Annotated in this window: 49 protein-coding genes and 5 tRNA genes (1 of these 54 running past the window's edge); 22 read left to right on the top strand and 32 right to left on the bottom strand. The window is 45.1% G+C overall.

Annotated elements, in window-relative coordinates; genetic code table 11:
• The 6 genes from menE to ACE1OE_RS21335 form a co-directional block, all read right to left on the bottom strand.
• Positions 1–662: the start of an o-succinylbenzoate--CoA ligase gene (gene menE, locus ACE1OE_RS21360; protein ID WP_449212212.1), read on the bottom strand. 859 nt of this gene lie to the left of the window's left edge; only the first 662 of its 1,521 coding nucleotides appear in the window; the start codon lies at positions 660–662; its stop codon lies beyond the left edge, outside the window.
• Positions 663–802: 140 nt separating this feature from the next.
• Positions 803–1,789 carry an o-succinylbenzoate synthase gene (gene menC, locus ACE1OE_RS21355; protein ID WP_449212211.1) on the bottom strand — a complete coding sequence of 329 codons (987 nt, stop codon included), beginning with the start codon at positions 1,787–1,789 and terminating at the stop codon, positions 803–805.
• Positions 1,790–1,988: 199 nt separating this feature from the next.
• On the bottom strand, positions 1,989–2,855 hold the full coding sequence (menB, locus tag ACE1OE_RS21350; protein WP_102470984.1) for a 1,4-dihydroxy-2-naphthoyl-CoA synthase: 867 nt from the start codon (positions 2,853–2,855) through the stop codon (positions 1,989–1,991).
• A gap of 25 nt (positions 2,856–2,880) precedes the next feature.
• Complete coding sequence (locus ACE1OE_RS21345) at positions 2,881–3,831, bottom strand: alpha/beta fold hydrolase (RefSeq protein WP_449212220.1); 951 nt, start codon at positions 3,829–3,831, stop codon at positions 2,881–2,883.
• A 4-nt stretch (positions 3,832–3,835) separates the two neighbouring features.
• Positions 3,836–5,587 carry a 2-succinyl-5-enolpyruvyl-6-hydroxy-3-cyclohexene-1-carboxylic-acid synthase gene (gene menD, locus ACE1OE_RS21340; protein WP_449212219.1) on the bottom strand — a complete coding sequence of 584 codons (1,752 nt, stop codon included), beginning with the start codon at positions 5,585–5,587 and terminating at the stop codon, positions 3,836–3,838.
• A complete protein-coding gene (locus ACE1OE_RS21335) occupies positions 5,587–6,894 on the bottom strand; it encodes an isochorismate synthase (protein WP_102470987.1) in 1,308 nt (435 codons plus the stop codon). The genes menD and ACE1OE_RS21335 overlap by 1 nt, the downstream gene beginning before the upstream one ends.
• A 246-nt stretch (positions 6,895–7,140) precedes the next feature.
• On the opposite strand from ACE1OE_RS21335, the gene ACE1OE_RS21330 reads away from it, so the two are divergent.
• From ACE1OE_RS21330 to ACE1OE_RS21320, 3 genes are all read left to right on the top strand, one after another.
• Positions 7,141–8,355 (top strand): pyridoxal phosphate-dependent aminotransferase, encoded by a 1,215-nt coding sequence (locus tag ACE1OE_RS21330; protein ID WP_102470988.1) that lies wholly within the window; start codon positions 7,141–7,143, stop codon positions 8,353–8,355.
• A gap of 82 nt (positions 8,356–8,437) precedes the next feature.
• Complete coding sequence (yfbR, locus tag ACE1OE_RS21325) at positions 8,438–9,037, top strand: 5'-deoxynucleotidase (RefSeq protein ID WP_102470989.1); 600 nt, start codon at positions 8,438–8,440, stop codon at positions 9,035–9,037.
• Positions 9,038–9,102: 65 nt separating this feature from the next.
• Positions 9,103–10,434: an anti-phage deoxyguanosine triphosphatase gene (locus tag ACE1OE_RS21320; RefSeq protein ID WP_449212210.1), complete on the top strand. Its 1,332-nt coding sequence runs from the start codon at positions 9,103–9,105 to the stop codon at positions 10,432–10,434.
• A 78-nt stretch (positions 10,435–10,512) separates the two neighbouring features.
• Here the strand turns inward: ACE1OE_RS21320 and ACE1OE_RS21315 are convergent, their stop codons facing one another.
• Positions 10,513–11,115, bottom strand: coding sequence for a tRNA-uridine aminocarboxypropyltransferase (locus ACE1OE_RS21315; RefSeq protein WP_102470991.1), 603 nt, complete (start codon positions 11,113–11,115; stop codon positions 10,513–10,515).
• On the opposite strand from ACE1OE_RS21315, the gene rrtA reads away from it, so the two are divergent.
• Positions 11,114–11,680, top strand: a complete 567-nt coding sequence (gene rrtA / locus ACE1OE_RS21310; protein ID WP_102470992.1) for a rhombosortase — start codon at positions 11,114–11,116, stop codon at positions 11,678–11,680. The genes ACE1OE_RS21315 and rrtA overlap by 2 nt on opposite strands.
• Here the strand turns inward: rrtA and ACE1OE_RS21305 are convergent.
• The 7 genes from ACE1OE_RS21305 to tig all read right to left on the bottom strand — a co-directional run bounded on the left by ACE1OE_RS21305 (position 11,663) and on the right by tig (position 20,542).
• Entirely contained in the window at positions 11,663–11,956 is a 294-nt protein-coding gene (locus ACE1OE_RS21305) for a ComEA family DNA-binding protein (RefSeq protein WP_102470993.1), read from the bottom strand. The genes rrtA and ACE1OE_RS21305 overlap by 18 nt on opposite strands.
• Positions 11,957–12,125: 169 nt before the next feature.
• Positions 12,126–13,985, bottom strand: coding sequence for a peptidylprolyl isomerase (ppiD, locus tag ACE1OE_RS21300; protein ID WP_449212209.1), 1,860 nt, complete (start codon positions 13,983–13,985; stop codon positions 12,126–12,128).
• A gap of 185 nt (positions 13,986–14,170) precedes the next feature.
• Positions 14,171–14,443 carry an HU family DNA-binding protein gene (locus ACE1OE_RS21295; RefSeq protein WP_102470995.1) on the bottom strand — a complete coding sequence of 91 codons (273 nt, stop codon included), beginning with the start codon at positions 14,441–14,443 and terminating at the stop codon, positions 14,171–14,173.
• Between the two features lie 195 nt (positions 14,444–14,638).
• A complete protein-coding gene (gene lon / locus ACE1OE_RS21290) occupies positions 14,639–16,990 on the bottom strand; it encodes an endopeptidase La (protein ID WP_449212208.1) in 2,352 nt (783 codons plus the stop codon).
• Positions 16,991–17,107: 117 nt separating this feature from the next.
• Positions 17,108–18,388 carry an ATP-dependent protease ATP-binding subunit ClpX gene (gene clpX, locus ACE1OE_RS21285; protein WP_449212207.1) on the bottom strand — a complete coding sequence of 427 codons (1,281 nt, stop codon included), beginning with the start codon at positions 18,386–18,388 and terminating at the stop codon, positions 17,108–17,110.
• Positions 18,389–18,511: 123 nt separating this feature from the next.
• Positions 18,512–19,135: an ATP-dependent Clp endopeptidase proteolytic subunit ClpP gene (gene clpP / locus ACE1OE_RS21280; RefSeq protein ID WP_102470998.1), complete on the bottom strand. Its 624-nt coding sequence runs from the start codon at positions 19,133–19,135 to the stop codon at positions 18,512–18,514.
• A 102-nt stretch (positions 19,136–19,237) separates the two neighbouring features.
• Entirely contained in the window at positions 19,238–20,542 is a 1,305-nt protein-coding gene (gene tig / locus ACE1OE_RS21275; RefSeq protein WP_102470999.1) for a trigger factor, read from the bottom strand.
• Between the two features lie 538 nt (positions 20,543–21,080).
• Between tig and ACE1OE_RS21270 the strand changes: the two genes are divergently transcribed.
• The 3 genes from ACE1OE_RS21270 to ACE1OE_RS21260 all read left to right on the top strand — a co-directional run bounded on the left by ACE1OE_RS21270 (position 21,081) and on the right by ACE1OE_RS21260 (position 24,757).
• On the top strand, positions 21,081–22,955 hold the full coding sequence (locus ACE1OE_RS21270) for a sensor histidine kinase (RefSeq protein WP_449212206.1): 1,875 nt from the start codon (positions 21,081–21,083) through the stop codon (positions 22,953–22,955).
• A 134-nt stretch (positions 22,956–23,089) separates the two neighbouring features.
• A complete protein-coding gene (locus ACE1OE_RS21265) occupies positions 23,090–24,433 on the top strand; it encodes a sigma-54-dependent transcriptional regulator (protein WP_449212205.1) in 1,344 nt (447 codons plus the stop codon).
• Positions 24,434–24,574: 141 nt separating this feature from the next.
• Positions 24,575–24,757 carry a hypothetical protein gene (locus tag ACE1OE_RS21260; RefSeq protein WP_449212204.1) on the top strand — a complete coding sequence of 61 codons (183 nt, stop codon included), beginning with the start codon at positions 24,575–24,577 and terminating at the stop codon, positions 24,755–24,757.
• Between the two features lie 30 nt (positions 24,758–24,787).
• Here ACE1OE_RS21260 and ACE1OE_RS21255 read toward each other — a convergent pair whose 3' ends face one another.
• The 4 genes from ACE1OE_RS21255 to ACE1OE_RS21240 all read right to left on the bottom strand — a co-directional run bounded on the left by ACE1OE_RS21255 (position 24,788) and on the right by ACE1OE_RS21240 (position 28,898).
• Positions 24,788–26,149, bottom strand: coding sequence for a TRAP transporter large permease (locus tag ACE1OE_RS21255; protein ID WP_102471003.1), 1,362 nt, complete (start codon positions 26,147–26,149; stop codon positions 24,788–24,790).
• Positions 26,150–26,152: 3 nt separating this feature from the next.
• Entirely contained in the window at positions 26,153–26,863 is a 711-nt protein-coding gene (locus ACE1OE_RS21250; RefSeq protein ID WP_372060026.1) for a TRAP transporter small permease, read from the bottom strand.
• 221 nt (positions 26,864–27,084) lie between these two features.
• Positions 27,085–28,083 (bottom strand): TRAP transporter substrate-binding protein, encoded by a 999-nt coding sequence (locus ACE1OE_RS21245; RefSeq protein ID WP_449212203.1) that lies wholly within the window; start codon positions 28,081–28,083, stop codon positions 27,085–27,087.
• A gap of 278 nt (positions 28,084–28,361) precedes the next feature.
• Positions 28,362–28,898, bottom strand: coding sequence for a dihydrofolate reductase family protein (locus ACE1OE_RS21240; RefSeq protein WP_449212202.1), 537 nt, complete (start codon positions 28,896–28,898; stop codon positions 28,362–28,364).
• Between the two features lie 167 nt (positions 28,899–29,065).
• Here ACE1OE_RS21240 and ACE1OE_RS21235 point away from each other — a divergent pair, with 167 nt between their 5' ends.
• Positions 29,066–29,653, top strand: a complete 588-nt coding sequence (locus ACE1OE_RS21235) for a TetR/AcrR family transcriptional regulator (protein ID WP_449212201.1) — start codon at positions 29,066–29,068, stop codon at positions 29,651–29,653.
• Positions 29,654–29,793: 140 nt separating this feature from the next.
• On the opposite strand, the gene ACE1OE_RS21230 is transcribed toward ACE1OE_RS21235, so the two are convergent.
• The 5 genes from ACE1OE_RS21230 to fdhF form a co-directional block, all read right to left on the bottom strand.
• Complete coding sequence (locus tag ACE1OE_RS21230; RefSeq protein WP_449212200.1) at positions 29,794–31,050, bottom strand: ABC transporter substrate-binding protein; 1,257 nt, start codon at positions 31,048–31,050, stop codon at positions 29,794–29,796.
• Positions 31,051–31,093: 43 nt separating this feature from the next.
• Complete coding sequence (locus ACE1OE_RS21225; RefSeq protein WP_102471009.1) at positions 31,094–32,548, bottom strand: ATP-binding protein; 1,455 nt, start codon at positions 32,546–32,548, stop codon at positions 31,094–31,096.
• Between the two features lie 35 nt (positions 32,549–32,583).
• Positions 32,584–33,312 carry a response regulator gene (locus tag ACE1OE_RS21220; protein WP_102471010.1) on the bottom strand — a complete coding sequence of 243 codons (729 nt, stop codon included), beginning with the start codon at positions 33,310–33,312 and terminating at the stop codon, positions 32,584–32,586.
• Positions 33,313–33,474: 162 nt separating this feature from the next.
• Complete coding sequence (locus ACE1OE_RS21215; protein ID WP_449212199.1) at positions 33,475–34,932, bottom strand: protein adenylyltransferase SelO; 1,458 nt, start codon at positions 34,930–34,932, stop codon at positions 33,475–33,477.
• Between the two features lie 463 nt (positions 34,933–35,395).
• Positions 35,396–39,514 (bottom strand): formate dehydrogenase subunit alpha, encoded by a 4,119-nt coding sequence (gene fdhF, locus ACE1OE_RS21210; RefSeq protein ID WP_449212198.1) that lies wholly within the window; start codon positions 39,512–39,514, stop codon positions 35,396–35,398.
• 459 nt (positions 39,515–39,973) lie between these two features.
• On the opposite strand from fdhF, the gene ACE1OE_RS21205 reads away from it, so the two are divergent.
• Positions 39,974–40,381 (top strand): hypothetical protein, encoded by a 408-nt coding sequence (locus tag ACE1OE_RS21205; RefSeq protein WP_449212197.1) that lies wholly within the window; start codon positions 39,974–39,976, stop codon positions 40,379–40,381.
• A 100-nt stretch (positions 40,382–40,481) separates the two neighbouring features.
• Here the strand turns inward: ACE1OE_RS21205 and ACE1OE_RS21200 are convergent.
• Positions 40,482–40,558 (bottom strand) — tRNA-Pro (locus ACE1OE_RS21200).
• Positions 40,559–40,811: 253 nt separating this feature from the next.
• Here ACE1OE_RS21200 and ACE1OE_RS21195 point away from each other — a divergent pair.
• The 3 genes from ACE1OE_RS21195 (at position 40,812) to rluF (ending at position 42,795) form a co-directional block, all read left to right on the top strand.
• Complete coding sequence (locus ACE1OE_RS21195; RefSeq protein WP_102470842.1) at positions 40,812–40,952, top strand: DUF3149 domain-containing protein; 141 nt, start codon at positions 40,812–40,814, stop codon at positions 40,950–40,952.
• 197 nt (positions 40,953–41,149) lie between these two features.
• Complete coding sequence (gene smrA, locus ACE1OE_RS21190; RefSeq protein ID WP_449212196.1) at positions 41,150–41,731, top strand: DNA endonuclease SmrA; 582 nt, start codon at positions 41,150–41,152, stop codon at positions 41,729–41,731.
• A gap of 74 nt (positions 41,732–41,805) precedes the next feature.
• Positions 41,806–42,795, top strand: a complete 990-nt coding sequence (gene rluF, locus ACE1OE_RS21185) for a 23S rRNA pseudouridine(2604) synthase RluF (protein ID WP_372060037.1) — start codon at positions 41,806–41,808, stop codon at positions 42,793–42,795.
• A gap of 136 nt (positions 42,796–42,931) precedes the next feature.
• Here rluF and ybaK read toward each other — a convergent pair whose 3' ends face one another.
• Together ybaK and ushA are read right to left on the bottom strand one after the other, a co-directional pair.
• On the bottom strand, positions 42,932–43,408 hold the full coding sequence (gene ybaK, locus ACE1OE_RS21180; protein ID WP_449212195.1) for a Cys-tRNA(Pro) deacylase: 477 nt from the start codon (positions 43,406–43,408) through the stop codon (positions 42,932–42,934).
• Positions 43,409–43,491: 83 nt separating this feature from the next.
• Positions 43,492–45,159, bottom strand: coding sequence for a bifunctional UDP-sugar hydrolase/5'-nucleotidase UshA (gene ushA / locus ACE1OE_RS21175; protein ID WP_449212194.1), 1,668 nt, complete (start codon positions 45,157–45,159; stop codon positions 43,492–43,494).
• Between the two features lie 473 nt (positions 45,160–45,632).
• Between ushA and ACE1OE_RS21170 the strand changes: the two genes are divergently transcribed.
• Complete coding sequence (locus ACE1OE_RS21170; RefSeq protein ID WP_449212193.1) at positions 45,633–46,766, top strand: diguanylate cyclase; 1,134 nt, start codon at positions 45,633–45,635, stop codon at positions 46,764–46,766.
• Between the two features lie 130 nt (positions 46,767–46,896).
• On the opposite strand, the gene kdsA is transcribed toward ACE1OE_RS21170, so the two are convergent.
• The 6 genes from kdsA to hemA all read right to left on the bottom strand — a co-directional run bounded on the left by kdsA (position 46,897) and on the right by hemA (position 52,349).
• Positions 46,897–47,748, bottom strand: a complete 852-nt coding sequence (gene kdsA, locus ACE1OE_RS21165; RefSeq protein WP_102470836.1) for a 3-deoxy-8-phosphooctulonate synthase — start codon at positions 47,746–47,748, stop codon at positions 46,897–46,899.
• Between the two features lie 18 nt (positions 47,749–47,766).
• A complete protein-coding gene (locus ACE1OE_RS21160; protein ID WP_102470835.1) occupies positions 47,767–48,576 on the bottom strand; it encodes a SirB1 family protein in 810 nt (269 codons plus the stop codon).
• Between the two features lie 3 nt (positions 48,577–48,579).
• Positions 48,580–48,963 (bottom strand): SirB2 family protein, encoded by a 384-nt coding sequence (locus tag ACE1OE_RS21155; RefSeq protein WP_372060041.1) that lies wholly within the window; start codon positions 48,961–48,963, stop codon positions 48,580–48,582.
• Between the two features lie 155 nt (positions 48,964–49,118).
• A complete protein-coding gene (gene prmC, locus ACE1OE_RS21150; RefSeq protein ID WP_449212192.1) occupies positions 49,119–49,970 on the bottom strand; it encodes a peptide chain release factor N(5)-glutamine methyltransferase in 852 nt (283 codons plus the stop codon).
• A 3-nt stretch (positions 49,971–49,973) separates the two neighbouring features.
• Positions 49,974–51,062, bottom strand: coding sequence for a peptide chain release factor 1 (gene prfA, locus ACE1OE_RS21145; protein ID WP_102470832.1), 1,089 nt, complete (start codon positions 51,060–51,062; stop codon positions 49,974–49,976).
• A 27-nt stretch (positions 51,063–51,089) separates the two neighbouring features.
• Positions 51,090–52,349, bottom strand: a complete 1,260-nt coding sequence (hemA, locus tag ACE1OE_RS21140; protein WP_372060044.1) for a glutamyl-tRNA reductase — start codon at positions 52,347–52,349, stop codon at positions 51,090–51,092.
• Positions 52,350–52,521: 172 nt separating this feature from the next.
• Between hemA and lolB the strand changes: the two genes are divergently transcribed.
• The 9 genes from lolB (at position 52,522) to ACE1OE_RS21095 (ending at position 57,627) form a co-directional block, all read left to right on the top strand.
• Entirely contained in the window at positions 52,522–53,142 is a 621-nt protein-coding gene (lolB, locus tag ACE1OE_RS21135) for a lipoprotein insertase outer membrane protein LolB (RefSeq protein ID WP_449212191.1), read from the top strand.
• Positions 53,124–54,044: a 4-(cytidine 5'-diphospho)-2-C-methyl-D-erythritol kinase gene (ispE, locus tag ACE1OE_RS21130; RefSeq protein ID WP_449212190.1), complete on the top strand. Its 921-nt coding sequence runs from the start codon at positions 53,124–53,126 to the stop codon at positions 54,042–54,044. Before lolB ends, ispE begins: the two co-directional genes overlap by 19 nt.
• Before the next feature lie 27 nt (positions 54,045–54,071).
• On the top strand, positions 54,072–55,022 hold the full coding sequence (locus ACE1OE_RS21125; protein ID WP_102470828.1) for a ribose-phosphate pyrophosphokinase: 951 nt from the start codon (positions 54,072–54,074) through the stop codon (positions 55,020–55,022).
• A gap of 121 nt (positions 55,023–55,143) precedes the next feature.
• Positions 55,144–55,734 carry an aminoacyl-tRNA hydrolase gene (pth, locus tag ACE1OE_RS21120; RefSeq protein WP_102470827.1) on the top strand — a complete coding sequence of 197 codons (591 nt, stop codon included), beginning with the start codon at positions 55,144–55,146 and terminating at the stop codon, positions 55,732–55,734.
• A gap of 10 nt (positions 55,735–55,744) precedes the next feature.
• Positions 55,745–56,836: a redox-regulated ATPase YchF gene (gene ychF / locus ACE1OE_RS21115; RefSeq protein WP_102470826.1), complete on the top strand. Its 1,092-nt coding sequence runs from the start codon at positions 55,745–55,747 to the stop codon at positions 56,834–56,836.
• A 296-nt stretch (positions 56,837–57,132) separates the two neighbouring features.
• Positions 57,133–57,209 (top strand) — tRNA-Met (locus ACE1OE_RS21110).
• Positions 57,210–57,240: 31 nt separating this feature from the next.
• Positions 57,241–57,325 (top strand) — tRNA-Leu (locus tag ACE1OE_RS21105).
• Between the two features lie 63 nt (positions 57,326–57,388).
• Positions 57,389–57,463 (top strand) — tRNA-Gln (locus tag ACE1OE_RS21100).
• A gap of 87 nt (positions 57,464–57,550) precedes the next feature.
• Positions 57,551–57,627: transfer RNA gene (locus tag ACE1OE_RS21095), tRNA-Met, on the top strand.
• Positions 57,628–57,671: the final 44 nt, after the last annotated feature.

Raw genomic sequence — 57,671 nt, 5'->3', positions numbered from 1 at the left:
AACCAGCGATCACTGGGTGAAAAAGCAAAGCGCTCGAGAAGACCCGTCGCTGAGGCAAGGTGTTGCTCGATGGTGTGCACCACCGCTTTCGGTTTGCCGGTTGAACCTGAGGTAAAGATGATTGAAGCGATTTGATGGGGAGATAGTTCGTAAATCGCATTGTTGTGAATCGCATAATCGTGAATAGTATTGCCGTGCATAACATTGCCGTGAATAGCATCGTCATTAACAGCTTGCTCGTGCTCACTATGCTCACAACCCCCCTCGATTGGTTGCGTGTTGATAAACGTTACGTCACGGTCAAAACTAGACGCAGACCATTCACGTGCCGTATCGCTGCACCACCATAGGTAAGCACGTTCGGATTTAGAATAAAGCGTCGTCAATTTGGCGTTCATGCCCGTTACTGGCTGCCTGGCCACCAACGCAGGCAAACACCCTTGGGCAAGGCAAGCAAGATAAGCAAACAACAATGCTGGTTCAGCGCGTCCGATAAGACAAACCACGGTGTTTTTTTCTACGCCAGCCTTCACAAGTGCTAACTGGTATTGGGAAACGACCCGCTGGACTTGTTGCCAACTGTACTCACCATCAGGGGTCAATAACGCGGTTTCATTCGGTGTTTGTCGCACCCAAGCGTTCAGACCCGTAGCATTGTTCATTGTCGACTCTTTCATTTTCGCTTGCCGCTCTTTCTTATCACTCGTACTGCCACTATCGACCAAATTCGCCCAAATGTAAGCACTATCGCATTAGCATTAGCATTAGCATTAGCATTAGCATTATGATCTAAACATAAACGCTATGACTGCCAATACAGTGACTGCTCACTGAGCATCGATACCGGTAGTTCACAACCAGGCCATGCTGTCTCCAATTGGGCAGCGAATAACTGCATTGTATCCAACCCTGGGGTTTCATTAGATAGCTGCCACTGAGAAAAACGAGCAAGCTGATTCAGGCCAACACTGCTTTCTAGGCTTGAACTGATGACCACTTGTATATCTTGATTGTGCGCCTCTTCAATAATCCGGATGCATTTATCCAAACTGCCAACAAGCGTCGGTTTGATCACGATTGCTTTCGCACTTTTCAACGATGGCACGGTAAAGTCCGCCTGCCGTGCGGCGTCTTGCAAGGTTTCATCCCACGCAATAGCAATACCCGTTTCAGCCGCGAATGAAACACTACTATCGGCATCGCGACACGGCTCTTCAATAAAGGCAATGCGAGCGCGCAATGCTGGGGAGATATAAGAAGCAAACTTTTTCGCTTTATCCAAGCTCCACGCTCTGTTGGCATCCAGCCTCAGCGTTAAGTCTGGAATCGACTCTAAAAACAAGCTGACAATCATGCCATCGCGAATCGCCTCGTACATCCCCACCTTAATTTTTGCTACTTTACGCCCAGACATAGTATTAAGCACAGGCAACAACTCATCAGGATCCCCCGAACACAGAGGCGCAGCTTGATGGTTTCCTTTTTCAGGTAATCGCGTTGATAACTCCATCAATGCGGCGGACATACCAAATGCAACCGAGGGAAAGCAGCCTTCGAGGTCCAAGGCTTGGTTATTGACCCATGCCTCTAAGCATGCCTGGGCTTGACCGCCCGCCTCTTCAATCGACTCATGGCTAAAGCCCGGCAGCGGCGCTATTTCACCTAATGCACGCTTGTCATGTTCCTTCAGCTCAACAATCCAACCCTCTCGAGTCGTCAGTTTGTTGTCTCGCAAGATCACCCCACTGTCCATTGGTAGGCTGTAGCGAATAAGTTTTGCTTGTTTCATGGTAGGCATCCCATGTTAGTTTGAAAGAACGCGTTGAGGTTCGAGTAACAGCGACATCGAGAGCTCGCATCACTACTCCCTCAGGCTCTATGGATATAGGGTCTGAGGGAGGTTCGTCACGTTACATGCTCTGATTAACTAAGGAAGCCTTAGCGAGGCAGTCAATCCAACGTGAAAACAGATCAAGCTCTATGATGGCTTAAGGGTTACGTGGAAACTTGTTGAAGTCAGGACGGCGTTTCTCGTTAAAGGCATTGCGTCCTTCTTGACCTTCTTCCGTCATATAGAACATCATCGTCGCGTTTCCAGCAAGCTCTTGCAGGCCAGCTTGGCCATCACAATCCGCGTTCAATGCCGCTTTCAAACAACGCAGCGCCATTGGGCTATGTTGCAACACTTCACGAGACCAGCGGATGGATTCTTTTTCAAGATCAGCGACAGGTACTACGGTGTTCACCAGCCCCATTTCTACCGCTTCTTGCGCATCATAGAAACGGCATAAGAACCAAATCTCACGCGCTTTTTTCTGGCCTACGATACGAGCCATGTAAGAAGCACCCCATCCGCCATCGAACGAGCCTACTTTAGGTCCCGTCTGGCCAAACTGGGCATTGTCTGCCGCAATGGTCAAGTCACACATCATATGAAGCACATGGCCTCCACCCACAGCCCAACCCGCAACCGCTGCAATAACAGGCTTAGGACAGGTGCGTATTTGACGTTGGAAATCGAGCACGTTTAGATGATGTGTACCGGTGTCATCTTGATAACCGCCGTAGTCGCCACGAATCGATTGGTCGCCACCAGAACAAAATGCTTTCTCTCCGAGCCCGGTCAAGATGATCACGCCGACATTTTCGTCGTAACGAGCATCCGCTAATGCACGAATCATTTCTTGCACTGTACGAGGGGTAAATGCGTTATGTACTTGCGGTCGCGCAATGGTGATTTTAGCGATACCGTCTTCCGATTTATGATACTGAATGTCTTCAAAATCACAGGTAACGTCTGCCCAGTTTACGGGTGCATAGAGTTCTTCTTCGGTTAATCCAACTGTTTTTGCCATGGTATGTTCCAATGTTAGCCACCGTTTAATACGGTGTATTTAGATACTCGAGCAGAGCCGCAGCAAACGCCTTGGGGTGCTCTTTGTGAACGTTATGCCCTGCTTGCTCAATGATACAATGCTCAATATCGCTCGACTGAGCCAGCGCGGTAAATTTTTTATCCTGCTCGCCACTGATGAACAGAGCTTGGCGGCCTGATGAGAAATGAAGCTGTTGCACGCTATCCAATAAGTAGGGCTGGCGTCCTAATGATGTCGCGTCCATCATTTCACTGAGCTTTCCACCTAGGTTAACACTTCGCTTTGCAATCAAAAGTTGTCTTTGCTCATGATTTAATGAAGAAAAGACAGGTTGCTGATACCAGTCGACTAAAACGTCTACGATATTTTCATTTTTAAATCGTGAAGCCCAGACCTGATCGGCTTGTAAGCGTATTTTTCGCTGGCTCAGATCGGCGATACCGAAGTTCCCCCCCTCAATCACCAGGCCTATTATCGGGTTATTTGTTAGCACACCGTTAGTTATCGCACTGTTAGTTATCACACTGTCGGTTACCGAACTATTGGCTATCTGATGAGCAATGAGGGCTCGATTGTCTGCCCCAGTTTTTCTGTGCTGGTATTCAGTCAAAAAATACATCAACAACCGAGCACCAAGTGAATAGCCAACCAGACAAATCGGATATGTGTCACTGAATCGTTGTGCCAGCAGTGTCTCTTGAATCGTGGTATCAATCGCAGCGCAAGCCTCGTCAAAACCAGCACACGGTACGTGAACACTCTTACCATGTCCGGGCAGATCCAGCAGTAGCCGCGGGTAGTCGGTAAACTCCGCCACCACAGACGACCAGTCGTCAGTTGAGCCAAGAAAACCATGCACGAAGACCAACAGTGGGCGTTCACCTTGTGGGTTATTTGCCGCCAAGAACTCGCCATTTAATTGAGTATTATTCTGGGGTGCATCTTTTGATGTCATCACGTTATGGTGGCGTCATTTTACTTGCAGAAGGTCGACTTACACCTTCTGGCACATTATGACTCATGGCTTGCTGAGAGAGTTCACGGATAATGTGGCCCACTTCATCACTCGGGGTGATGACTTCAATTAACAAGGTTCCTGAGCCATTAGCTAAATGAGAGGTTAACGTAGACTCAAGTTCGCTTTTCGATTTAGGGTGACTATAAGCCAGGTTAAACTGTGCTGCCGCATGTTTGAATTGATAACCATGGGGCATTTGATAACACGCACTCTTTTGCTCGGCGGGAACCGGGAGCAAATCAAAAATAGCGCCGCCATCATTGTTGGTGACAACGATAACATTGGGCTGAGTCTCATTCGTCAACAACGCTAATGAGTTTAGGTCATAAAGTAACGAGGTGTCGCCAAGATAGAGTACTAAAGAAGAGTCATCTACTCGCGTGATACCACTTGCGGTCGCTACCAAGCCATCAATACCCGACGCACCTCTATTACTAAACGTTTCGAGTCCTTGCATGGATGACACCATATCCACCAAGCGCACAATAAGGCTGTTGCCTAAGAACACCCGTGTCCCTTCGGGCAATGCCTGAACGCTTCGCGCCACGTCAAACTCAGACAGCGTGTCACATGGTGATAACCTCATACTCATCGCTTGAGCATAGGGCTTAAGGTCTCTAGCCCAGCCATAGAAATTTGAGGTCGTAAAGGTGAGAATAGCGGCGTCTAACCACGATTTAACGTCAACATTAAGGTGCATGATCGGCAGGTGATCTGGGTTTAGACGATCGCAGTACTCCGTCAATAAGATGCACTGGGTACCCGCATTGACTTGCTTCGCCAGCCATTGATTGAGGCGTTTGGAGACAAATCGAGCGCCAACTTGCAACACAACCTCGCACTCAGAAAGCCGCTGTTTCGCATCCATGTTTTGCAACCAAAGATCATAATGTTGCCAGTCGCTACTTTGACCAGATTGTGGGTCAAATAAAATCGGCCACCCTAGTTGCTTCGCGAAAGCTTTCGCTTTATTGGCTGTTCGAAGATCGACATTACCAACAATAATTACGCCTTTTTTACTCACAAGATCGAGCGAAGGCATTGTAGCCAAATGGTCGTGGATAGGCGACGACCCATAGGCCACATACGCCTTGTTACCTTGCCACCAGCTTTGGATCGAGCGACAGTAATCCTCAAAGATTGATTTGTCTTCCCCACCATAAAGCGGTTCTGGAAATGGGCAATTAATGTGAAGGCTGCCACCATGTTGGTGCTGATATTCCATCGCGTGATCAATGGTGGTCAATAACCAATTCAATGACACTTCCGTACTTGGTGAAGGCAAAGCGACGGCCTTAGACACATGATTGGAAAAAATTCCGGTTTGCACAATGGCTTGATTTGCGCCACATTCAAGGAGCTCAAGCGGCCTATCGGATGTCAGTAGGATCAACCGTTCTTTGGTTAACATCGATTCAGCCACGGCAGGCAATAGATTCGCAACGGCGGTACCAGAGGTCACAACCACCGCAACGGCATGTTGTGTCGCCTTGGCTATCCCTAACGCCAGAAACCCTAAACCACGCTCGTCAAAATGGTGATGAAGTGTAAACCCTCCATGAGCGACGGCTTCTAATGTCAACGGCGTGGAGCGAGACCCTGGAGCGATACAAAGGTGACGCACCCCTTTTCGATACAGCTCCTCCAACATCACTTGAGTCCACAACCGGTTAAGCGCTGCCTGATGATTCATCATGATGCTACGCCAAGGGGCGGATGCTCTGAAATAAGGCTCAGTAGCGTCGACATCTTTTTATCCAGCTCTTGCCACTCATGCTCAGCCACCGAGCCGGGAACAATTCCCGCGCCCGCAAAAAGTTGCATTTGGTCGTTAACCAGTAACGCACTACGAATTGCTACACAAAACTCTGCACTTTCGTGGCTAAGGTAGCCAACTGAACCCGCGTACCAGCCTCGAGCAAACGGCTCGTGCTGCTCAATATATTGCATCGCCGCTTGACGAGGTAAGCCTGCAACGGCAGCCGTGGGCTGCAACGCCTGTAATAGTTGTACGCCATTGATTCCCGAATCCAAGCGCGCATGGATATTACGTTTTAAATGCTGAACTTTTCTCAAACGAACCAGCCGAAGCTCTTCCTCTACTTCCACGGAACGAGAATGCGGGGCTAAGCTCTGCAGGATGTCATCCACCACATACTGGTTTTCATTGATATTTTTTGCATCTTGAGTCAACCAGTTAGAGAGTTTCATATCAAGTGATGCATTGCCACCACGACCTATCGTGCCCGCTAGTGCTTCCGTCTCAAGCTCTTGTCCGCGGCGTCGATATAGGCGCTCAGGCGTTGAACCGACAAAGCTATGTGACGGTGACAATGCCATTAGAAAATGGAAACTATGATGGTTTTTTAGATAACTGGCTTTAAGAAGCTGAGCGGGTGATATTGGTGTTTGAAGATCAATTGAGGTCTTTCTTGCCAGCACAACTTTCTTGAATTTGTCGTCTTCAATACCTTGTAAGACGTCATCGACCAAATCGCGCCACTGAGATTCATTCGGTGTGTGTGTCACCGCCATAACGGAAGAGGCTAGTGGTGCCAATTCTTGTGGTGTCGCAATCAATCGTTGTAGCGCGAGTATTGACGTTTCTTTTGCCATTCCGATGTTAACGGCAAGACGCCAGCCTGTATCAAAGCGAATCAACTCTATTTGCGGCAAAAAGAAAAACGCAGACATGCAGCGACGGTTTTTTTCAGTATGCCCGTCAAAAGAACGGCCGCCCCAGACTCTTTGATCTCGACCTAGGATCGCATAAGCCGGTGCAGGCTCAGAAAAGGTGTGCAACTGCCCCAGTGCCACCACTTCCTCGCGAGTATCACGAGACTGCCAATAGAACTTAGGATAATGAGGTTGGGCATCTAACCAATCGATCGTTGGTGTCTTGGGATTGCCACCCAGCGGTTGTTCGAGACGCTTGATCCCTGATGGTACATTCTTCAATTTTTCAAGAAGCTGGACAATAGCTTGTTTTAAATGAGACAAATCAACCTCAAAACGATTTATTTTATATTAATTATATAGGTTAACTATAGATACAGAAGCTACTGTATTTATACCTACAGGATAGATCAAGCATCATCACTTTAATTTGTTGGTCTTGTGCCGTAGTACGAGACAACCGGATTCATATCAACACTTTATTTGTCACTTTTCTTAGATTTTTATTCTATAAAAATCCAATCTGGTGTAATTTGGTAAAGAAATTATCGGATTTTTAGGAACATAACAATGAAAAATATCGAGATGTCGTCAAAACTCGATAATGTCTGCTACGACATTCGAGGACCAGTACTCAAACATGCTAAACGCATGGAGGAAGAGGGGCATAAAATCCTGAAGCTTAATATAGGAAACCCCGCCCCTTTTGGTTTTGACGCCCCCGATGAAATCTTAGTCGATGTAATAAGAAACTTACCAACATCGCAAGGTTATTGTGATTCCAAAGGTATATACTCCGCTCGCAAGGCTGTGGTTCAACATTACCAAAAAAGAGGCATCCATAGCCTAGACGTCGAAGACGTGTATATCGGTAATGGTGTCTCTGAGCTTATTGTAATGGCGATGCAAGCTCTGTTAAACAACGGAGATGAAATGTTAGTTCCCGCTCCTGACTATCCACTATGGACAGCAGCGGTCTCTCTCTCTGGCGGCAACCCCGTTCACTACCTATGTGATGAGGAGTCGGACTGGTACCCTGACCTTGATGACATTAAGAGAAAAATCACCCCGAAGACTCGCGGCATTGTTCTAATCAACCCGAACAACCCAACCGGCGCGGTTTACAGTCGTGATTTTTTACTCGAGGTCATTGAGATTGCACGTCAACACAAGCTGATTATTTTTGCTGACGAAATCTACGATAAAGTGCTCTATGACGGCGCCACTCACATCCCTGTCGCAACACTCGCTGAGGATGTACTGGTCCTCACCTTCAATGGTTTATCCAAGTCCTATCGCGTATGTGGTTTTCGTGGCGGCTGGATGTTCTTAACAGGGCCAAAGGAGCATGCCGTCGGCTATATCGCCGGCTTAGAAATGTTGGCGTCGATGCGATTATGTGCCAACGTGCCCATGCAACACGCCATACAAACGGCCTTGGGTGGATATCAGAGTATCAATGAGCTCATATTACCTGGGGGACGCTTACTAGAGCAACGTGACAAAGCTTACGAACTTATCACACAGATACCTGGTATTTCTTGTGTGAAGCCTAAAGGGGCGATGTACCTGTTTCCTAAGATTGATACCAAGATGTACAACATCAAAGATGATCAACGTATGGTGCTCGATTTCCTCAAGCAAGAAAAAGTACTGCTTGTACAAGGGACGGGATTCAACTGGCCGAAGCCTGATCACTTCAGAATAGTGACGCTACCTCATGTCGAAGACCTTGAGCTCGCAATCGGTCGATTTGAGAAGTTCCTGACAACTTATAGCCAGTAACTCTTTCATATTATTATTAATAAGCCTATTCTTATTGAATGCCGCGCCGTGAGGTGCGGCATTTTTTTAAGGAGTACATTGCATGGATGACCGCAGTCACAAAGAAAGTCACTTTTTCGCCCACCTTGCTAGAATGAAGCTAATCCAACGCTGGCCACTCATGCGCTCAGTGTCGAGTGAAAACATCTCAGAGCATAGCCTTCAGGTCGCTTTTGTCGCTCATGCCTTAGCCATTATCAAAAACAAAAAATTTGGCGGAGAAACGAATCCTGAACGGATTGCTATCTTAGCGATGTACCATGATACAAGTGAAGTGTTAACGGGCGACCTTCCGACGCCGGTTAAATACTACAACCCTGATATCGCCAAAGAATACAAAAAAATTGAAGCCGCCGCTGAGCAGAAGCTCCTATCAATGCTACCAGAAGAATTCCAAGAAGATTTTAAACCTTTTGTTATATCGAATTGTGCTTACGAAGAAGACACCAAAATTGTTAAGCAAGCGGATTCACTTTGTGCTTATTTAAAGTGCCTCGAAGAACTCAGTGCGGGCAACCACGAGTTTGCTCTGGCCAAGAAACGACTCGATCAAACGTTAGAGTCGATCAAAACTGACGAAATGACGTATTTTTTAAATACCTTTGCACCAAGTTTTGAATTGTCACTCGATGAGATTAGCTAACCGATTTGAACGACAGCGTTTTATATGAATGACACATCCATCAGTTTAGAGAGTGTGGTAATACAATGGATCTAGAGCAACCCGTTGTTTGGCAATCAAGACATAGCGATGAACATAAACTTCGACGCAATGATCACCGAGATCCCTACCAGCGGGATCGCGCGCGGGTACTTCATTCCGCTGCGTTTAGACGCCTGCAAGCAAAAACCCAAGTCCATGGCACCGGGGGGAATGACTTCCACAGAACTCGACTTACGCATTCGCTCGAAGCCGCTCAAATTGGTTCAGGCATTGTGTCACACCTACGCCAAAAGCAGCCTGAGTATACAAGGCTGTTACCAAGTGATGCGTTGATTGAAACCTTGTGCCTCGCGCATGATATTGGCCATCCACCATACGGCCACGGCGGCGAAGTCGCCCTCAATTATATGATGCGGGACTATGGTGGTTTCGAGGGCAATGCGCAAACATTTCGTATTGTGACTCAACTTGAACCTTACACTGAACACCATGGGATGAATCTCACTCGGCGAACATTACTCGGTTTGCTCAAATACCCCGCATGTCTCAGCCAAACCTGCGCACGCACCCTGCCAGAACCGGTTCAACACCAACGTCAATTAAAAGCAAAAAACTGGTCCCCAGCCAAAGGTATCTACGATCAAGACAAGACACAATTCGATTGGGTTACGCAACCATTAAGTCAGGCCGATCGACAAAATCTTCAACAGATGCGCCTGGCAAAAACGGAGGCCTATCAACACAACAAAACCAAATTTAAGTCGTTAGATTGCTCGATTATGGAACTCGCCGATGACATTGCTTATGGCGTGCATGATTTAGAAGACGCGATCGTGTTGGAACTAATCACAAAAGAAATCTGGCGAAACGGCATGGAAAGTAAGCTGCAGTCACAGAGCAACGTGTGGTTCAACAAACATTTCAACGACATTACTGACTTACTATTTTCAGGCAAGCACTACCAAAGAAAAGATGCCATTGGCGGTATCGTTAATGCCTTACTGACCAGCATTTCCGTATCGGCGCACCACCACTGCACATTCGATAGTCCTTTACTCAATTTTAATGCCCACCTAGAGCCAGAAATGGCGCATGTGCTCGATATCCTAAAACAGTTTGTGAGCGAATACGTGATACAGGTGCCTCGAGTGCAGATTTTTGAATATAAGGGTCAGCAGATTATTATGGATCTCTTCGAGGCATTCAGTGCCGATCCAGAACGGCTATTACCTGAATCAACTAAAGCGGTCTGGTTGCAAGCCAGCGGCTATCAGGATCAAGGAATGCGAGTGATCGCCGATTATATTTCAGCAATGACGGACGGGTACGCGCAAAGAATGCACCAGCAGTTATTTGCCGCGCATTCACACTTGTAATACACAGCCTGTCATTAAGGCCCCCCTAATCGCCTTTGCGATGCCGACGTAAGACAAGCGAAAAACTGAACGACAGAGTTACTGGTAGTTCTGCTCAAATACACCAGGTGGCATTTGCGAAATATGAAACTCAATCATTTGTTCAAATGCATAAATAAGAGAACTAAAATCCTGCTCTGGTTCTAGGATCGATAAGACATGGTAACCAGCCTCCACCGTCGACAATGCGTTACTGGTTGGCGCCTTTCTAATTCGGTAATCCCCCTCTAAGTCGAGTGGTAACTGCACCAGCGGTAAGGCGTGAAGATTGGTGGACAATGTCCACATTTTAAAGGCTTTCTTCCAGGTCCCATCTAGCAAGATAATACGAAGTGGCCTAGGATCACTGTTCTTCACAAGCTCAGAGATCGGGGTAGATTGCTCACTAAGAAATAAGACACAGGTTCGCACACTCGTATCGCTGAGTAACGAGTTGAGCTCATTATGATCGGTAAAGTTTTCACCGATAAACAAACGAGTGTTCGGTAATGATAACTGAAGGATTTTTGCAGTACCAAGTGGCCGTTTTTCTTCACTAGAATGCTGTAAGATAATCAACTCAGAGTCACAATGAACCGATGTAATCCATTGACAAATACAGGCTCGTTTTGCTTTTAAACATTGAGGACAATATCGCAACATGACTTTTTCTTTCGTCATAAGACTGGCTCTCATCTCACTATTTTGTTTAGTGCTACAAATCCCCGAGATCCAACATTGGGTGATATGGGACCGAGGGTTAATTTCTAACGGTGAATGGTGGCGGATAGTAACAGGAAATTTCTCACACACCAACCTTGCACATCTAGCCATGAACTTGGCTGGGCTTGTTGTGATTTGTTACCTCTTCACACCAACAAAAAAAGCACTCTATGTCCTTCTGGCGCTGTTATCGCTCACGACTGGACTTGGACTTCTATTAACCCCGCTCAACGCTTACTTAGGACTTTCTGGGGTGTTACATGGCTTATTTGCTTATTGGGCGCTAAGCGAATGTCTCGGAGGAAGAAAAAGCAGTATATGGTTGATAGTCGGTGTTGTCGCTAAGGTCACATGGGAGACATTATTCGGTGCGTCTCAATCAACGATAGACCTGATTGCCGCCAATGTTGCGACCGAAGCCCATGCAATAGGTACCGTCGCAGGGCTTCTTTTTTCGTTAGGCTATTGGTTATACAACCGAGTACCTTTACAACAAAATTCGTGAACGATTTTTCTCAACGGTCGCTGGACCGACCCCTTTTACATGAGTGAGATCATCGATCGTTTTGAACTCTCCATGTTTGTCGCGGTACTCCACGATGCTTTTTGCTTTTTCAATGCCAATCCCACTTAGCAAGGCCGCAATTTCATCAGGATCAGCTTGATTGACATTGACCGTAATATCGATACCTTCCAACTTATCAGCGTTTGCTGCAAAACTGGTTGATAATGGGCTCAATGTGAATAAAACCACAAGCCATGCTGACAGTAGTACTTTCATCGTAACTTCCTTTCTGATTAATGAGGTTTCAAAGTACACGCCAACATAGGAATAACCAGTAAGCAAAGCTCAAAATAAAACGGGTCGCTTTCGCGACCCGTTTTTAGTTTATTATCAATTGCACAATTACTGTGAACTCACCACGTTTATAATGGCAAGGTCGATGTCATTATTCTGCAACGATAAGGTACTCAATTTCTGTATTCTTACGAAGGATCGTTAATACAGAAGCAAGGTCTTGTTGTGTTGCCGCTCGCTCCATTTGAGCACCAATTTGCTCGTTGTACATTGGATCGGCGTTTGCTGCTACCTTACTTAGTTCGATAACAACCACATTACCTTCAGCATCTTTTGCTTGAGCAAAAGTCACTTCGCCTTCCGCTGGTTTTGCCATCGCAAATACCGTACCCGCCAAAGCAGAACTACGGTCGATAGCTTCTAGCTCACCAAAGGTCAATGCATTTGCTGTCAATGCGTCTGTTTTGCCTTCTTTCAGCTCGTTAACCAACTGAACACCGAGCGCCATCGCAGCTTGCTCACCTTTAACATTTGCTAACTGTGATTTAACTTGCTCACGGACTTCTTCCAGTGGAAGAACCGTTTCGTTGCGTACTTCTTCAACTCGAACCACGACAATATGCTCAGGTTCAACTTCCATTGCTTCTGAGTTCAGGCCGTCTTCTTTTACTTCAGGAGACTGAAGCGCTTGCATAACGGCTTGATTTTGAAGAATAGCAGGCACGTCAGCAAGAGAAACGAAATCTGTTGTCACGACTTTTTGGTTAATTGCTGATGCAGCGTCATCTAATGAATCTGGGTATTCAAAGGCAATTTTTTCCAGTTCATTTTGCAGATTATAAAAATCATCAACCGCAAGCTGATCCGCTAGCTCAGAAACAATTTCATCTTTCACGTCTGCAAGTGGTTTAGACTCTGATGCCTTGATTTCATCAAGTTGAATAATGTGGTAACCAAAGTCTGATTTGACTAATTGCGTTCTATCACCAACATTTTGAAGGGCAAATGCCGCTTCTTCGAAAGCAGGATCCATCACATCACGTTCAATCCAACCCAGAGAGCCACCTTCTTCAGCGCTGCCGAAATCGTCTGACTTTTCTTGAGCCAAAGTCGCAAAGTCAGCCCCTGCATTTAGTTCGTCTAGAATCGCTTGTGCTTTCGCTTCGTCATCACCTTGGATAAGGATGTGACTCACTTTACGTTGCTCAGCCGTCGAGTATTTATCTAGATGCTCATTATAATACTGAGTCACTTGCTCATCTGAAATATCAACGTTGCCTTTCAATGCTTGAGCAGACAGCTCAACATAAGAGATTTTCAACTGCTCAGGGCGAGTAAACTGCGCTGGATTAGCATCGTAATATTGTTGAATTTCTTCTTCAGTCAATGATGCTTGTTTAGAGAAATCGGCAAGAGACAGTGTCAGTGTTTTGATATCTCGTGTTTGAGTCAGAAGCTGGCTTTGCAGCTCAATCTCACTTGGAAGGGTAAACTCACTGCCTTGCAATGCAGAAAGCAGCTGATTACGTACGATGTCTGTGCGCAGATACTCAGCAAAGCTGTCAGCACTGAATCCAGCGCGTCTTAGGGTTGCTTGATAGATATCTTGGTCAAACTTACCATCGCTTTGAAATTGTGGCATTTCAAGAATCATCTGGCGAATTTGAGCATCACCAATACGAAGTCCTAGTGACTCTGCATGTTGCTCAAGTAACACGTCGTTAATCATGCGATCAAGCACAGACTTACGGAACGATTCCACATAATTCGGATCAGCCAGTAACGTCGAAAAATAATCCCCCATTTGTGATTGCATTCGATTCCGCTCATTTTGATAAGCTTGCTCAAATTCACCACGACTGATCTCAACATTTCCAACTTTTGCTGCTGTGTTACCACTGCCACCTGTGATGTAGCTGCCTACGCCCGCAAACACAAAAGATAGGATAATGAGTCCAAGGATAATCTTAACTGCGATACTATTCACGCCTTCGCGCATTCGCTCCATCATAATTTTATTACTCTCCAGATAGGAAGGTTTATCTTCTACTGAATAGGATAATATCAGAAAAAGAAATGCGCATCAGTAAGATGCGCATATTTAAAAAAGGGTGGCTTTTCGAGCCGCTCAAACCCTATTTAAGGTCTGATTTTTGTTCAGTTAATAAGCAATTTGCTTCCAACTGTAACAATTGATTAGTTACAAGCGTCTTTCAGCGCTTTACCTGCTTTAAATGCGGGTACTTTTGCTTCTGCGATTTGGATTTCATCACCCGTTTTTGGGTTACGACCGGTGCGAGCGGCACGAGTACGTACGCTGAATGTACCAAAGCCAACTAGTGCAACTTGATCGCCATCTTCTAGAGTAGTACTTACTGCTTCGATGAATGCGTCTAATGCACGTCCAGCTGAAGCTTTAGATAGGTCTGCGTTTTCTGCAATTTTTTCTACTAATTGAGTTTTGTTCACTGTGTTTCCCCTTAAGTGTTACCGAGTTATTATTTTGGAAAAGGTAACGTTAGTTCCGTTCTAGTAATAAAAGACTCTAAGCCTTGTCTATCAAGGGTTCAGAGTTACATAGCTAAAGTTAGTGCTACAAAAAAACGCTGACAAGCTTTTTTTACTTATCAGCGTATTTCTTTTATCTAAATTTGGAGCGCATCACTATTTTACAGGCTCAAACGCAGCCCCGAGGGGTGCTCGCTCTAGTGCAATTTCTAGAACATCATCAATCCATTGCACTGGGATCACTTTCAAATCAGCAATAACGTTGTCTGGAATCTCTTCCAAATCACGTTCATTGTCCTTAGGAATTAGCACGGTTTTGATTCCGCCACGGTGTGCCGCTAGGAGTTTTTCCTTTAGACCACCGATAGGAAGTACTTCACCACGAAGCGTGATCTCACCGGTCATTGCTACCTCAGCTTTGACTGGATTGCCCGTTAAGCTAGACACCAATGCTGTACACATAGCAATACCTGCACTCGGTCCATCTTTTGGTGTTGCCCCTTCTGGAACATGGACGTGAATATCACGTTTTTCATAAAAATCGGTGTTGATACCCAATTTGTCGGCTCGCGATCGCACGACGGTCATGGCGGCTTGAATAGACTCTTGCATCACATCACCAAGCGAACCTGTTTGCGTCAGCTTACCTTTGCCAACCATTGATTCAGTTTCAATAGTGAGCAGATCACCACCAACTTCGGTCCACGCCAGTCCAGTAACTTGACCTACTCGGTTACTGTCATCGGCTTTACCAAAGTCGCAACGCTGCACACCAAGGAACTCTTTCAAGTTTTCTTGGTTAACAATCACTTGCTTCAGTTCAGGCTTAAGAAGAATGTTCTTCACCGCTTTACGACAAATCTTAGAGATCTCGCGCTCAAGGCTACGCACACCCGCTTCACGCGTGTAATAACGAATAATGCCAAGGATTGCTGAATCTTCAATCTCAATCTCATGGGGCTTCAAGCCATTACGTTGCACCTGCTTGTCCACTAGGTGACGTCGCGCAATGTTTAGCTTTTCATCTTCCGTGTAACCAGATAAACGAATCACTTCCATACGATCAAGCAAAGGACCTGGAATATTCATCGAGTTCGACGTCGCCACAAACATCACGTCAGAGAGATCGTAATCAACTTCGAGGTAATGGTCGTTAAATGCCACATTCTGTTCAGGGTCAAGTACTTCTAACAATGCTGATGATGGATCACCTCGCATGTCTGAGGCCATCTTGTCGATTTCATCCAGCAAGAACAATGGGTTTTTCACGCCCACTTTCGACATTTTTTGGATCAGCTTACCCGGCATAGAGCCGATGTAGGTACGTCTATGGCCGCGAATCTCAGCTTCATCTCGAACGCCACCCAATGCCATACGAGTATACTTACGCCCCGTAGCGGCCGCGATAGAGCGTCCTAATGAGGTTTTACCGACACCCGGAGGACCGACTAGACACAGAATAGGGCCCTTGAGTTTATTAATACGGTTTTGAACCGCCAAATACTCAAGAATGCGTTCTTTCACTCGCTCAAGGCCATAGTGGTCTTCGTTCAGCACTTCTTCGGCTTTTGCTAGGTTCTTTTTCACTTTAGAACGCTTTGCCCAAGGTACACCGACCATCCAGTCAATATAACTGCGAACCACGGTCGCTTCCGCCGACATTGGTGACATCATTTTGAGCTTTTGAAGCTCTTGTTCTGTCTTTTCTTTTGCTTCTTGAGGCATTTTCGATTCTTCAATCTTTGCCTTAAGACTTTCAAATTCGTCAGGTGCGTCGTCTAAGTCGCCCAGTTCTTTCTGAATCGCTTTCATTTGCTCATTCAGATAGTACTCGCGCTGAGATTTTTCCATCTGCTTTTTAACGCGACCACGAATACGCTTCTCAACTTGCAGGAGGTCTATCTCAGACTCCATCTGCCCCATCAAGAACTCTAAGCGCTCAGACACATCAAGTAACTCGAGCACTTGTTGTTTATCAACAAGTTTCAATGGCATATGCGCAGCGATGGTATCCGCTAAGCGTGCTGCTTCATCAATGCCGCTCAGTGACGTCAACACTTCTGGTGGGATTTTTTTATTGAGCTTAATAAACCCTTCGAACTGATCAATAGCACTGCGAACAATCACTTCTTCTTCGCGTTCTTCAAGTTCTGGGGTAATAAGGAACTCAGCGTCCGCCATGAAGAACTCTTCATCACGGTAAGAATTTATTTTTGCTCTCTGCTGCCCTTCAACAAGAACTTTTACCGTTCCATCAGGGAGTTTTAGCAATTGAAGAATTGTGGCAACGGTGCCAGTCGTGAAAAGGTCTTCAATCGTTGGTTCTTCAGTATCTGCTTCTTTTTGAGCGACGAGTAGTATCTGCTTGTCATTGTCCATTGCCGCTTCTAAGCAACTAATTGACTTTTCGCGACCAACAAACAAAGGGATTACCATATGTGGGTAGACCACAACATCGCGCAGAGGCAATACCGGGATTTCAATACGCTCGGAACGTTCCAAGTTCATATTATTCTCTCTTCCGCTTAGTATTATTTTCTGTATATGGGGGCGTATTCGTTGGATTCAATAAAAGAATAAAAAAAAGGAGGTATCCAATACCTCCTTTTCTATTACTATCGCAATTTAGTCTGCACTTGCAACCTGATTATCATTGCTGCTGTAGATAAGTAGCGGTTCTGACTCACCATTTATCACACTTTCATCAATAACAACCTTGCTCACGTCTGTGGCAGATGGCAGTTCATACATTGTTTCTAGAAGGACACCTTCTAGAATCGAACGTAGACCACGAGCACCCGTTTTACGATCCATTGCTTTTTTAGCAATCGCTCGAAGTGCATCTTCACGGAACTCAAGTTCAGCACCTTCAAGGTCAAATAACGCACCGTACTGTTTAGTCAGGGCGTTCTTTGGCTCATTCAGAATTTGAATCAGCGCTTGTTCATCAAGCTCAGTCAAGGTCGCAGTAACCGGTAGACGACCGATGAATTCTGGGATCAGACCATATTTCACCAAATCTTCAGGTTCAACCTGCTTAAACAGCTCACCAGCCGTCTTGGTTTCATCTATAGAGCGAACTTCAGCTCCAAAACCAATACCTGCACCCGTTGCTACGCGTTGGTCGATGACCTTATCTAGGCCTGAAAACGCACCGCCACAAATAAATAGGATCTTCGATGTATCTACCTGTAAAAACTCTTGTTGAGGATGTTTGCGTCCGCCCTGAGGAGGAACAGAAGCAACGGTACCTTCAACAAGTTTCAATAGTGCTTGTTGAACGCCCTCACCAGACACGTCACGTGTAATTGATGGGTTTTCTGCCTTACGAGAGATCTTGTCAATCTCATCGATATACACAATACCACGCTCAGCTTTCGCAACGTCGTAATCACATTTTTGAAGAAGTTTTTGAATGATATTCTCAACATCTTCACCCACATAACCGGCTTCGGTTAGTGTGGTGGCATCAGCCATTGTAAATGGAACATCTAGGAAACGAGCAAGCGTCTCTGCAAGCAATGTTTTACCACTACCTGTAGGACCGATAAGAAGAATATTACTCTTACCAAGTTCTACTCCTTCCGCCGTGATATCACCATTGCGCAAGCGCTTGTAATGGTTATAAACGGCAACGGAGAGGACTTTCTTCGCATGGTCTTGTCCGATTACATAGTCATCAAGATGAGACCGAATATCTTTTGGCGTGGGTAACGCTTCAGATTCTTTTTTCGGTAACACATCTTTGATTTCTTCACGAATAATATCGTTACACAAATCAACGCATTCATCGCAGACGTAAACAGAAGGACCCGCGATTAGCTTGCGAACTTCGTGCTGACTTTTGCCACAGAAAGAGCAATACAGCAGTTTACCACTACCACTCTCTTTGCTTTTATCTGTCATTCGCTAACCTCTTAGCCTGTACTTTCTATGGTTTGAGTGTATATCAATTTAGACCAAAATGCGTCCGAGAATTAATTATTCTCGCTGAACAAATTGGTCTATCTACAATCAAACAGTTATGGATTAACCTCGCTGGGTCAATACCTCATCAATAATGCCATATTCTGCGGCTTGAGCTGCCGACATGAAATTATCGCGGTCCGTATCTTTTTCAAGTACTTCCAACGGCTGACCAGTGTGTTCTGCAAGTAACTTGTTCAGTTTATCTTTAATGGTCAGAATTTCTTGAGCATGGATTTGAATATCCGACGCTTGCCCTTGGAATCCACCAAGCGGCTGATGAATCATAACGCGAGAATTTGGCAAAGCAAAACGCTTGCCAGGTGCACCACCCGCCAATAGGAACGCACCCATTGAACAAGCTTGACCTGTACATAACGTACTGACATTTGGTTTGATGAACTGCATGGTGTCATAAATAGACATACCCGCAGTCACACTGCCACCAGGTGAGTTAATGTATAGGAAGATGTCTTTGTCAGGATTTTCTGATTCTAAGAAAAGCAGTTGGGCAACCACAAGGTTCGCCATGTTGTCTTCCACTTGACCCGTCAAGAAAATGATTCGTTCTTTTAGTAGTCGAGAAAAAATATCATAAGAGCGTTCACCACGGGAAGTTTGTTCAACCACCATTGGTACTAGCGCGTTCATAATTGGCGACATTGCATTTTTTTCTTGGTAGCTCATATTCTTATGTCCCTAAAATAAATGGCCCGGATGATAAACATCATACGGACCATTGTTAACAGAGAAGTCGACTCTAAGTCAACCTTCTATACAAGATATTGCTTATTGAGCTGGTTGCTGATTCATTAGCTCGTTAAAGCTAACTTCTTTATCAGAAACCTGTGCTTTAGCAAGAATTGCATCGATAGCTTGCTCTTCTAGTGCAACGTTGCGCATGTTGTTCATCATTTGCTCGTTTTGCGCGTAGTATTCCATAACTTCTGTTGGGTCTTCGTACGCTGTCGCCATTTCAGAGATAAGTGCTTGCACTTTCTCTTCGCTAGCTTCTAGTTTCTCAGCTTTAATCACTTCACCTAGAAGAAGGCCAACAACAACACGACGCTTCGCTTGCTCTTCGAACAATTCACGTGGAAGTTGTTCTGCAGCTTCAGGGTTACCACCGAAACGTTGTGCAGCTTGTTGGCGTAGGCCAACAATTTCTTGGTCGATTAGAGCTGAAGGAACGTCCATGTCGTTCTCTTTAACTAGACCGTCAAGCGCTTGCTCTTTGATGCGGTTTTTGATCGCTTGCTTAAGCTCACGTTCCATATTCTTACGAACTTCGGCTTTAAGCGCTTCAACGCCGCCTTCGTTCACACCGAACTTAGAAACGAACTCATCGCTTAGCTCAGGAAGCTCACGAGCTTCAACTTTGCTTACTTTGATCGCAAATTTCGCTGCTTTACCTTTTAGGTTCTCAGCGTGGTAATCTTCTGGGAAGTTTACGTCGATTTCAAATTCCATGCCGGCAGTTTTGCCTTTAACACCGTCTTCAAAACCAGGAATCATGCGGCCAGCACCCATCTCTAGTGGGAAGTTCTCAGCTTTACCGCCTTCGAATTCTTCACCGTCGATAGAACCAACGAAATCGATAGTAACACGCTTACCATCTTCTGCTGCTTCTTCAACATCTGTCCACGTAGCTTGTTGCTTACGTAGTGTGTCGATCATTTCTTCAACGTCAGAATCGTTAACTTCTGTTGTTGGTTTTTCAACAACGATGTTTTCTAGGCCAGCAAGCTCAACTTCTGGGTAAACTTCAAACGTTGCAGCGAAAACAAGATCTTTGCCAGCTTCGTTTTCAACAGGTGTAAATGTTGGCGCACCTGCTGGGTTGATTTTTTCTTTAACGATAGCTTCGATGAAGTGACGTTGCATAACCTCACCCATCACGTCTTGACGTACTGCTTGGCCGTACATTTGCGCAACCATTTTCATTGGCACTTTGCCTTTACGGAAGCCATCAAAACGACGGTTTTTCGCGATGTTGCGTAGTTCAGCTGTCACTGCATCTTCGATGTTTGCAGCAGGAACGGTAATGTTTAGACGGCGCTCTAGGCCCTCTAGAGTTTCAACAGTAACTTGCATTCTATAAACCTCAGTTTGGCTCAGTTTTAGCCGAGCGTATGAGCATCCATATCAACATAAAAAGGTATCACTACTTTCATAGGCGATATTTCTGCTTCATCCTTGTTAGTGCAAAAATGCACCTTCTAAATAGGTATCGATAATCATCAAGATATTTCATGATTATCGGACTAATGAGTGACGTCTTCTTGTAACGAAGTAGAACTTCGAAGGCATCTCCGATTAGTCTCAGGACAAAATTTCAGACGCGACATTCTAGCGATCTCAGTCTGTGGTGTCGAGTCGAACTCCGTTCAATCGCAGGTTTTGTCACTAATTACTCAATGAAACGAACAAACCGAGGAATTTAAACTCGGTTCCAACCTGAAATGGGGACATTATTGATATTTTCAAGAAAATAAACGGTTTTTTTTGTCAAACCTTTAAAAACGCGAACTAAGTCCTCTTTCTTACCTTGTTACATCTCACTTCATATAACTTTTTTGCCACATATTCACCAAATTCGTTAACCTATGGAGGCGAAAATTACGGAGGTCAAATGCGTTTAAAACCGATACTACTTAGCTTTATCGCTCTATTTGCCCTCATATCCGTCATCGGAGGGCAATGGTACTGGCAGCACAACTTCACATCATTACAAGGTCAACATGAAAGCTGGTTGAACCGATTTGTTGAAAACATAGATAGTAAACTCGACAAATACCGGCATATTCCGCAGCTTCTTTCCCAAGATCGTGAGTTGGTCGATGCACTCTTGTCGCCAGATAACAGCGCTCAACTAGAAGTAACGAACCGCTACCTATCGCAGGCCAATCGCATTGTGCAGGCTTCGGACACTTACTTAATTAATAAATTTGGCAACACGATTGCTTCTAGCAACTGGCATTTACCTCATTCTTTTGTTGGTAAAAACTTCGCATTTAGACCGTATTTTCAACAAGCGATTCAAGGAAGACAAAGCAGTTACTTTGCTCTGGGATCAACCTCTGGACGCCGAGGGTATTACTATTCTTATCCTGTCACATACGCCGCCGAGCATATCGGCGTTGTCGTGGTCAAAATGGATCTCTCAACGATTGAACGCAACTGGCAAAGTGACACCAGTATCTATGTGGCCACCGATAATCACCATGTGGTTTTCATGTCTAGTGACGCCGACTGGTTGTTTCATAGCTTATCCTCCATAGACGATGATGTATTAGAAGACATCAAACAATCCCGCCAATATCTCACTACCTCCATCCAGGATTTAGGCTTTAAAGGTAAATTGTCGGGAGATTCCAGTGTCATTACCAAACCCAACCGTAATGTCTTTACCCAAGACTTCCTGATGACCCAGCGAGATTCCGGCGTTCCCAACTTAACACTGCGCGTACTCACGCCCCTGTCGACACTCTATATTGATATTGTTGGCTTCATATTTATCCTATTTCTACTGTTTGTGACCGCGTATCTCATTGTCGTTTTGATCGCAATGCGCCAATCAAAACATCGCCAGATTGAACGCCTGCAAGCCGAAGCAAAACAAAAGCTTGAATTTCTCGTGATGGAGCGTACGTCTGAGCTTCATGTAGAAATTGATGAGCGAGTAAAAACAGAAAAAGCGCTCAGAAAAACCCAAGATGAACTCGTGCAAGCAGCCAAACTCGCGGTATTAGGGCAAATGTCAGCAAGCATTAGCCATGAGTTAAATAACCCACTAGCGGCTATTCGCAGCTTCGCTGAAAATGGACAACGCTTCATCGATAAAGACAACATCGATCGAGCAAAAGACAACTTAGCCCGGATTGTCGTGCTCACAGAACGAATGGCTAAGATTAGCCAGCAATTGAAATCATTTGCGCGGCGCAGTGACGCCAATGAATTGAGTGAAGTCCGCCTCGCCCCTGTCATTTTTTCAACCATAGAATTAGTCCAGCCACAACTCAAAACCAGCCAGGTTACTTTGGATTATCTCGCGTCGGATGAGGTGATTGTTATTTGGGTGAACCCTATTCAAGTCGAACAAGTACTCATTAACCTTATCAGTAACGCGGTACAAGCGATGGAGCACCACCAATCTAAACGACTCCAGATATCGGCAGAAACCCATCCCAATAATGTATCAATTCATATCGATGATTCCGGCCCAGGACTTGATGAGCAAGCTATCAATGACTTATTTGAACCCTTCTATACGACGAAAGACAACGGTCTAGGGCTCGGGCTATCGATTTCTCAGCAGATTATTCATAATCTCAAAGGTAAAATATCAGTGGCAAGTTCACCATTAGGAGGGGCTCGCTTTACGGTCGCCCTTCCGAGAGTTCGCGACGAAAGCTCACTCAGTCACAACAATGGCTGTGATGGTGGCAGTCGTACCAGTAACGACGATGCTGATAGTCGTAAAACAGCCAAACCTAACGAGCTATAAAGGTTACGGCTTCTGCATATAGCGGTTTAAGCATGTCATCGCGTAGGTAAATAACCGCTTAGTTTGTCGCCAATTAAACCACATACCAACTAAAGCGCTTACTGACTAAGTTTGCAGCGAATAAGGATTAACCTATGAGCCATGTGTTCCTCATTGATGATGAATCGGATATACGGATTGCGTTACAGCAAAGTTTTGACCTCGCGGATATCAACGCGCAGTGCTTTTCATCAGTGGAGGATGCATTACTCGCACTGCAGCACCAAGAAACGCCCCCTATGGTTATTATTTCTGATATCCGCCTACCTGGGTTATCAGGGATGGAACTCTTGAGAACCATTACTCATCGGCATCACGATATTCCTGTTATTTTAATAACGGGGCATGGTGATATTTCAATGGCGGTTCAAGCCATTCATGAAGGCGCTTATGACTTCATTGAAAAACCCTTCTCTGCCGACCGCCTCATTGAGACGACGTTGCGGGCAATAGAGAAGCGCCAACTGACCCTAGAGAATGAACGCCTCAAACAATCACTGAAAGTAAGCCAAACCCTCGGTCCTCGAATTATCGGTGACACTCCCATCATTCAAGATCTTAGACAGACTATCACTGCGGTCGCCGATACCAACGCTGATATTCTATTGTTTGGCGAAACGGGCACAGGCAAAGAACTGGTGGCGCGGTCATTACATGAACAAAGCACAAGACGAGAAGCCAACTTTGTTGCTGTCAATTGTGGGGCCGTGCCAGAAAACCTGATCGAAAGCGAATTATATGGTCATGAAAAAGGGGCCTTTACCGGTGCAGACAGTGTGCGAGTGGGCAAGTTTGAACATGCCCAAGGTGGAACTCTGTTCCTTGATGAGATTGAATCTATGCCGATGCAAGCCCAGATTCGCTTACTCAGAGTGCTACAAGAAAGGGTCATTGAGCGCATCGGCTCCAACCACTTAATGCCACTTGATATTCGCATTATTGCGGCCACAAAAGTTGATTTAAAAAAGGCAGCATCGAACGGGGTGTTTCGCGAAGACCTCTATTATCGCCTCAACGTAGTGACGCTGCACCTCCCCTCTCTTCGTCAGCGGAAAGAAGATATCCCCGCGCTTTTCCATCACTTTTTGTTAGTTGCAGCCGCTCGGTACGGAAAAACAGCCTGCACACTTCCCGCTAAAGACCTGCAAACGTTAATGAGCCAAAATTGGCCCGGCAATGTCAGAGAGTTGAGAAATTGCGCTGAACGGTTCGTTTTACTGGGTAAACTCAGTAACGTCGGACAACCTGATAACACCAATACAGATACACCATTAACGATACAAGTAGCGGAATTCGAGAAAGCCTTGATAGAGCAAACATTGATTAGCTGTGATGGAAAAATTAACGAAACCATGGCCACACTGCAAACCGCGCGCAAAACGCTTTACGACAAGATGCAAAAGTACGGCCTGGATAAGAACAATTACAAGAAAGAGTAGACAAGGTCTACGAGGATAGATGGCGAGCTTAGCGCTCAAGGGGCATGGCGTAATGCGCAAGACGAAATAAACTCGAAAATTTGGTAGCGAACCCTATACTCAATTTAACAATAATAAATTGGTAACATTAAGAGGTTATGTATGGGTGAAAAAATAACGGTACCAGCCATTACAGAAACCATTGAGATTGATGGTGTTTATTACGTCGAACAACGTGAACCCCAAGACCGCAGAAAGCAGCACAGTAAAAAGGTATTGTACGAACGACGCACCTCTAATGACCCACGCCTAAAAAACATCAAACACATTGACGAAGAGGTATGAACCTTTTTCGTCAATGCACCATTATTTTCGCTACTTGGTGATGATCTCTGGCCCCATTAGCAACGTTGGTAACCAAGTCGATACCCACGGTACGTAAGTCACGATAATCAAGAACAAGAACATGACACCTACCCAGGGTAGAGCGGCTTTTACCACATTCATCATCGACATTTTCGCAACCCCTGCCGTGACAAATAAATTCAACCCAACCGGTGGCGTAATCATCCCTATTTCCATGTTCACCACCATCATGATTCCAAGGTGAATAGGATCAATACCCAAAGCAATAGCAATTGGAAACACTAAAGGTGCCACGATAATGAGCAGCCCTGATGGTTCCATAAACTGCCCGCCAAGCAACAATAAGATGTTAACCACAATTAAGAAGGTGATCGGTCCTAGTCCTGCAGACAACATAGATTCAGTGATCATCTGAGGAATACGTTCTTCCGTTAATACATGCTTTAAAATCAATGCATTAGCAATGATAAATAACAGCATTATCGTCAATTTCCCTGCCTCATATAAGGTGTGTTTTGTGTCTTTATGCACAAACGCTTCCACAACCTTAACCAGCACAGGCTTAGTATTCTTTTTATCCGCAAATGGTCCCATGTCTTTGTAGATAAAGTTGGCAATCAGGAATGAATACACGGCAGCCACCGCCGCCGCCTCCGTCGGCGTGAAAATACCACCATAAATACCACCAAGGATAATCACGACCAGCAGTAATCCCCAACTTGCGTCTTTTGCGGAGTCGAACGCTTCTCTCCACCCCACAAACGGCTGCTTGGGTAATCCTTTTACTCGCGCGGCAATATAAATGGCAATCATCAACATTAGGCCTGCGAGCAAACCAGGGATAACGCCACCCAAAAACATGCGACCTACCGACACATCCGTTGCGGCCGCATAAACCACCATAACAATAGAGGGAGGAATCAAGATTCCCAGCGTCCCTGCGTTACAAATGACCCCGGCCGCAAATTCTTTGGTATAGCCGTTCTTGATCATACCCGCAATCACAATGCTACCGATCGCTACGACGGTCGCTGGCGACGAACCAGACAGAGCGGCAAACATCATACACGCCACAACCGATGCCATCGCCAAACCACCACGAAATGAACCCACCATCGCAATTGCGAAGCGAATGATTCGTTTAGCCACTCCTCCTGTCGACATAAAGCTCGACGCTAGAATAAAAAATGGAATCGCAAGCAGGGTATAGTGACCCGCGAAAGCATTAAAAAGCGTCTGCGCCACTGATGCCAAAGACGCATCTGAATGCATTAATAGAAATAAAACACTCGATAAACCCAATGATATCGCAATGGGTACGCCCACGAGCATAAAAGCAATAACCATTAAAAATAGAAATAAAATCGCCATCGATTATTGCCCCTTATCCTTGGTGTCACTGGTGTTATGTTCACTTTCTGACGAGCGGCGTTGTTGCGAGGTATTCAGACTTTCAAAGGCGTTATTGTCTGCCATTTCAGCCTTTAGTGCTTCCAAATCTTCCTCTGCTTCATGCCCTGCAATCATCCGGTCCATCTTGCCAGTCACAACCTGATAAGCGACCTGAAGGAAGCGATAGGTAAGCATGGCCATACCAATAGGCAATGCCATGTAAGGAATAAAGCGAGGTAATTTTTCGTAGCGCTCCCCTTCATTCAGCCAATCCGCTAAAAATTGCAAGATCTCCGGCATTGGGATGTCATCGGTTTCATACCATGCACGTTCCGTCACGAACGGATACCAATAATTCCAAGAACCGATGAGGAGCAGAATTGAGAACGTCAAACAGCTTAGTACCGCGACAATCGCGCATACCTTACGCCATTTCTCGGACACCATATTGATAATGACGTCTACGCCGATGTGAAAGTGCTTTTTTACCCCATAGGACGCGCCGACCAAGACCATCCATGCGAACATAAATACGGTCAACTCCAGCGCCCAAAGAATATTGTCATTAAAGACATAACGCGAAATAACATTCGCAAACGTCAAGAGAGTCATCGCACCTAAAAAGAAGGCAATGAGCGTTTCTTCAAACGCATCGGTGACGTTACCGACTTTAGTCATTATTGATTGTTCCATGTGAACCATCACTTTAAAAATAAGGGCAGAAAGGTAGACCTTGTTCCAACAAGGTCCATAGAAATGAATAGGTACTGACGTAAGCTGCACGATTACCTTGAGTACTCGCTTGAGAGTACGCTGGTATTAAGCACTGCGAGGGTGAGCACCAATATTATGAGCACGAACAACATGAATACAGTGGTGACATTACATCCACGCCGTTCGCACCGTTCCTCGTATTACTGTTGATTAGACGCCAATGCCGCCTCTATCAGTTCAGCGCCAATATCTTTCTCAAACTTCGTCCAAACTGGTTTAAGTGCATCGACCCATTGTTGACGTTGCTCAGGCGTCAGCGTGCGAACTTCACCACCGGCCTCAATGATATTGTTTTTGTTGGCAAGGTTAACCTGACCAGATTCTGCATTTCGTGTCTCCGTCACCTCTTGGATAATCGTACCTAACTGGCTGCGGACATCATCTGGCAACTCTTTCCAGAAGTCGTTCGATGTCACGACTAAATAATCCAAAATGCCATGGTTGGTTTCTGTTACCCCATCTTGTACTTCAAAAAACTTTTTGCCGTAGATGTTTGACCATGTATTTTCTTGACCATCGATGACTTTAGTTTGCAAGCCTCCATAAACCTCTTTGAACGACATTTTTTGTGGATTGGCACCGAGTTGTTCAAATTGAGCCACGAGCACATCTGAGGCTTGAACTCGAAATTTTAGGCCTTTTGCATCTTCAGGAACCAATAACGGCTTATTCGCCGACATTTGCTTCATGCCATTGTGCCAAAAAGCCAGGCCTTGCAGGCCACGACGTTTCATGGCGTTCTTAAGTTTTTCGCCGGATTCAGAGTTCTGGAAACGGTCGACAGCGTTCACGTCTTCAAACAAAAAAGGTAAATCGAAAATGCGGTATTTTTTAGTGAACTTTTCAAACTTAGACAATGACGGTGCCGCTAACTGAACATCACCATTTAACATGGCTTCCAACACTTTGTTGTCATCATATAGCGTTGAGTTAGGGAAGACCTGCATACAAGCCTTACCGTTCATTTCTGTATTAACACGCTCTTCAAGAAGAGAAGCGGCAATCCCCTTGGGATGCTTATCCGTATTCGTTACATGACTAAACTTGATGACAATTTCACCAGGGTCGCAATTAGCCGCCGCATTAAAACTGGCAATCGACAAGATGGAAACGGTAAGTATGGATAGAGGCTTTAACATTCTTGTTCTCCTTGGATTGAAGCAGTCCCGTCAATGGGTACTGATACTTCAATAGAGCAAGAAGAATACCAATTACATTATTATCAATAATTTCAAAACGTTAATGATTTTTGAGGGTGTTCAAGTTGAAATACGCAGAAAAAATGGGGGGAAACCCACCCATCAAATAGGCAATGACGGGTGATTATTGACTCATTGATAAGGCAAGATGACCACGTTGATACGAAAAACCTCGCGTGATCATTCATTACCTGTCTAATTTAAATCGTTTGCCTCGCTCACCGAGTGCTGCGGACAAAATGATTTTGTACCATGGCGTCTAGGTAGGTCTCCGTTTTAACAAAATCAAAATGTAGCGGGTTAAGCAATGCGCCAAACAAAGGCGCTCCGCCACCAAGTAACACTGGAATAGTGGTGATAATGAGCTCATCGATCATATCTTCTTTTAAGAAATTTTGAATCGTCACCCCACCGTCTATGTAAAGATTCTGATACCCCTTTGCGTTGATATCACTGACCACTTCTTTTAATGGGCCCTTGACCAAAAATACCTTGTCTTCGTAGCCCGTTGGGACCGAATCCATCGTGTTCGACAGGACAAAAACGGGCTTGCTGTAAGGCCAATCGACACCAAAACTCAGTACCATCTCTAATGTATTACGGCCCATGACCATGGCATCAATACGATCGAAGTGGTCGTTATACCCCATGTCTAACCCTTCTGGGTTTGGTATCGTATGTAACCAGTCAATCTTTCCTTTTTTATCGGCAATATAACCATCTAAACTCGTCGCTATAAAAACACTGTTTGACATGATCGGACCCACTCTCATTGGTTCATTTGAACGTCATTATTGATTCATTAAAACAACCGCGCTTACTTTAATGCTGTAAACGTAGGCGTCAGACTTGGCTTTTAATTCATCTTACACTAAAATATTCTACACTGTAGAAATTAATATTAGTTTAGCGAGTAAAGTCAATGACTGTCAAGGACAAGAAACGAGGGCGACCTAAAGCCGGCAGCGGCTCATTAAGTGCCGAACATATACTCATCGTTGCAAAAGACATCATGTGCCAAGAAGGAAAAATGCCTAGTATTCGAAAGCTAGCGTTGGCATTAAACGTCGATGCGATGGCGATCTATCATTACTTCAACAATAAAAATGCACTCCTTGAGGCCATCACGGTTTCTCTGGTCGAAGATATTTATCAGCCCCGTATCGACAGCCCCTGGAAAGTAGAACTAGAGGCACTCTGTATCAGTTATCTAGGCTTACTAAATAAATACCCAGGGCTGTTAGAAACATTGCTCACGATGACGTCTTTGGGTCCTGCCAACGTATTTTCTGAACGATTTAATCAGGTCACGAACGTCCTTCAGCTTTCGAACCGCCAAGCCGACGATGCCCTAGACCTCCTCGCCGATTACTTACATGGATTCGCTTTTGCTCTCAACTGCGACACAACAGGCACAACTTTAAGTCCATTAAAGATTAAAGGGCCATTGGAGTTGTATTGTTCGGCACTGGAGTACCAGTCATCGAAGAGGATAGAGAATAGAGAATAGAGAATATTACGATGATAAACGTGCAGATAGACACTCTGCACGTTGTGGACTTCATTCATTGTTGAGGTCAGCCGTTTATTTTTGTTAACTCACTTATCCTCTTGATTAGAAGGCTTATCTTCTTGATTGGAATATAGTCATTAAATAGAGGCTTTTACTGTCTGTGCGAGTTTCTTTGCTGTTTGTTCCGGGTCCGCGTTGGGGTTATTAAAAAAGTCCGTTACGACATCAAAGATAGCGCCCTGTACATAGCTTGTCGTCGCCATGCCTTGAGATACACTTGGTACCAAATCACCGGTTTTTTCAGCGGCACGAAAACTTGTCATTGAATCAAGGGAACACTGATCAAACTTAGACATATCTAAATCCGTTCTAGCAGGCAACGAGCCTTTTTTTAGATTAAAGGTTTCTTGAAAGGATTTATCTAGAATCGCCGCAGCTAGTGCTTTTTGAGCGTCAACGTCACCGCTATCTTTTAAGTCAAAAAACGCAAAGCTATCGATATTATAAGAAAATTGGCTGGCAGTGCCGGGCACTGGTACACAAATAAAATCTTTGCCTGGTACTTTGCCGGCAGCAATAAACTCGCCTTTCGCCCAGTCTCCCATGATCTGCATTGCGGCTTCGCCATTGGCAACCATTGAGGTGGCGGCGTTCCAAGAACGCTCTTGCGCTCCTGCATCCATATAATTGCGCAATTTTTTAAACTTGATCAACGCCTCAACCATCTTGTCACTAGAGAGCATCTTAAGATCAAGGTCAACAAATGCCTTAATGTAGCCTTCCGTACCGAGAACATTTAGAGCAATGGCTTCAAACATGGTCGCGTCTTGCCAAGAGCCGATTCCGTTTGCCAACGGTAGGTAACCTGCTGCTTTAATTTTTTCAGCGGCAACAAAGAATTCATCTAATGTGGTCGGAACTTCCACTCCGGACTGTTTCAAAACCTCCGGGTTCGCCCACAGCCAGTTTACACGGTGAATATTGACCGGCACCGCGACATACTCACCATCGTATTTCATTATATCGGTAACAATTTTAGGCACCTTTTCGTCCCACTTCCCCTCATCTGCAACATCGTCGAGATTAGTCAGAAAGCCAAGGCTGCCCCACTCCTGTATATCGTGGCCTTTTATTTGAGCCGCCGAGGGAGGGTTACCAGACACTGCGCGCGTTTTTAATACCGTCATCGCCGTCTCACCACCGCCACCAGCAACAGCAAAATCTTTCCAAGTATGTCCTTGCTCCTCAAGCTGTTCTTTTAGCGGCTGAACAGACTTTTCCTCACCACCGGAGGTCCACCAGTGTAAGACCTCAACTTCGCCAGCAGAGACAAGACTTGGCATTACAGCAGAAGAGAGTAACGACAATGTTAGTAACGTATTGTTTAATTTCATTTTTTTCACGTATCTTTTGGATAGAACGTCGTTTAAGACAATGCTAGGCTTCTAAATTTGGCGGGATAAAGACCTGAACCTCCAACCCTCCAAAATCAGCATTTCGCACGATGAGATCGCCTCCTAATCCATGGAGGATACTACGGCATATTCCCAATCCAAGGCCATGCCCATCTTTATCTGTTGCCAATCGCACATAAGGCTCAAAAACCGCTTCAATCTTTTCTTCTGGGATTCCCGGCCCTTTATCCAAGATAGTAATAATGATCCACTTAGGGTTTTCTTCTACCGTGATAAAGGCTTTCTCTCCATATTTCACTGCATTATCGACAAGGTTTGTCAGTACTCGCTTAATCGCAAGAGGCTTGGCAATAAATGGTTCGATAGGCTCTGATGTGAGTGACACCAAGGTATGCACTTGGTTATGGGTCTCAGAGACGCTGCGAATAATGTCATTCAGGTCGACATAAGCATTATTTTCATGCAAATCAGTATCACGCACACACTGTAATGCCCCTTTGACCATCATCTCTAGCTCATCCAAATCTTGGTTAAACTTGTCTCGCTTTATATCTTCATCGAGCAATTCAGCACGTAACCTAAGACGGGTAATTGGCGTTTTAAGGTCATGGGAGATAGAAGAAAAGAGATGTTCCCGATCGGCAATATACTTGCGGATTCGAGTCTGCATTCGGTTAAAGGCACGCGTTGCCGTGACTAACTCTGTTGCCCCCTGCTCTTGCAACGGTGGTTGATCAATATCCATGCTCATATCATTAGCCGCCTTGGCTAATCGCCTTAGAGGCTTGACTTGCGCACGCACTAATAAGAACGTCAATAGCAACAACAGCGTAGTAGAAGTAAATAAGAACACCATTTGATCTTGGGACAACATGGTGTCATCAAGCTGAATGTAAGGTGATGGCAGCAAAGCCGCAATATATAGCCATTCTCCTTGGGCGATTTTAAGCTGTACGACTAACACAGGAGGATCTAGCGGGCCTAATGTGAGAGTGTGGTGCGCCCAAGATTTAGGGAGATCATCAAGAAAGATATCATTCTTAAGCAGCCGTAAATTCTCTGCCTTGGAAAATTCAACACTGACGGCTTGAATCGAAGGAAGATTCTCATTGAGAACATCTCTAACGGCTGTCATCGAGGCTAATTTCAACGGCGTGTCCGGAATGGGGTCAACGATCAGTTCTTCTTTGTTGAATGATACAAAGAAGCGAGTTCCGCCCATATTACGAATCTGATCAAGTACGATATGCCGATACTTTATCGGTAGCTTCTGGAAGAAAGTCACCGTCGAAGCGAACATGTTGGCCATACTCGCGGACGTATCACGAATACCGGCCAATTCATCTTGTTTGGTTTTTTGATACCAAATAGCCGTCATTACGCCTTGCGAACAGACCACCGCTAATAAGGTCAACAACAGTGTGCGCGCAACAAGCGAGTTGAGGTTAAAGCGCCTTAACCAACGAGAACGAGACATCTTTCTATTACCTTGTGCATGAACATTACGTTCACCTAGTACCCATATTCCACAGCAACCGATAAGATGTAGCCGTTACCACGCATCGTTTTGATGTAATGAGGAAATTCTTTACTCTTGCCCAAACGGTTTCGTATACGGCTCAGCTGAACATCAATGCCACGTTCAAAAGGCAGCGCTTCTCTACCACGAGTCGCAAAAGATATTGTATCTCTATCTAAAACTTCGTTAGGTTTGGATAAAAACAGCATCAACAACGCAAAATCACTTCCCGATAAGTCATGATGTCGCCCCGTCACACGGTTCACCATACGCTGAGACAACGCATCCAGTCGCCATTCACCAAAATCGATGGTTCGTGGCGGCAGTTCATCTGACTTGTCATCATTGATATGTGCACGCCTTAACAACGCTTTGATTCGAGCCATTAACTGACGAGGACTAAATGGTTTTGCAATGTAATCATCAGCGCCAATCTCAAGGCCGATAATCTGATCGGTTTCATCCGATACCGCCGTTAACATGATAATCGGCACCTGCGAATCCCGGCGAACTCGCTGGCATAATGCAAAGCCATCATCTCCCGGCAACATAACGTCTAACAAAATCAAATCAGGATAGCCTTTGGCCTTAATGAACAGCTCCATTTCGACACCATCTTCTGCGGTGGTGACCTGGAAACCCGATTTACTCAAATACTCGTCAAGTAATGAACGGATCTCCTCATCGTCATCTACTACAAGAATGTGTGTCTTTGACTGCATTTCCAATCCTTAATGGCTATTTTCAGTGGCTATATTGTAAGGCTTTGCGCCTTTGTTTATCATCGCTTCATCAATAAAAACAGTACACCAATCTTGACTAAGATCACGAATGTGACACTTAACAAGTATGACGAAAACCAATACTTCATTCTTTGCTCAACCTTATGAAGAGCAACTAATTTCCATCTTCTTTCCCCAATCGGGTGGCAAACTAGCAAACGAGGCATGATTAACATGTTCATCATACGGTGTCTTCAATACGTAAATTAAGTCGTCAACTAATGAAAAGTCACCTTGCTCAGCAGACTCTATCGCTTGTTGAGCCAGATAGTTGCGTAAGATGTACTTTGGGTTAACTGCGCGCATTCTGGCGCATCGCTCGACATTAGACAAACTTTCCAGCTCAACTCTGGATAAATATATCTCCAGCCACGCCTCCGCTCCCTCACGATCGTGAAAAAGATCGGTAACCGTTGAACGATTCTGAGTATCAAGATTAGAAAGTGCTCTGAAAAATAGGCAAAAATCCACATGATGACGCTCGAGGAAGTCAAAGGTCTCATTAAAGAACGCCCCATCTTCTGGGAGTTTACTTAAAATACCCAATTTAGCGCGCATTTTTTGGCTATATTCGCGCTGTAGAGTGGGGGTAAAATGCTGCAAAGCGGCATCCAGATGCTCTCGGTCGATCAAAGGCGATAACGCGTGTGCTAATGCCGTTAGGTTCCACAATGCGATTGAAGGCTGGTTATCAAAAGCATAGCGCCCTTGGTAATCGGAATGATTACAAATATACCCAGGTTCATAATCATCTAAGAATCCAAATGGACCATAATCAAAGGTCTGCCCTAAAATAGACATATTGTCGGTATTCATTACACCGTGCGCGAAGCCCACCGATTGCCACCCCGCTATCATGACAGCTGTTTTTTCAACAACCTGCGTAAAGAAGTCAGCATAAACATGTTCGTGTTTTAGGCTATCTGAAAAATGCCATTCAATGACCTTATCAACTAAGAGTTTTAACTCACTGTGTTGACCGGAATAGAAGAAATGCTCAAAGTGACCAAAACGAACATGGCTCTCAGATAGTCGTATCAACAGTGCACCTTGTTCAACTCGTTCACGATAGACCGGCGTATCACTGACCATCATACCTAACGCTCGCGTTGTCGGGATACCAAGCCCATACATCGCTTCACTGCATAAATACTCGCGAATCGTCGAGCGAAGCACTGCGCGACCATCCCCCATTCTTGAATATGGTGTCTTCCCAGCGCCTTTTATGTGGACATCTTGAACGTTGCCGTAGCGGTCTTTTATTTCGCCCAGCAGTAATCCACGACCATCCCCAAGGTCTGGGTTATAAACACCAAACTGATGGCCTGCATATTTCATTGCCAATGGTGTGAAGGCATCAAGGGGTTGGCTACCGGATAACACAGAGAGCAATTCAGGGTACTCGTTTGCCACGCTAGGCAGTCGCAGGTCTTTGGCAAGGTCGCTGTTCCAAGCTACCCACTGCGGTGCTTTTAAAAGCGTTGGGTTGACCGGGGTATAAAAACTAGCAGGAAACTCAGAATAACGAGTTGATATGTCGACACTATCCCAGATGGACATAATTCAGTCCCTTTTACATCAAATAAATAAGGTGTAATAAGAGTATAGCGGGAGGAAATTGATAAAAAAGCAACTAAAAGAAGGGTCTTTTGCCTAGAGGAGCACCCAGATCCCAATACTTAACTGGAATTTGAACTGTCCTCTAAGAAAGCATGCGTGATTAAATCAGCGCAAGTATGGCAACAACTGTGCCTAGTGAGAACAAGCAAGTACGGCTGATAACGCCAAAGTTAGACGGTTGAATCATTTCATGATGCATAGGCAATTTCTCCTTTTTATTACACTACAATTACAATTTAGAACGAAATTGCTATTTTTTCAATATTGTTAACGCAAATCTTTGAATTAGTGCCAACAATGTATGTCATTGGCACTGAATTTAGGGAGAAAGCAAGGGGACTCCCCTGCTGTTTACATCAACTTATATCGATATTTCTTATGCAATGATTCCTAATGTCGATTTTTAAGTCAAAATAACCTCTCGAGTTTTTTCCAAACGAACCGCAGACACTTTAAATTCAGGGATTTTGGCGTAAGGGTCTGTGGCCGTATTCGTGAGTTTATTGGCGGCTGACTCAGCAAAATGGAACGGAACAAATACCACACCTTGTTGCATTTTTTTGGTCACAAATGCTGGGGCTGAAATTTCTCCACGCCGAGATATCAATGTCACCGATTCGCCGTTACCAATATCAAGACGCTCTGCATCTTCTACACTAATCATCACTCTAGGGCCGGCTAAATTGTCTAGCCCTTTTGTTTTTCTCGTCATCGTTCCAGTATGGAACTGTTCAAGTAAACGACCAGTGGTCAGCGTCAATGGGAACGCTTCATCGGGTAACTCTGCGGCATATTCAAATGGAATCGCGGCCATCGCTCCCTTACCTCGAATAAACTGGTCTTTGTGCATGATACGAGTACCAAATGGCTTGACGTCATTACATGGCCATTGCAACCCATTCCCACCAATTGATTCCCAGCGAATTCCTTTATATTGAGGAGTAACTTGCGCGATTTCTTCCGTAATGTCTTGTACGGTTTGATACTGCCACTCCCCTCCCATTGCATTGGCAATGTGTTGAATGATTCGCCAATCCTCCATCGCTTCCCCTGGCGCCTTCACGGCAGGAACAAGTCTCTGGACCCGCCTCTCGGTATTCGTAAAGTGCCCTGCTTTCTCAGCGAACGAATAAGAGGGCAGGACAACGTCCGCCAACTGAGCCGTTTCGGTTAAGAAAATGTCCTGCACCACTAAGAAATCGAGATTTTTTAAGCCTTTCAAAACATGCGCTTGGTCCGGGTCGCTCAATACGGGATTTTCTCCCATGACGTAGAGGGCTTTCATGTTACCGTCACACGCTGCATCAATTATTTCTGTCAGTGTTAATCCACGATCTTTCGGCAGATCTTGGCTATGCCAAGCCTTTGCAAACTTCGCTTGCACCTCTGGATTAGTGACCTTTTGATAACCAGGATAATCTGTCGGTAATGCGCCCATATCACACGAGCCCTGTACATTAGACTGACCGCGAAGTGGGTTAATCCCTCCACCTTCTATACCAACATTGCCACATAACATTTGTAGGTTTGCAATAGAACGGACGTTGTCATGTCCTGTTGTATGCTGAGTAATTCCCATCGAGTAGTAGACCGAACTGACGTTGGCCGTACCGATTATCTGTGCCATTTTTTCAATATCAGCAGCAGGCACTCCGGTAATCAGTTCAGCATTGCTGGCAGAATAAGCCGGTTTATTTATCTCCAGAATAAACTCACGGTATCCTTCTGTTCGGTCGGCGATATATTCATCATCTTGCCATCCATTAAGGACAATTTGGTGCATGATGGCATTGAGCAGCATCACGTCGGTTCCTGGACGGTGGCGCAAGTAAAGCGAGGCATGGTCAACCATATCAATCCGCTTAGGATCGGCAACGACCAATGTCGCCCCATCTGCCACCGCTTGTTTAATATGAGAACCAATAATGGGGTGCGCTGCGCTGGTGTCAGAGCCAATGATAAAAATAACATCCGAGTGCTTAATGCTCGGGATGTCATTCGTCATCGCACCGCTACCGAATGCAGCTTCCAAGCCAGTCACCGTTGATGCGTGGCACAGACGAGCACAATGATCGATGTTATTGGTACCAAACTCACGACGAAGCAGTTTTTGGAAGGCATAGTTGTCCTCATTCGTCGTCTTCGCCGACGAGAATCCCGCTAAACTGTCACTACCGTGCATCGCCTTAATTTTAGAAAACTTGTTAGCCACGTAGTCTATCGTTTCCGACCACGACGCGGGCTCGAGCTTCCCAGACTTTCGGATCAAAGGCGTGGTTAGCCGTTCTTCGCTATCAATAAAGTCAAAACCAAATCGCCCTTTAACACAGAGCATGCCTTGATTCACAGGTGATGTTTTGTCGCCTTTCACATAACGAATTTTATTGCTACTCGCATCTACATACAGCTCAACTCGACAACCAACACCGCAGTATGTACAGATAGTTTTCACTGGTGTCAGCATTTCGATACGGCTGTGGGACTTATCTCGTTTATCCACCAACGCACCGGTTGGGCAAACCTGGACACACGCCCCACATTGGACACAATTACTGTCACCCATCATGGCATTATCAGGAAAGCTTGGTCGGTGAGAAGATTCAGAAAAATTCAAGATACCGTGTACTGATTCTGTTTGACAGGCGTGGACACAAGAGCCACAACTAATGCAGCGGTTTGCATCAAACACAATAAATTCACTCGACTTGTCTACCGGGAACATTTTACGTTCATTGGTATCAATCTCTCGATAGTCCACCTGATATTCAGTCGCATAATCGCGCAGGTCACACTGTGTATTCGCTTGGCAACCACACTCAAGGCATCGCGCCGCTTCCGATATCGCTCGTTCACTGTCGATATCGAGCTCAACCTCTTTATAGGTGGTTTGACACGCATCGACATCTAATTGCTCAGCCTGAGCTCGTGGTCGCGCGGGTTCTTGCAGGTATTCCGTTTGCCTAACAAGGCTAATCCGTTCCGCTTTATGGCTGTTGAATTGAGTCCGCTCAGGCTTAAAGTGCCCCTGAAGGATAAAGCGCTCGATCGCATCTGCGGCTTTTTTTCCATCAGCAATCGCCTCGATAGCCGTGGCAGGGCCTCGTCTAAAATCACCAATGCTGTAAATATTGTAGCCATGATGCATCGATTCGGAATCAGACGCCGCCGTGCCCCAATCAGTGAGTGGCAACGAATGCTTCGCCGCTTTTAAGAAGTCCGCATCCGGTTTTTGTGACAGTGCGGAAATCACTGTATCAAATGACTCGATGATGGTTTTCCCCGTTGACACTGGTCGCCTTCGACCTGAGCTATCAGGCTCACCAAGCTCCATGATTTCTAGCTCAATCTGGTTGACTCGCCCATCTGAATCAGCCATATTTTCTACTGGATTCGTTAAAAATCGAAACTTAACTCCCTCAAGTTCTGCGGCTTCAATCTCATGCAGTTCAGCGGGCATTTCATGGCGGGTTCGTCGATAGATAATGGTTGTTTTCGCCCCCTCTCTAATTGCAGTTCTAGCACAATCAATCGCGGTATTGCCGCCACCAATGACGGCGACCTTTTTTCCGACTTTAAATGATTGGTTAGTCATCATGTCTTTAAGAAAGTCGACGCCTAAGATACATCCCGGTAGATCGGAGCCTGGGTAAGGCATATTGACGGCCTTCGTTGCCCCAACCGCTAAACACACCGCTTCATAGTTATCGGTGAGCTCATCCAGCGTCATGTCGCTACCTAGCTTGGTGTCGGTATGAATTCGCATGCCACCGCGGCACATTAGTTCAATTTCTTTGTCTAGCGTTGCTTTAGGTAGCCGGTATTCAGGGATACCGTAACGCAGCCATCCGCCGGCTTCGGGCATGGACTCAAACACATCCACAGCGAAACCTTGATAGCTTAAGTAATAGCCGCAAGCTAAACCTCCAGGCCCAGCCCCCACTACCGCAACGCGGTGACCGTTATATGGCCGCTTTTCAGGTGTAAATTGTTCCGAAAGCGATAAATCAATATCAGCAGCGTGGCGCTTTAATTGCCGAATCGCCACAGGTTCATCGACTAAGCTACGGCGACATTCATGCTCACAAAATGCAGGGCACACACGACCAATGGAGATAGGCATCGGCAGTGTATCTTTGATGACCTCAACCGCTTTAGAGTGGTCTTGCTGTGCAATGTGATAGAGATAGGTTTGTATGTCTACGTTGGCGGGACATGCAACTTTGCAAGGGGCTTCACAATCAGCATTATGATCGGCAAATATACGATTTAAAGCTTGGCGGCGCAGTGTATTAATTTGCGCTGATTGAGTGACTATCGTCATCCCGTCCTCAATGCAGGTCGCGCATGCTTTTACAATACCTTTGCCCACGATTTCCACAACGCACAAATCGCACGACTGCTTATTAGGATGCTGACTGATAGAGCACAGTGAAGGGACATCAATTTGAATATCTTTTGCGACATCCAAGATACTCTTTTGCTCGCGCAATAGGTAAGTTTGACCATTAATTGTTACATTCATATAGAGCCATCTCTTTAAAATCATTGACACATGGCCCACTGTGCTCTGCGCTTTAAAGCAGAACCTTGCTAGCATAAGCAGAGAATTGCTAAGCTAATTCGGGCGAACCTAATTCATCATACAAATACAATTAATCATACAAATACATGCATGTCCACATAGTCAGTATGGATTTGAGAATCAGGTTATAACGAACCATTAGCAATGCCCTGAAACAACAGTCAGCAACACAGTGGTCGAACAAGTTAAAAAGAGAATTTTGGGTGCTCGCTGGGGATCTCTATCATAGAGACTTAAAATAGGAGCTATCTGTGTTTATTATAACCACACATATAGAAAGGATAAATGTTGTCCGTTCTAAAACGAGACCTTGAGTGGCGTATAATGGTAAATTTGATACAAACTTCATTGCTATGCTTCTGTTCATCAACACCGTAATAAATGAATAGAGGATCACCAATGACATTGCTTAAAGATATCGCCCTGAGTTCGGTTATCACGACTGCTGTTATGCTTAGCTTGCACGCTTCTTGGGATTGGGTTTTCATTGCTAGCTTAGAGGTTGCTGTATTAGCGTCTATTATCCTCGCCAGTATGCTCAAAGGGGCAATATCGCTAGAAAAGGTCATGGCATCGCACTTTTTACGCCATCAGACCTTCCCAAAACTTAAGCGTGGTATCTCGTCTTATATCATTTTAGTGGGTTCGAAGTTGGCCGCTATGGCCATTATCGCCCTGATTTTCAAGCAGCACGTGGCATTTACCGGCGCATTTAGTGGTGTAGTCGCATTTTTTGCGATCATCTTTGCTGTGCTTGGCATTGAAGCACTATTTGCACGTTTGAAACCGCAGCCAGCATTCAGTTAAGCACCGTTTAGCCCCCACATCACATGCAGTAACCCTAGTCTTCAACTCACAAATTCCAGATGCAAAAAAGCCCCGTCATTTCTGACGAGGCTTTAAAATGTGGTCGGTGAAGAGGGATTCGAACCCCCGACCCTCTGGTCCCAAACCAGATGCGCTACCAAGCTGCGCTATTCACCGAGATGTTGCATTGAGTCTTGCTAAGCAACGGATTCGTATATTACTGATTATTTTTTTTGACGCAAGTCATTTAGCACATCTTTTTTGTGCCAAATGATCGTTTGCTCAAGTATCAACCAATAAATCGTAAATAGTGACCAAGCACACACAGTTAGACACAAGTCATTAACGAATTATTCTCAATTGATCCAGATCAGTGTCTGATTTTTAACCACACAGTAGCATCAACCTGTCATCTAGCTTTGGAGGAAACATGGATTTTTGGCTTAATCTCCTATTTGGTAATGCGGTAGGCCTGTCATCAATGATCGTTATTTTTGGTGCCATTGGGCTTATGTTGTTTTACGGTGGTTTCTTCATCTACAAAGTAATGAATGACAAATCTCCTCACTAGAATCGCTTAGCCACTACTCGACGGCGACAATGCTGAAGAATAGACAACGCTTCGCACCGGAGTGAATGTATTGTTCACTCCGGACTTTTATTGCACATATACTTCTTTTTTAACACCTCTCATTTTCCCTAACTCAAGCTTAAGATATACTTTAGTTATCCTACTTTCTTACCTGTGTGACCTATCCGGGATACGTTATGTCTCAAGATGATGATCTGGAGCTATTCCAACAAATGATGGGCGATGTTAAGCCCTTAGAAAACGATACGATTGAGCTGAAAAAAGAACATCGTGTGTCTGAAGCACAACTAGCAAAACGCGATGCAGCCTTGTGGCTGTCAGAACAATGTCCTGATTACTTATCATTGGATTCTGCTCCCCCCTTAAAACCTGAAGACCTTATCGAATTTAAGCGCGATGGCGTGCAAGAAGGGGTGTATCGCAAACTTCGTTTAGGCAAATACCCACTAGAGGCTAAATTGGATCTCCATCGCCGGACTCTCAGCCAGGCGAGAGACGAAGTCACCGCTTTTTTAAGGCAGTGCATGCGACTGGATGTGCGAACGATCATTATTGTTCATGGCAAAGGTGAGCGCTCTAACCCACCAGCATTAATCAAAAGCTATGTGGCGCACTGGCTGACTCAAATAAAAGATGTCCAATGTGTCCACAGCGCCCAACAATTTCACGGTGGAAGCGGTGCGGTGTACGTTTTACTGAGGAAAAGCCCTGAAAAACGGCTCGATAATCGAGAACGGCACCAAAAACGAACGAGTTGAGTGACTTGTCACTCACTTGGGTATAAAATACGCGACCTTATTTGTGTCTGACCAACCAAGAGTAATATAAACTCATGCCTAACTCTGCTGACGGTAAACGTCTTAATAAATACATCAGTGAAACTGGTTTTTGTTCTCGTCGTGAAGCGGATCGACTGATTGAACAGAAACGAGTCACCATCAACGGTATCACTCCAGAAATGGGGACAAAAGTGATGGCAGGTGACAACGTAGAAATCGATGGCAAGCCAGTTAAAAGCAAAGAGAAACCTGTTTATATTGCCTTGAATAAGCCAACCGGTATTACCTGTACTACCGAGCGTGATGTACCTGGTAACATTGTCGACTTTATTGGACACAGCAAACGTATTTTTCCTATCGGTCGATTAGACAAACCCTCTGATGGTTTGATTTTTCTGACCAATGACGGCGATATCGTCAATAAAATCTTGCGTGCAGGCAACAACCACGAAAAAGAGTATGTGGTGCGTGTTGATAAAGCCGTTTCAAAAGAATTTCTTAAGAACATGGCGGCAGGTGTTGCGATTTTAGACACAGTCACGCTGCCTTGTACGGTTGAACAAGAAACACGGTTCTCGTTTCGAATCACACTGACACAAGGGTTAAACCGCCAGATTCGACGCATGTGTGAAGCCCTAGGCTACGAGGTGCTTAAACTCCGTCGCGTTCGTATCATGAACATCAGTATTGATGGTATTCCAAACGGACAGTGGCGCTATCTTAGCGATGCAGAAGTTCAAGAGATTCATGCCTTATGTGAAGGCTCATCCAGTACCGAAGAAGCCTCTAGAAAAGATGGGACAGGTCGACGCATCAATAAAGCAACCGATGCCAAACTTCATGATGCTCGTATCGAAGCAAAACGAGAAAAAATGAAGACCTTCTCGGGCCATGGCGCCGATGAGTTCAGACGCGGGCCTAAACAGAGTAATCGCAATAAGCCTAGTACTGGTCGTCCTAATTCAGAGCATAAACCTCGTCAAAACTCGACACCAAGCAAACCGAAGGCTCGTGTTAGCGGAACCTTGTCGTTAAAAAAGTAGGCACTTTTGAGCGCCTATAGGCAATCACTTTTGTTGGTAATAGCGCTTGTAGGTAATAGCTCCTGTAGGCAACCGCTCTTGCAGACAACCGCTCCCGCAGACAATAAGCATTTGCCTGCGTTAGGGCGACGGTAAGCTAACTCTCACATAAATTAGCAAAAACACCACGCGTCAGCGTCGCTAAATCTTGCGGCGCTAACTCAATCTCAAGCCCTCGCTTTCCTGCGCTTACGCACATGGTTTTTCTTAGTTCAGCACTAATGTGTATAAAAGTAGGCAATAGCTTTTTTTGTCCTAACGGGCTGATACCACCTAAGACATATCCTGTCGTTTTCTGAGCAATGTCTTTATCGGCCATCTCTGCTTTTTTGCCGCCCGCCGCTTTTGCCGCCAATTTTAAATTTAATTTTTCCTCGACTGGAATGATCGCGACCGCCAGATTTTTTGGCTCACCATTTAGTGAAAACAGTAGCGTTTTAAAAACGGTTTCAGGGTCTTGTCCAAGGGCTTGTACCGCCTCAAGCCCGTAGCTCTCGTGCCTTGGATCATGATGATATTGGTGGACAACGTGGTTGATTTTCTTCTTTTTAGCAAGATTAATAGCAGGTGTCATAACAGTTCCCAAGACAATAAAAAAAGCGGCACCAAAGGCACCGCTTAGTTTTAAACTGACTCATACAAAGAGTCAATCAGTGACTATTTGATTTTGTATACGATCTCACCTTTCGGCTCATACTTATTGACGTCAATTGGGCTGTTGGCTTCTAAGTAGTCTTTCAACACTTCAGCATCGACAAAGCCAGTATTCACATAGCCAGGGTGGTTGTTCAATTTAGGGTAACCATCACCGCCTGCAGCATTAAAGCTAGGAACCGTAAATCTGTAGGTCGCTTTAGGGTCTAGTGCTTTACCATTAATAACAACGTCAGAAACAGATTCTTTACCTACCGTCATTGATATACCAGCAAACTGTGCGTATGCACCAGAATCAACCGGTTTTAACGCGACAACATTCAAGTAATCTAGCACTTCCGCGCCGCTCATGTCGGTGTAAGTGACAATGTTACCAAACGGCTGAACCGTTAAGACATCTTTGTATGTCACATCGCCTTGCTCAATGGAGTCGCGAACGCCACCAGAGTTCATGACCGCAAAATCGGCTTTAGCTCGCTCTTTATGAGATATACCAATCAAACGACCTAGGTTAGTCTGCTTAAAGCGAACCACATTACGGTCCCCTTCGAGCTTGCCATTTGTTTCAGCAATTTTTTCACCCAATTGACCCTGACCTTTTTCTTGATACGGCGTTAAGAAGGCAAGTAATTCTGCATCTTGCTGAATCTCACCTTCAATCAGTACCCGTTGTTTTTTACCATCAACTTTAACTTTTTTCTTCAGGTTAACCGGTATCAGATCGTAGCTCACCATGTCGAGTTCGCCGTTTTTAAATTCATAGTCGGCACGACCTACGTATTTACCCCACTCATGTGCTTGAACAATCCAAGTGCCGTTTTGAGTATCAGGTTTACACTCATCCGCTGGTTTGAAATTCTTTTTAACGACATTAGGGCCTTCCATACAGACCGGCTCTTGTGAGTGACCACCGACAATCATGTCTAGGTCGCCTTCATTAAGATAGCGTGCTAACGCAACATCACCCGGTGCATTCACTCCACGCTCACCATTTTCATAGTGACCCATGTGAGTCACGGCAAAAATAAGATCGGGTTTTTCTGTTTCTTTTAGTTCGGCAATGAGCTTTTTAGCCTCAACTTTCGGGTCACGGAACTCAATTCCCCCAATATATTCAGGATTACCAATCTTCGCCGTGTCTTCGGTTGTTAAGCCAATAACCGCAATTTTAATACCTTGCTTGTCAAACATTTGGTAAGCATCAAACATGCGCTCACCGGTTTTCTTGTCGTAAATGTTGGCAGACAACATTGGGAAATTCGCCCACTCTTTTTGCTTAAACAGTACTTCAAGAGGATTATCAAACTCATGATTGCCCAATGCCATTGCATCGTAGCCAATCTTACTCATTCCCTTAAAATCTGGTTCAGCATCTTGCAGGTCTGATTCAGGAACCCCGGTGTTAATATCACCGCCAGACAAGAGCAATAAGCTGCCACCTTCGGCCTCTACGTCGGCACGAATACTGTCGATCAGGGTTTTACGAGCAGCCATGCCGTACTCACCGTATTTGTTTTGCCAAAAACGGCCATGGTGATCATTAGTATGAAGAACGGTTAGCTTATAGGTTTCATCGGCATTCCATTCATGTTCTGGTTGAGTTGCGCATCCTGCAAGTGATGCGATGATCGCCGCACTAAGTACGGATTTTAATATAAGGCTATTTTTCATTGTTCTACCTTTGAACTTAGGAGATTCCACTGCTTTAACCGTTTGTAATCAAGGATATTTCCACTCACAAACGGTTTATAATTATTAACAATTCATGCTAAATTTCAACGTATAGACATACTTAGAAATATTACAAAAGTTGCGTTAGTTTAAATTAACCATTTAAACATAACATGTTGATTTCACTTTTATGATGCATGGGTCACAAGTTGCTGAGCTGGTACCCATACATTTAACTACATACATTATTAATTTCAATATCGATAAAGTTAAACCCACTGTTGCTAAGAGTGTTACGTATTCACTACAAAGATGGGGATAACGAGGAGGGTACCGATTTAACAACATAAAAAGTGAACACGTTTTGTATGATTTATGTTGTGGTTTTTTATCACTGCCTATAGCCTTAGTCACTATAGTGAGAAGTATTGTTTTCGTTGCCAAGGCAACAGGTGTTGTGAAGGGTGGTTGTATTGTTTGGTTCTTTGTTATTCACAAAAGAGCATCCATTTCGTCGATTACGTTATCGTGTATTTTTGGACACCCATATTTATCGACCCTATGCACATTTCATGTACGGGGCGATTGTTGTTTTTCTATTTTTCACCATTTCTGACAAACTCGTTTTACAACAACATGCCGACCCCGTCGTCTTTGCTCGTATCTTCCTGGCATCCAGTGCAGCCGTGTTATTATATTGCGCTTCAAGATACCAATGGCGATGCTTACCCATACTTGAGGTTGCGCTCTTTATCAGTGCTGGATTCATTGTCCATTTCGCTGGAGCCATTGCATTAAGTATTGGAAACACCAACTACCAAAGTGGCAGTATTTTACTCATGCTGTACATCGGGACCTTTTCTCGGCTCTCATTTGGTTATTCGTTGACAGCGATCATTGGCATCATTTTGCCCTATATTCTTTACGTGCACCCCGCCCTAGCTGAACTCGAAGCCATGAAAGAATCAAACCATTATATGGTGGTATTAAGCACTGCCCTATTCTGCATTCTTGGCAGTTATCGTAGAGCGCTAGAAACCAGAACGCGATTTGAAGAGAGCCAGAAGATACGCAGTCAATCAATTAAACTCGCGGCCTACTCTCAACGCCTTAAAGATATGAGTGAAACGGACGCTTTAACAAAAATCCACAATCGCCATTATTTGAATCAATGGATTCACCATGCAGAGCAGGCACCTCGACCTTTGAACCTCACATTCGTGATGTTAGATATCGATCATTTTAAACAGGTCAATGATCGTGACGGCCACCATGCGGGGGATCTCATCATCAGAAAAGTCGCTTCAGTACTCGCCTCAAATAAACCGGCTAACGGCCAATTGATTCGTTATGGAGGTGAAGAGTTTTTACTTATCCTTCCCGAGGGAGATATTCAACGTATCGCTTCGCAAGTAGAACACCTACGTCAAAAATGTTCGGTCTCAAACCCAAATGGAAATGCTAACGTCACTGTGTCGGCTGGAGTCTACATTGCAAACCATCATAACGATAGCGTGTTAGCGGCGATCAATTACGCTGACAAGGCACTTTATAAGGCCAAAGCATCCGGAAGAAACCAAACGGTGATGCCTCAATGGAAGGGTTAGTTAGCAACACTCAAAATAGTGCGTCATGCCGGTGAATAAATGGAAAGCTTAAAGAACTTGCCTTAAATGATCATAATAAAAGCGGCCATTGGCCGCTTTTATTTACACAACATAAAACACTTAATATCGATTAACGAATATCAATATGTTCAAAGCCTTTGATAAGATCATCCAGTGCTTTCATTTGTGCTAGAAACGGCTCAAGCTTATCGAGTGGCAGTGCCGATGGCCCATCGCACATCGCCGCGTCTGGGTTAGGATGCGCCTCAATAAAGAGTCCTGCAATACCTGTCGCCAGACCCGCTTTTGCTAATTCAACCGTTTGTTCACGACGACCACCAGAGGCTGCACCTGAAGGGTCACGCATCTGTAGTGAGTGTGTCACATCGAAAATGATCGGACTGCCGTTCGATACTTTCTTCATCACGCCAAAGCCCAGCATATCAACCACTAGGTTGTCGTAACCATGACACGCACCACGCTCACATAGGATGATTTTCTCATTGCCACACTCGGCAAATTTATCAACGATGTTGCCAACTTGACCAGGGCTCATAAACTGAGGTTTCTTCACGTTAATGACCGCATCGGTTTTCGCCATTGCTTCGACAAGGTCTGTCTGGCGAGCAAGAAAAGCTGGCAATTGAATCACATCCACCACATCCGCGACAGGCTGAGCTTGAGCTTCGTTGTGGATATCGGTAATGATCTTCACACCGAACGTATCTTTTAGCTCCTGGAAGATTTTCAGACCTTCTTCCAAGCCTGGGCCACGATAAGAATGTACTGAGCTACGGTTTGCTTTATCAAATGACGCCTTGAAAACGTATGGAATGCCTAGTTTCTCAGTCACTTTTACATAGTGCTCGCAAATTTGCATCGCCATATCACGCGATTCAAGCACATTCATACCAGCAAAGAGGGTAAATGGTTTGTCATTCGCTACTGGGATATCACCTACGTGAACGGTTTTAACTGTCATTGGATACTCTCTAATTTTTTAGTGAAGGATAACAGGCGCACGACTGATCGCTGATACCTGTGTTTTCAGTAATTCAATCGCGGGGTCATCAGGGCATTGGTCGATAAAGTATTGGAAATCACTGGCGGCAACTTGATGGCAATCCAACTGCTGATAAATATAGCCTCGGTCTCGAATCTCATACGGGTCATCAGGAACAAACGTCAGCGCAAGGTCGGTACATCGCAACGCGAGTGTATATTTTTCTTCTCTTAACAAGGCGCTTTTTAACAACGCCAGCCAACGACCGATTACCGTTGGGTTATCAGACACGGCAAGATGCTTCGATTCTAATTTAGCCAAGGGGCCTTCATTACCAATCAGCCACGCACGTAATGTTGATTTTGCAACATACTCGCCATCATATGGATTGATATAACAGGGTGCTTCGTTTGGCCAAGTGACTTTCAACAAAAACTGCGTTGGAAATGTCACGGCCTCTACAGGGAAGCCTAGCTTGCTCGCCAGATAGATCAAGATAGCACCTAAGCTAACCGGTACCCCCTTTCTTCTTTCAAGCACCTTATCGATGAAGGCATTTTCAGACGAAAAATAGGCCTCGGTATCACCACCAAAGTTCCATTCTTTATAGAACAACCTGAGCAAGGCATCAAAGCGTTGCTTCTCATCGACTTCATGTGCCAAAGTTTGCTCAGCATCTTTTAGCAAACGAGCTAATTCTGCCTCAGCCCAGTGGTTCTGAGTGTCTGGATCAACAGCTTTATTTAAAATTAAAGCGCCTTCAACTAACGCGATGGCGTCAAAATCTTCATCAAACAGTTCGAGCATCGTTTACCCCATTAAGAATGGTGTTTTGAACATGGCAATCTTTGCTGCCATCATCAACCATCCTAGTGCACCGAAAAATGCACATATTCTAAGTAAGTTATTCTTGGCCAGTTTTAAAGCAAAGAAACCCAACGCAAAGTAAGCCAAGATACAAGTGACTTTCTCTGTCATCCATGGGGCGGCATCTGTAAACGGAATAAATCCAGTAATCATGATAAGTCCGATACCTGACAACAGTAGCAACGAATCATTGATGTGAGGGAAGCGCTTCAAAAACGGATGATTCACTTTTGGTGAGTTCATCATAATCAATCCAAATCTCACAGACAGCAGCGCAACACTTAGTGCGATCGTCAACAAGTGGAAATGTTTTAGTCCTTCATACATAGCTACTTTACTCTCTGTTATTATTTTTCGGCTTATTGTTTATTTTTATGGATTACAGTTTATTTTTATGGCTTACAGTTACTGCTTATGGTTCTACCACTCTAAGAGCTACCCGCGTAAAGCCAGATTATTATCCAGCTATCATCAATTACACACTACTGCCATTGGCCAAGTGTGACTCTGTCGTTACCCGCATAATCTTGTTCTGTAATGACGTGTTTAAAGCCATTACTTTCCAAGACAGATCGCACCGCCGCTCCTTGCTCAAAACCGTGTTCGAACATCAACCATCCATTTGGCAATAAAAACGATGCCGCCTGAGCTGAGATCAACTCGATGTCTGCTAAGCCATTATTTTCCGCAATAAGCGCCGTTGATGGTTCAAACCGAACGTCACCTTGAGACAAATGGGGATCGTGCTTATCGATATAAGGAGGGTTAGACACAATCAACGAAAATCGTTTCTTGTCGTCAATAGGAGTAAACCAACTGCCCTGGCAGAACGTGACATTCCCCAGACCGAGCTTAGTCGCATTGCCAGTGGCAAGCTCTACTGCATCTTGTTGATAGTCAACACCCACAAACTGACGCTCAGGTAACTCAGACGCTAACGCTAATGCGATCGCTCCTGTGCCTGTGCCTAAATCCAGGACATCGCCCGTTAGAGTGCTCGCCTTATCTAGCGCTAATTCAACTAGTCGCTCGGTATCAGGTCTTGGGATCAGTGTGCTGGAGGCAACATTGAGTGGCAATGACCAAAACTCACGCTCACCAAGAATATAAGCGACAGGTTCACCCTTCACTCTTCGAGCTAACAAGGATTCAAACTGCACAGACTGCGCGTCGGTTAAACACTTTTCAGGCCACGTCAGAAGGTAACTTCTTGGCTTATCTAGGGCATGGCAAAGTAACACGGCCGCATCAAGCGAAGCCGAATCACTACCTGACTCCGAAAGAACAAGCGATGCCCGTTTGAGCACCGCTTCAATAGATGATTCCAATATCATCAATTAGTTATTCTCAGCAAGCGCCGCAAGCTGATCGGCTTGGTGTTCCGTCAATACAGGGTCAATCAAGGTTTGGAGATCGCCTTCCATGATTTCTGATAAACGGTATAACGTCAGCGTGATACGGTGATCAGATACTCGGCCTTGTGGGTAGTTGTAAGTACGAATGCGATCACTACGATCGCCAGAACCCAATAGGTTACGACGAGTGTCAGAGACTTCAGCAGCACGCTTTGCAACTTCAGCTTGAGTGATACGCGCGGCAAGTACCGCCATTGCTTTCGCTTTGTTCTTATGTTGCGAGCGTTCATCCTGACATTCGACAACGGTGCCGGTTGGCAAGTGAGTAATACGAATAGCAGAATCAGTGGTGTTGACGTGCTGACCACCCGCTCCCGATGCACGGAAAGTATCAATCTTCAGATCAGCGGCTTTGATCTCTGGGATCTCTGCTTCTGGTACTTCTGCCATCACAGCAACCGTACATGCTGAAGTATGCACACGACCTTGTGATTCGGTAGCCGGAACACGTTGAACACGATGTCCACCGGATTCAAACTTAAGCACACCGTACGCACCTTCGCCCGTTACTTTAGCAATCATTTCTTTAAAGCCACCTTGCTCAGAGATATTTGAGCTCATGACTTCGATGCGCCAGCCTTTCTTTTCTGCATAACGACTGTACATACGGAAAAGGTCGCCAGCAAAAATACCCGCTTCATCACCACCCGCGCCGGCGCGGATTTCAAGGAAACAGTTACGATCATCATTAGGGTCTTTTGGCAATAACAGAACCTGAAGTTCATCAGCTAAGCGTTCAATTGTCGCTTTAGATTCGGCAATTTCTTCTTGCGCCATTTCGCGCATTTCTGCGTCATCTTCTTTTGCCATTTCTTCTGCCGCAGTAAGATCATCTTGTGCTTGCTGGTAGGCTTGGAAGCACTGTGTCACTTCTTCTAACTGAGAATACTCTCTCGACAACGCTCGGAATTTATTCTGATCGCCAATCACGCCAGGATCACCGAGCAGGTGTTGAACTTCTTCGTAGCGTTCAACCAGAGTTTCCAATTTCATTAGGATGGAGGATTTCATAATTGCTGTCTTATCTCAGGGTATGGCTTATTTAGTTTGGTCTAAACCCAAACTTTGTCTGATGACCGTCAGTTTTGCAGGATCACCCTGCTCGGCGGCATCTTGTAACGCCTTAGTTGGCGCATGAATAAGCTTGTTGGTTAATTTATTACTCAGCTCTAATAACACTTTTTCCGGATCGGAGCCTGTGGCTAAAGCTTGTAAACTTTTTGACAATAAATCGTGGCGAGTCTCATTCGCTTGTTTTCTAAACTCTCGGATACTGTCGACGGCTTGAAGTGAACGCATCCATGTCATGAACTGAGCACTTTCTTCGCTCACAATGACTTCCGCTTGGATCGCCTCAACTTTTCGTTGCTCGATATTACCATCAACTATCGATTGCAAGTCATCAACGGTATAGAGGTAGGCGTCGTTCAATTCCCCCACCTGTGACTCGATATCACGAGGTACCGCGATATCGATCAACAACATCGGCTGATATCGACGTTGTTTAATGGCGGTTTCGACCATCCCCTTACCAATAATGGGTAGCGGGCTCGCCGTCGAGCTGATCACGATGTCTGCACGTGGCAGCACATCAGGAATCTCATTTAGAGCAATAACTTGGGCACCAAACTGAGAGGCCAGCACATCCGCGCGTTCTTTGGTTCGGTTGGCCACAATCATTTGTTTACAACCATGCCCTTGCAGATGTTTCGCTACCAGTTCTATGGTTTCACCCGCACCGACCAATAGGACCACGGAGTCAGCGATGGTTTCAAAAATTTGTCGTGCTAACGTACAAGCCGCATAAGCGACTGACACCGCACTGCTGCCGATCTCTGTTTCAGTTCGAACTCGCTTTGCGACGGAAAACACCTTTTGGAACAGTTTCTCGACGCTGCCATCAATCGCGCGTAACTCTCTTGCGTCAGAATAGGCTTGTTTCACCTGCCCTAAAATTTGCGGCTCACCAAGAACTAAGGAATCCAAACCACATGACACGCGCATGAGATGCCGAATTGCCGCTTGTTCCTCATGAACATACAACGAAGGTTTCAGCTCTTCTGCAGCAACACCGTGAAACTGAATCAGCCAATCAATCAGTTGTGTTTTACTGAAACTACCTGTGTCACAGTATATTTCGGTGCGGTTGCACGTTGACAGGATGACGGAGCCATTTACCTTGCTATTTTCTTTTAGCTCATTCAGGGCTCGGTCGAGTTTTTCAGGCGGAAACGCCACCTTCTCTCTAAGATCCACTGACGCTGTATTATGGTTGATACCAATGGCAAGCAATGACATGTAAAGCGAATTCTCTGATACGGATATGACAAATAGGTCGGAATTTTACTTGATGGCACGCTTTAATGAAAGGCTCAGACCAATTTGTTTTCCTGAGTTTGTGGGTTTGGTGCTATAGTCTTTCAATATTGTATTGAATTTGAACAATAAACCAGCACGTAAGATGTTTCCTATGCTTAAGCTCTCTCGCCAATTTTTCTATACGTTACTCGCCTTTTACCTTGTAGGTTGTACCAGCGTACCACCTGAACCTAAAAGCGTAGAATGGACCGCTCATCGATCTGAACTTTCCTCTCTTACCCAGTACACTGCGATTGGGAAGTTGGGCTACGTTTCTCCAGAGCAGCGACAAACCCTCAACTTTCAATGGACACACTCCCCTAATTTTACTCAAGTTAGGTTGACCACCTTCCTAGGGCAGACCGTCTTAAATTTAACGTCAACGCCCAGCGGGGCTTTCATTGAAACCTACGACGGCCAAAAGCTAAGTGGCAGAAATGTCAATCAACTCATTTATCAACTTGTTGGTTTAGATATTCCTATTGAGCAACTTCAAGATTGGCTTATCGGCCTTCCGACGACCGCTGATACTTATCAATTAAACAGTTTCAATACCGTGGGCAGCTTGACAAAACAATTACAAAATAAGTCATGGCAATTAGAGTACGAGGCATACCGAAGCTATACTCTTACAGACTCAGAGCAAACCCTTCCTATGCCTACTCGTATGCTGCTCACGCAAGGCGACACCACTCTAAAACTAGTGGTCTCTAAATGGACAATGAAACAATGACCGCGAAGCAAACCACACGGTGGCCTAGCCCCGCAAAACTGAATCTATTTTTATACATCACTGGCCGCCAAGCTAACGGCTATCATGAGCTCCAAACGCTATTCCAATTCATAGACCTGTGCGATCACCTTGAGATCACACCCAACGACAGTGGCACTGTCACCCTATCCCCAGACATTGATGGTGTGGCCACGCAAGACAACCTAATTTGGCGAGCCGCTACCGCGTTGCAAAAATACGCCATCTCAGGTGCGCTTTGCGCTAATCCACGCGGCAAATCACTGGGGGCACATATTCACCTCACGAAGATCTTGCCGATGGGGGGCGGGATTGGCGGCGGCTCTTCCAATGCAGCAACGGCATTAGTCGCACTCAATTATTTGTGGCAGCTCGACTGCACCACAGATGAGCTTGCAAATATAGGGCTAGCACTCGGGGCTGATGTGCCGGTTTTTGTGCGTGGTTTTGCGGCATTTGCTGAGGGTGTAGGTGAAAAACTGTCACCAGCAGAGCCGAAAGAAAAATGGTATTTGGTTGTCAAACCAGAGGTCAGTATCGCAACGGTCGATATTTTCACGCATCCAAAATTAACTAGAGATACGCCAAAACGAGACTTACCAACGCTTTTAGACTCGCTTTACGTAAACGATTGCGAAAAAATTGTCCGAATGCTGTACCCAGAGGTTGATAAGCAACTTTCTTGGCTGCTACAATACGCGCCGTCGAGATTGACGGGAACCGGATCTTGCATTTTTGCTGAATTTAACAGCAAAGAGAGCGCAGAGAAAGTTTTTCACCACCTTCCTGACAATGTCTCCGCTTATGTAGCGAAAGGGTGCAACCGCTCTCCTTTACTAGAGACCTTGGCTAATTACCAATTAGCCCAAACACAATCTGTTTAAACTAGACGCAACCCTGAGGTTTCCACCGTGCCTGATATGAAGCTATTTGCTGGTAACGCTACACCTGAACTAGCCCAACGTATTGCTGATCGTCTATACATCTCTCTTGGAGATGCTACTGTTGACCGTTTTTCTGATGGCGAAGTCGCTGTTCAAATCAATGAAAACGTTCGTGGTAGTGATGTATTCATCATTCAATCAACTTGTGCGCCAACTAACGACAACCTAATGGAGTTAGTGGTAATGATTGATGCAATGCGCCGCGCTTCAGCAGGCCGTATTACTGCTGTAATTCCTTACTTTGGTTATGCACGTCAAGATCGTCGCGTACGCTCTGCTCGTGTGCCAATTACAGCTAAAGTTGTTGCTGATTTCCTTTCTAACGTTGGTGTTGACCGTGTGTTGACTATCGACTTACATGCTGAGCAAATCCAAGGCTTCTTCGACGTACCTGTTGATAACATCTTCGGTACACCAGTACTGCTTGAAGATATGGCTAACCGTGGTCTAGAAGATCCAGTCGTTGTGTCTCCTGATCTTGGTGGTGTTGTACGCGCTCGCGCAACAGCAAAAGCACTCGGTGATATTGACATCGCGATCGTCGATAAGCGTCGTCCACGTGCAAACGTGTCTGAGGTCATGAACCTTATCGGTGATGTTGAAGGCCGTGACTGTGTCATCGTCGATGACATGATCGATACTGGTGGCACACTGTGTAAAGCAGCCGAAGCTCTGAAAGAACGTGGCGCTAAGCGTGTATTTGCTTACGCAACACACGCAGTATTCTCTGGCAACGCCGCTAAAAACATCAAGAACTCAGTACTTGACCAAGTCATCGTGACTGACTCAATTACATTGACAAAAGAAATGGCAGCAACCGGTAAAGTTCACCAGTTAACGCTATCTTCTATGCTGGCTGAAGCGATTCGCCGTATTAGCAACGAAGAGTCAATTTCTGCGATGTTCAGCTCTAAGTAAGCGTTCAACGTATTATAAAAAACCACTTCTTGATGAAGTGGTTTTTTTGTATTCACGTTTTGTGTCTCCACTTAGTGTGCTATCATACCGCGCTTTTTGATATTCAAGAGAGATCGGTCCGTTGACTCAGCAGATAAAATTACTTGTAGGCCTAGCCAACCCAGGTCCCGAATACGCGAGAACGCGCCACAATGCAGGAGCATGGGTGGTCGAAGAGCTTGCTCGAATTCATAACATCACCTTAAAGAATGAACCAAAATTCTTTGGCCTAACTGGTAGAATCCAGGCTAATGGCAGTGATCTTAGAGTATTAGTTCCAACAACATTTATGAACTTATCAGGTAAAGCCATTGCCGCTTTAGCCAAGTTCTATCAAATTCAACCTGAAGAAATCATGGTCGCTCACGATGAGCTAGACTTACCTCCAGGTGTTGCTAAGTTCAAGAAAGGTGGTGGTCATGGCGGTCATAATGGCCTCAAAGACACCATCAGTAAGCTCAGCAACAATAAAGACTTCTATCGCCTTCGGATTGGTATTGGCCATCCTGGACACAGAGACAAAGTCGCAGGCTATGTATTAGGTAAAGCACCAGCAAAAGAGCAAGAATGCCTTGATGCTGTTGTCGATGAATCTGTACGCAGTCTTGATATTTTACTTAAAGATGGCCTGCCAAAAGCACAAAATCGCCTACACACGTTCAAAGCTGAATAAGGTTACAATCATGGGTTTTAAATGTGGCATCGTTGGATTGCCAAACGTTGGTAAATCAACTCTGTTCAACGCACTAACAAAAGCAGGAATTGAAGCAGCAAACTTCCCGTTCTGTACTATCGAACCAAACACTGGCATCGTTCCTGTTCCAGATTTACGTCTAGACGCCTTGTCTAAAATTGTTAATCCGCAAAAGATTTTGCCGACAACAATGGAATTCGTTGATATTGCGGGCCTTGTGGCTGGCGCATCAAAAGGTGAAGGCTTAGGTAACAAATTCTTAGCTAACATCCGCGAAACTGACGCGATTGGCCACGTTGTTCGTTGTTTTGAAAACGACAACATTATCCACGTTTCAGGTAAAGTATCGCCGATTGATGATATCGAAGTGATCAACTTAGAATTAGCATTAGCCGATCTTGACAGTTGTGAACGTGCGATCTTCCGCAATGCTAAAAAAGCAAAAGGCGGCGATAAAGACGCAAAATTTGAAACCACTGTACTTGAAAAGTTACTACCAGTGCTTACTGAAGGTGGCATGGCACGTACCGTTGAACTGGCAAAAGAAGAACTCGCAGCGATTGGCTACTTGAACTTCCTAACCCTTAAACCAACGATGTACATCGCCAACGTTAACGAAGACGGTTTTGAAAACAACCCGTATCTTGATGCCGTTCGTGAGTTTGCAGCCAATGAAAACAACGTGGTGGTTGCCGTTTGTGCAGCCATTGAATCTGAGCTGTCAGAACTTGATGATGAAGATCGCGTAGAATTCCTCGCCGACATGGGTATCGAAGAGCCGGGACTTAACCGTGTGATTCGATCGGGCTACGATCTTCTAACGCTACAGACTTATTTCACCGCGGGTGTTAAAGAAGTACGTGCATGGACGATTCCTATCGGCGCCACGGCACCACAGTCTGCTGGTAAAATTCATACTGACTTCGAGAAAGGCTTCATTCGTGCCGAAGTCGTTGGTTACAATGATTTTATCGAATTCAACGGTGAATCTGGAGCAAAAGATGCGGGTAAATGGCGTCTTGAAGGCAAAGATTACATTGTAAAAGATGGCGATGTAATTCACTTCCGTTTCAACGTTTAACAAAGCAATTGTTGTTTTGTATAAAAAGCCAGCATCTGCTGGCTTTTGTTGTTTTTAAAGCCTTAGCGTAAAACTCAGCTATCAAATGACTCGTAACAAATAACACCATTTAGCTGGTGCTTATATAACAGTTTTTGATCACAAACGACGCTATTTGTTTAAAAAAAACTCGAACAGCACTTTTTAGTGGATTTCTTCAAAAAAAAAGTTGACGCATTTGTCTCAACTACGCATAATGCGCCCCGTTCTCAGCGATAAGGCAACTTAACGCCGGGAGTGAAAAATTGAAAAGAAATGGCTACTTAGCTCAGCTGGTTAGAGCACATCACTCATAATGATGGGGTCGCAGGTTCAAATCCCGCAGTAGCCACCATTTCAAATTTTCTTGTAACAGGAACAACAATGCGGTCGTGGCGGAATTGGTAGACGCACCAGATTTAGGTTCTGGCGCCGAGAGGTGTGAGAGTTCAAGTCTCTCCGACCGCACCATTCTTTAGAAATAAAGAATCAAGTATGATGACTTTGAGTTTCAAGTACTCTAAACCATCCTGTTGGGCTATCGCCAAGCGGTAAGGCACTGGCTTTTGATGCCAGCATTCCCTGGTTCGAATCCAGGTAGCCCAGCCAACATTTTGTTTTATTGAATAGAAGTTTTTCTTAAATTCGGTAGAACTAGAGATAAGATTGTATTATATTGTCTCGCTTGCAAAACATGGCTACTTAGCTCAGCTGGTTAGAGCACATCACTCATAATGATGGGGTCGCAGGTTCAAATCCCGCAGTAGCCACCATACAACGTTATCTAGATTCTCCAATGTCTTTATAACTATATATT

The organism is Vibrio sp. E150_011 (assembly GCF_053544015.1).
The sequence above is the reverse complement of the archived record's forward strand: the minus strand, read 5'-3'. Positions and strand labels throughout refer to the sequence as shown.

Excerpts from the sequence above, each read along its gene's own strand:
- hemA (WP_372060044.1), bottom strand. The coding sequence starts at position 52,349 with ATGTCATTGCTTGCCATTGGTATCAACCATAATACAGCGTCAGTGGAT.
- ACE1OE_RS21315 (WP_102470991.1), bottom strand. The coding sequence starts at position 11,115 with ATGTTGCGATATTGTCCTCAATGTTTAAAAGCAAAACGAGCCTGTATT.
- ACE1OE_RS21235 (WP_449212201.1), top strand. The coding sequence starts at position 29,066 with ATGACTGTCAAGGACAAGAAACGAGGGCGACCTAAAGCCGGCAGCGGC.
- ACE1OE_RS21195 (WP_102470842.1), top strand. The coding sequence starts at position 40,812 with ATGGATTTTTGGCTTAATCTCCTATTTGGTAATGCGGTAGGCCTGTCA.
- ACE1OE_RS21220 (WP_102471010.1), bottom strand. The coding sequence starts at position 33,312 with ATGCAGTCAAAGACACACATTCTTGTAGTAGATGACGATGAGGAGATC.
- ACE1OE_RS21270 (WP_449212206.1), top strand. The coding sequence starts at position 21,081 with ATGCGTTTAAAACCGATACTACTTAGCTTTATCGCTCTATTTGCCCTC.
- ACE1OE_RS21330 (WP_102470988.1), top strand. The coding sequence starts at position 7,141 with ATGAAAAATATCGAGATGTCGTCAAAACTCGATAATGTCTGCTACGAC.
- prmC (WP_449212192.1), bottom strand. The coding sequence starts at position 49,970 with ATGATATTGGAATCATCTATTGAAGCGGTGCTCAAACGGGCATCGCTT.
- ispE (WP_449212190.1), top strand. The coding sequence starts at position 53,124 with ATGGACAATGAAACAATGACCGCGAAGCAAACCACACGGTGGCCTAGC.
- clpP (WP_102470998.1), bottom strand. The coding sequence starts at position 19,135 with ATGAGCTACCAAGAAAAAAATGCAATGTCGCCAATTATGAACGCGCTA.
- ACE1OE_RS21215 (WP_449212199.1), bottom strand. The coding sequence starts at position 34,932 with ATGTCCATCTGGGATAGTGTCGACATATCAACTCGTTATTCTGAGTTT.
- ACE1OE_RS21230 (WP_449212200.1), bottom strand. The coding sequence starts at position 31,050 with ATGAAATTAAACAATACGTTACTAACATTGTCGTTACTCTCTTCTGCT.
- yfbR (WP_102470989.1), top strand. The coding sequence starts at position 8,438 with ATGGATGACCGCAGTCACAAAGAAAGTCACTTTTTCGCCCACCTTGCT.
- lolB (WP_449212191.1), top strand. The coding sequence starts at position 52,522 with ATGCTTAAGCTCTCTCGCCAATTTTTCTATACGTTACTCGCCTTTTAC.
- fdhF (WP_449212198.1), bottom strand. The coding sequence starts at position 39,514 with ATGAATGTAACAATTAATGGTCAAACTTACCTATTGCGCGAGCAAAAG.
- smrA (WP_449212196.1), top strand. The coding sequence starts at position 41,150 with ATGTCTCAAGATGATGATCTGGAGCTATTCCAACAAATGATGGGCGAT.
- ACE1OE_RS21320 (WP_449212210.1), top strand. The coding sequence starts at position 9,103 with ATGGATCTAGAGCAACCCGTTGTTTGGCAATCAAGACATAGCGATGAA.
- prfA (WP_102470832.1), bottom strand. The coding sequence starts at position 51,062 with ATGAAATCCTCCATCCTAATGAAATTGGAAACTCTGGTTGAACGCTAC.
- menD (WP_449212219.1), bottom strand. The coding sequence starts at position 5,587 with ATGAATCATCAGGCAGCGCTTAACCGGTTGTGGACTCAAGTGATGTTG.
- ACE1OE_RS21160 (WP_102470835.1), bottom strand. The coding sequence starts at position 48,576 with ATGCTCGAACTGTTTGATGAAGATTTTGACGCCATCGCGTTAGTTGAA.
- ACE1OE_RS21255 (WP_102471003.1), bottom strand. The coding sequence starts at position 26,149 with ATGGCGATTTTATTTCTATTTTTAATGGTTATTGCTTTTATGCTCGTG.
- tig (WP_102470999.1), bottom strand. The coding sequence starts at position 20,542 with ATGCAAGTTACTGTTGAAACTCTAGAGGGCCTAGAGCGCCGTCTAAAC.
- ACE1OE_RS21240 (WP_449212202.1), bottom strand. The coding sequence starts at position 28,898 with ATGTCAAACAGTGTTTTTATAGCGACGAGTTTAGATGGTTATATTGCC.
- ACE1OE_RS21205 (WP_449212197.1), top strand. The coding sequence starts at position 39,974 with ATGACATTGCTTAAAGATATCGCCCTGAGTTCGGTTATCACGACTGCT.
- rluF (WP_372060037.1), top strand. The coding sequence starts at position 41,806 with ATGCCTAACTCTGCTGACGGTAAACGTCTTAATAAATACATCAGTGAA.
- ACE1OE_RS21265 (WP_449212205.1), top strand. The coding sequence starts at position 23,090 with ATGAGCCATGTGTTCCTCATTGATGATGAATCGGATATACGGATTGCG.
- kdsA (WP_102470836.1), bottom strand. The coding sequence starts at position 47,748 with ATGACAGTTAAAACCGTTCACGTAGGTGATATCCCAGTAGCGAATGAC.
- ACE1OE_RS21345 (WP_449212220.1), bottom strand. The coding sequence starts at position 3,831 with ATGACATCAAAAGATGCACCCCAGAATAATACTCAATTAAATGGCGAG.
- menC (WP_449212211.1), bottom strand. The coding sequence starts at position 1,789 with ATGAAACAAGCAAAACTTATTCGCTACAGCCTACCAATGGACAGTGGG.
- ACE1OE_RS21225 (WP_102471009.1), bottom strand. The coding sequence starts at position 32,548 with ATGTCTCGTTCTCGTTGGTTAAGGCGCTTTAACCTCAACTCGCTTGTT.
- ACE1OE_RS21305 (WP_102470993.1), bottom strand. The coding sequence starts at position 11,956 with ATGAAAGTACTACTGTCAGCATGGCTTGTGGTTTTATTCACATTGAGC.
- clpX (WP_449212207.1), bottom strand. The coding sequence starts at position 18,388 with ATGACAGATAAAAGCAAAGAGAGTGGTAGTGGTAAACTGCTGTATTGC.
- ACE1OE_RS21155 (WP_372060041.1), bottom strand. The coding sequence starts at position 48,963 with ATGTATGAAGGACTAAAACATTTCCACTTGTTGACGATCGCACTAAGT.
- ushA (WP_449212194.1), bottom strand. The coding sequence starts at position 45,159 with ATGAAAAATAGCCTTATATTAAAATCCGTACTTAGTGCGGCGATCATC.
- ppiD (WP_449212209.1), bottom strand. The coding sequence starts at position 13,985 with ATGATGGAGCGAATGCGCGAAGGCGTGAATAGTATCGCAGTTAAGATT.
- lon (WP_449212208.1), bottom strand. The coding sequence starts at position 16,990 with ATGAACTTGGAACGTTCCGAGCGTATTGAAATCCCGGTATTGCCTCTG.
- ACE1OE_RS21250 (WP_372060026.1), bottom strand. The coding sequence starts at position 26,863 with ATGGAACAATCAATAATGACTAAAGTCGGTAACGTCACCGATGCGTTT.
- rrtA (WP_102470992.1), top strand. The coding sequence starts at position 11,114 with ATGACTTTTTCTTTCGTCATAAGACTGGCTCTCATCTCACTATTTTGT.
- ACE1OE_RS21260 (WP_449212204.1), top strand. The coding sequence starts at position 24,575 with ATGGGTGAAAAAATAACGGTACCAGCCATTACAGAAACCATTGAGATT.
- menB (WP_102470984.1), bottom strand. The coding sequence starts at position 2,855 with ATGGCAAAAACAGTTGGATTAACCGAAGAAGAACTCTATGCACCCGTA.
- ychF (WP_102470826.1), top strand. The coding sequence starts at position 55,745 with ATGGGTTTTAAATGTGGCATCGTTGGATTGCCAAACGTTGGTAAATCA.
- ybaK (WP_449212195.1), bottom strand. The coding sequence starts at position 43,408 with ATGACACCTGCTATTAATCTTGCTAAAAAGAAGAAAATCAACCACGTT.
- ACE1OE_RS21245 (WP_449212203.1), bottom strand. The coding sequence starts at position 28,083 with ATGTTAAAGCCTCTATCCATACTTACCGTTTCCATCTTGTCGATTGCC.